The 57,671-nt window shown below is 71.7% G+C and carries 45 protein-coding genes, 2 tRNA genes and 1 pseudogene (2 of these 48 running past the window's edge); 20 read left to right on the forward strand and 28 right to left on the reverse strand.

Going from position 1 to position 57,671, the window contains the following annotated elements; translation table 11 throughout:
• Positions 1 to 195 (reverse strand): annotated as a pseudogene (locus OG738_RS01930) (response regulator transcription factor); it reaches 518 nt to the left of the window's first position.
• Between the two features lie 147 nt (positions 196 to 342).
• Between OG738_RS01930 and OG738_RS01935 the strand changes: the two are divergent.
• From OG738_RS01935 to OG738_RS01960, 6 genes are all read left to right on the forward strand, one after another.
• On the forward strand, positions 343 to 1,689 hold the full coding sequence (locus tag OG738_RS01935) for a ferredoxin reductase family protein (protein WP_329056514.1): 1,347 nt from the start codon (positions 343 to 345) through the stop codon (positions 1,687 to 1,689).
• A 9-nt stretch (positions 1,690 to 1,698) separates the two neighbouring features.
• Positions 1,699 to 2,163, forward strand: a complete 465-nt coding sequence (locus OG738_RS01940) for an FMN-binding protein (protein ID WP_329050699.1) — start codon at positions 1,699 to 1,701, stop codon at positions 2,161 to 2,163.
• Positions 2,160 to 2,939: an FAD:protein FMN transferase gene (locus OG738_RS01945; RefSeq protein WP_329050700.1), complete on the forward strand. Its 780-nt coding sequence runs from the start codon at positions 2,160 to 2,162 to the stop codon at positions 2,937 to 2,939. Before OG738_RS01940 ends, OG738_RS01945 begins: the two co-directional genes overlap by 4 nt.
• Positions 2,940 to 3,002: 63 nt before the next feature.
• Positions 3,003 to 3,383, forward strand: a complete 381-nt coding sequence (locus tag OG738_RS01950; RefSeq protein WP_329050702.1) for a VOC family protein — start codon at positions 3,003 to 3,005, stop codon at positions 3,381 to 3,383.
• The gene (locus OG738_RS01955) at positions 3,380 to 4,201 is read left to right on the forward strand and encodes a class I SAM-dependent methyltransferase (protein ID WP_329050704.1); all 822 of its coding nucleotides are present in this window, start codon (positions 3,380 to 3,382) and stop codon (positions 4,199 to 4,201) included. Before OG738_RS01950 ends, OG738_RS01955 begins: the two co-directional genes overlap by 4 nt.
• 13 nt (positions 4,202 to 4,214) lie before the next feature.
• Positions 4,215 to 5,198 (forward strand): asparaginase, encoded by a 984-nt coding sequence (locus OG738_RS01960; RefSeq protein ID WP_329050706.1) that lies wholly within the window; start codon positions 4,215 to 4,217, stop codon positions 5,196 to 5,198.
• A 5-nt stretch (positions 5,199 to 5,203) separates the two neighbouring features.
• On the opposite strand, the gene OG738_RS01965 is transcribed toward OG738_RS01960, so the two are convergent.
• Positions 5,204 to 5,683, reverse strand: a complete 480-nt coding sequence (locus tag OG738_RS01965) for a cysteine dioxygenase (protein ID WP_329050707.1) — start codon at positions 5,681 to 5,683, stop codon at positions 5,204 to 5,206.
• A gap of 137 nt (positions 5,684 to 5,820) precedes the next feature.
• Here OG738_RS01965 and OG738_RS01970 point away from each other — a divergent pair, with 137 nt between their 5' ends.
• Positions 5,821 to 7,104, forward strand: coding sequence for an ISL3 family transposase (locus OG738_RS01970; protein ID WP_442875857.1), 1,284 nt, complete (start codon positions 5,821 to 5,823; stop codon positions 7,102 to 7,104).
• Positions 7,105 to 7,296: 192 nt separating this feature from the next.
• Here OG738_RS01970 and OG738_RS01975 read toward each other — a convergent pair whose 3' ends face one another.
• Positions 7,297 to 8,313, reverse strand: coding sequence for an NAD(P)H-dependent glycerol-3-phosphate dehydrogenase (locus OG738_RS01975; RefSeq protein WP_329050708.1), 1,017 nt, complete (start codon positions 8,311 to 8,313; stop codon positions 7,297 to 7,299).
• Positions 8,313 to 9,032, reverse strand: a complete 720-nt coding sequence (locus OG738_RS01980; RefSeq protein WP_329050710.1) for a lysophospholipid acyltransferase family protein — start codon at positions 9,030 to 9,032, stop codon at positions 8,313 to 8,315. Before OG738_RS01980 ends, OG738_RS01975 begins: the two co-directional genes overlap by 1 nt.
• A gap of 302 nt (positions 9,033 to 9,334) precedes the next feature.
• Between OG738_RS01980 and cofC the strand changes: the two genes are divergently transcribed.
• From cofC to OG738_RS01995, 3 genes are read left to right on the forward strand one after another with little or no spacing between them, the layout of a single operon-like run.
• Positions 9,335 to 9,970: a 2-phospho-L-lactate guanylyltransferase gene (cofC, locus tag OG738_RS01985; protein WP_329050712.1), complete on the forward strand. Its 636-nt coding sequence runs from the start codon at positions 9,335 to 9,337 to the stop codon at positions 9,968 to 9,970.
• A gap of 42 nt (positions 9,971 to 10,012) precedes the next feature.
• On the forward strand, positions 10,013 to 12,397 hold the full coding sequence (locus tag OG738_RS01990; RefSeq protein WP_329050714.1) for an RNA degradosome polyphosphate kinase: 2,385 nt from the start codon (positions 10,013 to 10,015) through the stop codon (positions 12,395 to 12,397).
• A complete protein-coding gene (locus OG738_RS01995) occupies positions 12,394 to 13,347 on the forward strand; it encodes an NUDIX hydrolase (RefSeq protein ID WP_329050716.1) in 954 nt (317 codons plus the stop codon). The genes OG738_RS01990 and OG738_RS01995 overlap by 4 nt, the downstream gene beginning before the upstream one ends.
• A gap of 79 nt (positions 13,348 to 13,426) precedes the next feature.
• On the opposite strand, the gene OG738_RS02000 is transcribed toward OG738_RS01995, so the two are convergent.
• The 4 genes from OG738_RS02000 to leuC all read right to left on the reverse strand — a co-directional run bounded on the left by OG738_RS02000 (position 13,427) and on the right by leuC (position 19,925).
• Complete coding sequence (locus OG738_RS02000) at positions 13,427 to 16,282, reverse strand: AfsR/SARP family transcriptional regulator (RefSeq protein WP_329050717.1); 2,856 nt, start codon at positions 16,280 to 16,282, stop codon at positions 13,427 to 13,429.
• 658 nt (positions 16,283 to 16,940) lie between these two features.
• Complete coding sequence (locus OG738_RS02005; protein WP_329050719.1) at positions 16,941 to 17,627, reverse strand: HU family DNA-binding protein; 687 nt, start codon at positions 17,625 to 17,627, stop codon at positions 16,941 to 16,943.
• 240 nt (positions 17,628 to 17,867) lie between these two features.
• On the reverse strand, positions 17,868 to 18,470 hold the full coding sequence (gene leuD / locus OG738_RS02010; protein ID WP_329050720.1) for a 3-isopropylmalate dehydratase small subunit: 603 nt from the start codon (positions 18,468 to 18,470) through the stop codon (positions 17,868 to 17,870).
• A gap of 21 nt (positions 18,471 to 18,491) precedes the next feature.
• The gene (gene leuC / locus OG738_RS02015) at positions 18,492 to 19,925 is read right to left on the reverse strand and encodes a 3-isopropylmalate dehydratase large subunit (RefSeq protein WP_329050721.1); all 1,434 of its coding nucleotides are present in this window, start codon (positions 19,923 to 19,925) and stop codon (positions 18,492 to 18,494) included.
• A 143-nt stretch (positions 19,926 to 20,068) separates the two neighbouring features.
• Here leuC and OG738_RS02020 point away from each other — a divergent pair, with 143 nt between their 5' ends.
• The gene (locus OG738_RS02020; RefSeq protein WP_051183801.1) at positions 20,069 to 20,770 is read left to right on the forward strand and encodes an IclR family transcriptional regulator; all 702 of its coding nucleotides are present in this window, start codon (positions 20,069 to 20,071) and stop codon (positions 20,768 to 20,770) included.
• 25 nt (positions 20,771 to 20,795) lie between these two features.
• Here the strand turns inward: OG738_RS02020 and OG738_RS02025 are convergent, their stop codons facing one another.
• Positions 20,796 to 21,110, reverse strand: coding sequence for a nuclear transport factor 2 family protein (locus OG738_RS02025; protein WP_329050723.1), 315 nt, complete (start codon positions 21,108 to 21,110; stop codon positions 20,796 to 20,798).
• A gap of 100 nt (positions 21,111 to 21,210) precedes the next feature.
• On the opposite strand from OG738_RS02025, the gene OG738_RS02030 reads away from it, so the two are divergent.
• Together OG738_RS02030 and OG738_RS02035 are read left to right on the forward strand one after the other, a co-directional pair.
• Positions 21,211 to 21,459 (forward strand): hypothetical protein, encoded by a 249-nt coding sequence (locus OG738_RS02030; protein ID WP_329050725.1) that lies wholly within the window; start codon positions 21,211 to 21,213, stop codon positions 21,457 to 21,459.
• Positions 21,460 to 21,517: 58 nt separating this feature from the next.
• Entirely contained in the window at positions 21,518 to 22,096 is a 579-nt protein-coding gene (locus tag OG738_RS02035) for a hypothetical protein (protein WP_329050727.1), read from the forward strand.
• A gap of 88 nt (positions 22,097 to 22,184) precedes the next feature.
• Here OG738_RS02035 and OG738_RS02040 read toward each other — a convergent pair whose 3' ends face one another.
• Positions 22,185 to 24,248 carry a glycoside hydrolase family 3 C-terminal domain-containing protein gene (locus OG738_RS02040; RefSeq protein ID WP_329050729.1) on the reverse strand — a complete coding sequence of 688 codons (2,064 nt, stop codon included), beginning with the start codon at positions 24,246 to 24,248 and terminating at the stop codon, positions 22,185 to 22,187.
• A gap of 155 nt (positions 24,249 to 24,403) precedes the next feature.
• On the opposite strand from OG738_RS02040, the gene OG738_RS02045 reads away from it, so the two are divergent.
• Positions 24,404 to 24,889: a hypothetical protein gene (locus OG738_RS02045; protein WP_329050731.1), complete on the forward strand. Its 486-nt coding sequence runs from the start codon at positions 24,404 to 24,406 to the stop codon at positions 24,887 to 24,889.
• 323 nt (positions 24,890 to 25,212) lie between these two features.
• Here OG738_RS02045 and OG738_RS02050 read toward each other — a convergent pair whose 3' ends face one another.
• Genes OG738_RS02050 through OG738_RS02065 form a run of 4 tightly spaced genes read right to left on the reverse strand, consistent with a single transcriptional unit; the run spans position 25,213 to position 32,530 of the window.
• The gene (locus OG738_RS02050) at positions 25,213 to 26,190 is read right to left on the reverse strand and encodes a hypothetical protein (protein WP_329050733.1); all 978 of its coding nucleotides are present in this window, start codon (positions 26,188 to 26,190) and stop codon (positions 25,213 to 25,215) included.
• Complete coding sequence (locus tag OG738_RS02055; RefSeq protein ID WP_329050735.1) at positions 26,187 to 29,591, reverse strand: SMC family ATPase; 3,405 nt, start codon at positions 29,589 to 29,591, stop codon at positions 26,187 to 26,189. Before OG738_RS02055 ends, OG738_RS02050 begins: the two co-directional genes overlap by 4 nt.
• Position 29,592: 1 nt before the next feature.
• A complete protein-coding gene (locus OG738_RS02060; RefSeq protein WP_329050736.1) occupies positions 29,593 to 30,753 on the reverse strand; it encodes an exonuclease SbcCD subunit D in 1,161 nt (386 codons plus the stop codon).
• A gap of 34 nt (positions 30,754 to 30,787) precedes the next feature.
• Positions 30,788 to 32,530 (reverse strand): ATP-binding protein, encoded by a 1,743-nt coding sequence (locus OG738_RS02065; RefSeq protein WP_329050738.1) that lies wholly within the window; start codon positions 32,528 to 32,530, stop codon positions 30,788 to 30,790.
• A 640-nt stretch (positions 32,531 to 33,170) separates the two neighbouring features.
• On the opposite strand from OG738_RS02065, the gene OG738_RS02070 reads away from it, so the two are divergent.
• From OG738_RS02070 to OG738_RS02080, 3 genes are all read left to right on the forward strand, one after another.
• Positions 33,171 to 33,833, forward strand: coding sequence for an HU family DNA-binding protein (locus OG738_RS02070; RefSeq protein WP_329050740.1), 663 nt, complete (start codon positions 33,171 to 33,173; stop codon positions 33,831 to 33,833).
• 631 nt (positions 33,834 to 34,464) lie between these two features.
• The gene (locus OG738_RS02075) at positions 34,465 to 34,656 is read left to right on the forward strand and encodes a hypothetical protein (protein WP_329050741.1); all 192 of its coding nucleotides are present in this window, start codon (positions 34,465 to 34,467) and stop codon (positions 34,654 to 34,656) included.
• Between the two features lie 206 nt (positions 34,657 to 34,862).
• Entirely contained in the window at positions 34,863 to 35,273 is a 411-nt protein-coding gene (locus OG738_RS02080; RefSeq protein ID WP_329050742.1) for a histone-like nucleoid-structuring protein Lsr2, read from the forward strand.
• A 368-nt stretch (positions 35,274 to 35,641) separates the two neighbouring features.
• Here OG738_RS02080 and OG738_RS02085 read toward each other — a convergent pair whose 3' ends face one another.
• Positions 35,642 to 36,331 (reverse strand): HU family DNA-binding protein, encoded by a 690-nt coding sequence (locus tag OG738_RS02085; protein WP_329050744.1) that lies wholly within the window; start codon positions 36,329 to 36,331, stop codon positions 35,642 to 35,644.
• 759 nt (positions 36,332 to 37,090) lie between these two features.
• On the opposite strand from OG738_RS02085, the gene OG738_RS02090 reads away from it, so the two are divergent.
• Positions 37,091 to 37,495 (forward strand): histone-like nucleoid-structuring protein Lsr2, encoded by a 405-nt coding sequence (locus OG738_RS02090; RefSeq protein ID WP_329050745.1) that lies wholly within the window; start codon positions 37,091 to 37,093, stop codon positions 37,493 to 37,495.
• Positions 37,496 to 37,559: 64 nt separating this feature from the next.
• Here OG738_RS02090 and OG738_RS02095 read toward each other — a convergent pair whose 3' ends face one another.
• The 7 genes from OG738_RS02095 to gltX form a co-directional block, all read right to left on the reverse strand.
• A complete protein-coding gene (locus tag OG738_RS02095; RefSeq protein ID WP_329050747.1) occupies positions 37,560 to 38,540 on the reverse strand; it encodes a hypothetical protein in 981 nt (326 codons plus the stop codon).
• Positions 38,540 to 39,817 carry a hypothetical protein gene (locus OG738_RS02100; protein ID WP_329050749.1) on the reverse strand — a complete coding sequence of 426 codons (1,278 nt, stop codon included), beginning with the start codon at positions 39,815 to 39,817 and terminating at the stop codon, positions 38,540 to 38,542. The genes OG738_RS02095 and OG738_RS02100 overlap by 1 nt, the downstream gene beginning before the upstream one ends.
• The gene (locus OG738_RS02105) at positions 39,802 to 43,449 is read right to left on the reverse strand and encodes a tetratricopeptide repeat protein (RefSeq protein ID WP_329050751.1); all 3,648 of its coding nucleotides are present in this window, start codon (positions 43,447 to 43,449) and stop codon (positions 39,802 to 39,804) included. The genes OG738_RS02100 and OG738_RS02105 overlap by 16 nt, the downstream gene beginning before the upstream one ends.
• A gap of 212 nt (positions 43,450 to 43,661) precedes the next feature.
• Positions 43,662 to 43,737, reverse strand: a tRNA-Glu gene (locus tag OG738_RS02110).
• Between the two features lie 101 nt (positions 43,738 to 43,838).
• Positions 43,839 to 43,910, reverse strand: a tRNA-Gln gene (locus OG738_RS02115).
• A 50-nt stretch (positions 43,911 to 43,960) separates the two neighbouring features.
• Entirely contained in the window at positions 43,961 to 44,695 is a 735-nt protein-coding gene (locus OG738_RS02120) for an HAD family hydrolase (RefSeq protein WP_442875925.1), read from the reverse strand.
• A 202-nt stretch (positions 44,696 to 44,897) separates the two neighbouring features.
• Complete coding sequence (gltX, locus tag OG738_RS02125; protein WP_329050755.1) at positions 44,898 to 46,376, reverse strand: glutamate--tRNA ligase; 1,479 nt, start codon at positions 46,374 to 46,376, stop codon at positions 44,898 to 44,900.
• Between the two features lie 104 nt (positions 46,377 to 46,480).
• Here gltX and OG738_RS02130 point away from each other — a divergent pair, with 104 nt between their 5' ends.
• Positions 46,481 to 47,722: an FAD-dependent oxidoreductase gene (locus tag OG738_RS02130; protein ID WP_329050757.1), complete on the forward strand. Its 1,242-nt coding sequence runs from the start codon at positions 46,481 to 46,483 to the stop codon at positions 47,720 to 47,722.
• Here the strand turns inward: OG738_RS02130 and OG738_RS02135 are convergent.
• The 4 genes from OG738_RS02135 to OG738_RS02150 all read right to left on the reverse strand — a co-directional run bounded on the left by OG738_RS02135 (position 47,719) and on the right by OG738_RS02150 (position 55,075).
• On the reverse strand, positions 47,719 to 48,489 hold the full coding sequence (locus tag OG738_RS02135) for a fumarylacetoacetate hydrolase family protein (RefSeq protein ID WP_329050758.1): 771 nt from the start codon (positions 48,487 to 48,489) through the stop codon (positions 47,719 to 47,721). The two genes, OG738_RS02130 and OG738_RS02135, sit on opposite strands and share 4 nt — an antisense overlap.
• A 31-nt stretch (positions 48,490 to 48,520) precedes the next feature.
• A complete protein-coding gene (gene cimA, locus OG738_RS02140) occupies positions 48,521 to 50,125 on the reverse strand; it encodes a citramalate synthase (RefSeq protein WP_329050760.1) in 1,605 nt (534 codons plus the stop codon).
• Between the two features lie 319 nt (positions 50,126 to 50,444).
• Complete coding sequence (locus OG738_RS02145) at positions 50,445 to 51,485, reverse strand: 3-isopropylmalate dehydrogenase (RefSeq protein WP_329050762.1); 1,041 nt, start codon at positions 51,483 to 51,485, stop codon at positions 50,445 to 50,447.
• Positions 51,486 to 51,712: 227 nt separating this feature from the next.
• Positions 51,713 to 55,075 carry a S8 family serine peptidase gene (locus OG738_RS02150; RefSeq protein ID WP_329050764.1) on the reverse strand — a complete coding sequence of 1,121 codons (3,363 nt, stop codon included), beginning with the start codon at positions 55,073 to 55,075 and terminating at the stop codon, positions 51,713 to 51,715.
• A gap of 200 nt (positions 55,076 to 55,275) precedes the next feature.
• Between OG738_RS02150 and OG738_RS02155 the strand changes: the two genes are divergently transcribed.
• Positions 55,276 to 55,806, forward strand: a complete 531-nt coding sequence (locus OG738_RS02155; RefSeq protein ID WP_329050766.1) for a barstar family protein — start codon at positions 55,276 to 55,278, stop codon at positions 55,804 to 55,806.
• A gap of 45 nt (positions 55,807 to 55,851) precedes the next feature.
• Here OG738_RS02155 and serA read toward each other — a convergent pair whose 3' ends face one another.
• Together serA and OG738_RS02165 are read right to left on the reverse strand one after the other, a co-directional pair.
• Positions 55,852 to 57,450 carry a phosphoglycerate dehydrogenase gene (gene serA / locus OG738_RS02160; RefSeq protein WP_329050768.1) on the reverse strand — a complete coding sequence of 533 codons (1,599 nt, stop codon included), beginning with the start codon at positions 57,448 to 57,450 and terminating at the stop codon, positions 55,852 to 55,854.
• A gap of 125 nt (positions 57,451 to 57,575) precedes the next feature.
• Positions 57,576 to 57,671: the end of a TetR/AcrR family transcriptional regulator gene (locus tag OG738_RS02165; protein ID WP_329050770.1), read on the reverse strand. The gene runs 468 nt beyond the window's last position; the window shows 96 of its 564 coding nt (coding positions 469–564); the start codon falls outside the window, past its right edge; its stop codon occupies positions 57,576 to 57,578.

Below are 57,671 nucleotides of genomic sequence, written 5' to 3' on the forward strand. Positions count from 1 at the left end.
GCCGTCGAGGTCGGGCAGCATCAGGTCGAGCACGACGATGTCCGGCCCGAAGTCGGCCGCCTGGGCCAGTGCGGCCCTGCCGGACCCGGCCGTGACCGCCTGCCAGCCCTCGTACCGGGCGACGGTCGCGACGAGGTCGGCGATGTGCGGCTCGTCGTCGACGACGAGCAGGCGCACGGGCTCGGAGGGCTGCACCACCCCATCTTCTCCCGGCGCGCGGGCGACCGGCGACCGGTGGCGCGGGCCGACAGGAATCCGACAGCCGGTACCCAGACTCGCCACAGGCTGCGTCGCGAACCTGAGCTTCGTGAACCGAACCCGAGGGGGATCCGTGTGACCAGCATGACGCAGACCGCCGAGGCCACGCGCCCGGCGATCCGCCCCCGGATCGCCGCGAAATCCGGCCTCTTCACCTTCCTGGGCGCCAACGTGGCCGCCGTCACGGCGCTGTTCGCCGAGGCCGGCCTGTCCCCGAACGTGCTGATCAGCATCGGCAGGCTCGCCGGGCTGTACGGCGCGCTGGCGATGGCGTTCCAGCTGCTGCTGGTGGCCCGGCTGCCCTGGCTGGACCGGCGGATCGGGATGGACCGCCTCACGACGTGGCACCGCTGGACCGGCTTCACGATCCTGTGGACCCTGCTGGCGCACCTGGTGTTCATCGCGTTCGGGTACGCGGAGGTCTCGAGCAAGGGCGTCGTCGACGAGCTGGTCGAGATGGCCAACACCCTCGAGGGGATCCTGCGGGCGCTGGTCGCGTTCGCCGTCATCCTCATCGTGGGCGCGGCTTCGGCGAAGTTCGCGCGCAAGCGGCTGGCCTACGAGACGTGGCACTTCATCCACCTCTACACGTATGCCGCGATCGTGCTGGCGTTCACCCACCAGATCGCGCTCGGCACGTCGTTCGCCAGTGCGCCGACGGCGAAGGCCTACTGGTGGACGCTCTGGCTGGGTGCCGGCGCCGCCGTGCTCGCCGGTCGCGTCGTGCTGCCGCTGTGGCGGAACGTGCGCCACCAGCTGCGCGTCACCGCGGTCGTTTCCGAAGCCCCGGACGTCGTTTCGGTGTACATGACCGGCAAGCACCTGGACAAGATGCCGGCGCGGGCGGGCCAGTTCTTCCTGTGGCGGTTCCTCACCAAGGACCGCTGGTGGCAGGCGAACCCGTTCTCGCTGTCCGCCGCGCCCGACGGCCGCACGCTGCGGCTGACCGCGAAGGCGCTCGGAGACTCCAGCGCGTCGCTGCGCAGCCTGCGCGTCGGCACGCGCGTGTTCGCCGAAGGCCCGTACGGCGCGTTCACGACGATCCACCAGCAGCGGCCCAACGCGCTGCTCGTGGCGGGCGGCGTCGGCATCACGCCGATCCGCGCGCTGCTGGAGGACATCGACGGCCACGTCGTCGTCCTCTACCGGGTGCGCACGCAGGCCGACGCGGTGCTGCTGCCGGAGCTCAACGGGCTGGCCAAGGCCCGCGGCGCCGTCGTCAGCGTCCTCACCGGACCGGACCAGGCGGTCGGCCCGCGCGGGGCGATGCTCGGCCCGGCGAACCTGCACATGATGGTGCCGGACGTGCACGAGCGGGACGTGTTCGTCTGCGGCCCGCCGGGGATGACGTCGGCGGTGCTGCGCAGCCTGCGCGAGCTGCGCGTGCCGAAGACCCAGGTCCACGCCGAACGCTTCAGCCTCGCGGCCTAGGGGGATCCGTTGAAGAGGACCATTTTCGTCGTCGCGCTGTCGGTCGCCGGGTTCATCGCGGTCTGGCGGTTCGAGCCGGGGCCGGTGCACAACACCGCCGTCGCGCAGGCGCCGCCGCCCAGCGTCACCGCACCGTCCACATCGGCCGCTCCGCCGGCTTCGACATCGGCCACGCCGCCCGCTTCGTCCACTCCGGACAGTGCAAACGCGACGGTCACGACCCAGGGTCCGGCGGAGTCGAGCAACTACGGGACCGTCCAGGTCCAGGTGACGTTCACCGGCGCCCGGATGGTCGCGGTCACCCTGCTGCAGGCCCCGGACGACGGGCGCGCGCTCACCGCGTTGCCGCGCCTGCAAGAAGAAGCGATGAAAGCGCAGAGCGCCGACATCGACACGATCACCGGGGCGACCGAGACGAGCGAGTCCTACAAGACGTCGCTGCGGGCGGCCATCGACGCGCGGGGCAGCAGGTGATCACCCGCGTCGAGCAGGTGATGGGCCTGCCGATCTCCCTGGACCTGCGGGACGAAGGCGATTTCGCCGAGATCGTCGACGAGGTGTTCGCCTGGTTCCGTGCCGTCGACGCCCGGTTCAGCCCGTTCAAGGAGGACAGCGAGGTCAGCCGCTACGACCGCGGCGAGCTCACGGCGGCCGAGCTGACCGACGACCTCCTGGAGGTCCTCGAACTCTGCGCGTACTACGAGCAGCTCTCCGGCGGCGCGTTCCGCGCGCGGCTGCCCGGCCGCGGCCTCGACCCGTGCGCGGTGGTCAAGGGCTGGGCGGTGCAGCGCGCCGCCGACATGCTCAAGGCCGAGGGCGCGACGACGTTCTGCCTCAACGCCGGCGGCGACGTCGTCACCGCGGGCGAGCCGGCGCCGGGACGGCCGTGGCGGGTCGGTGTGCGCCACCCCGAGCAGCCCCTGGCCGTGTGTGCGGTGCTGGAGTCGCGCAACGGCGCCATCGCGACGTCGGCGGCCTACGAGCGCGGCTCCCACATCCTCGACGGCCGGTCCGGGATGCCGGCGACCGGCCTCCTGAGCGTCACCGTGGTGGCCGGCGACCTGGTCACGGCGGACGCCCTGGCCACCGCGGCGTTCGCGATGGGCGCCGAGGGCATCACCTGGGCGGCCGACCGGCCGGACTGCGAGATCCTCATCGTCGACGACAGCCGCCGCGTGCACCGCACCGCGGGCCTCGCACTGGCCTCCGACGAAGCCGGACGTCCTCAAGTAAGCGCCCGGGCGTCCTGAAATCGGTTCGCCCTCGTCCGGGCCGTCCGCCAGACTCGGGGGCACCCGTCTTCGAGGAGTGCCATGCCGTCGTCCGTCCTGCACGTGTCCGTCGACTGCGCCGATCCGTACACCCTCTGCCAGTTCTGGAGCCAGGTCACCGGGAAACCGATCCCCGACGAAGACCAGCCCGGCGACGACGAGGTCGGCATCGAACTCGAAGGCGGCATCGACCTGCTGTTCCTCCGGGTGCCGGAACCGAAGACCGTGAAGAACCGGCTCCACGTGTGCCTGCAGCCGGACGTCCCTCGCGACGAAGAGGTCGAGCGACTGCTCGGCCTGGGCGCCACGCTGGTGAACGACCTCCGCAAGCCGGACGGCAAGGGCTGGGCCGTGCTCGCCGACCCCGAGGGCAACGAGTTCTGCGTCCTGCGCAGCGCCGCCGAACGGGCGGCGACGCGGTGACGGACTCGTTCGCCGTCAACAAGGCCAACTGGGACGAACGCGCGGTGCTGCACGCGGCGTCGCCGGGCTACGGCTTCGACGAATTCCTCGCGGATCCGGCGCACCTCAGCCAGGTCGTGCGGTTCGACCGGCCGCGCCTCGGCGACCTCAGCGGGCTGCGCGCGGTGCACCTGCAGTGCCACCTCGCCACGGACACGATCTCCCTGGCCCGGCTCGGCGCTTCCGTGACGGGTCTGGACTTCTCGGGACCGGCGCTGGCGGAGGCGCGGCGGCGGGCTTCGGCGGCGGGTGCGGTGATCGACTTCCACGAAGCCAACGTCTACGACGCCGTCGACGTGCTGGGTGCCGGGCGGTTCGACCTGGTCTACACCGGGATCGGCGCGTTGTGCTGGCTGCCGTCGGTCGCGCGCTGGGCCGCGGTGGTCGCCGGCCTGCTGCGCCCGGGCGGTCGACTGTTCATCCGGGAGTGCCACCCGATGCTGGGAACCCTGGACGAGACGGTGGTCCCGGCGGTGCCGCGCTACCCGTACTTCGAGCACGCCGAGCCGCTGGTCTTCGACGAGCCGGGCAGCTACGTCGAAGTGGACGGCGAGCAGGCGCACACCGTGACCCACGAGTGGGCGCACTCCCTGGGCGAGATCATCACGGTGCTGCTCGAGAACGGCCTGACGCTGACCGGGTTCACCGAGCACGACAGCGTCCCGTGGAACGCGCTCCCCGGGCAGATGGCGCCCGACGACGAGAACGAATGGCGGCTGACGGACGACCCGCGGCGGCTGGCGGCGAGCTACACGCTCCAGGCGGTCAAGAGCGGCTGAATAGGGTGGCGGCATGGCACGTCCCCTGATCGCCGTCGCCACGCTGGGCGGCACCATCTCGATGGCCCCCGTCGGAGGCGAAGGCGGCGCGGTCCCGCGGCTCGGCGCGTCGGAGCTGATCGGCGGGATCGGCGAGCTGCCGATGGACGTCCTGGCGGAGACGCTGGCCGGGATCGGCAGCGCGTCGCTGGACTTCGCGACGCTGCTGCGGTGCCGCGAGTGGGGGCTGCGGCAGGACGCCGACGGGTTCGTCGTCGTGCAGGGCACGGACACCCTGGAGGAGACGGCGTACTTCCTGGACCTGTGCTGGCCGTCGGAGATCCCCGTGGTCGTCACCGGGGCGATGCGCAACGCGGGCCTGCTCAGCCCGGACGGCCCCGCGAACCTGCGCAACGCGCTGACCGTGGCCGCCGATCCGCGCAGCCGCGGCCGGGGCGTGCTGGTGACGGTGAACGACGACGTCCACGCGGCGCGCTGGGTGCGGAAGGCGCACACGAGCCACCTGGAAGCGTTTTCGTCGGCGCCCGCCGGGCCGCTCGGCATGGTCGTCGAGCAGGCGGTGCACTACTTCCACCCGTCGCCGCCGCGGCCGCCTTCCCTGGCCGGGACGGACTTTTCGGGGCTCGTACCGGTGGTGGAAGCCGGTCTGGACGACTCGGGCGCGGTGCTTTCGTACGCGGCGTCGCAGCCGGGCGTGCGCGGAGTGGTGCTGGCAGCCACGGGCGCGGGTCACGTGTCATCGGGTACGGCGGAGGTGGTGTCGCGGCTGGTGACGTCGTTGCCGGTGGTCGTCGCTTCGCGGACGGGCGCGGGCCCGACGCTGCGGTCGACGTACGGCTTCCACGGCTCGGAGTCGAGCCTGATCGCGATGGGCGCGACGATGGCCGGCTGGCTGGACGCGCGCAAGTCCCGCGTCCTGCTGCACGCGCTGCTGGCGTCAGGCGCCGACCGGGAGACGATCGAGCGCGAGTTCCGGCTGCGCGGCGACCTGGACTGAGTGGTTCAGTCCAGGACCGGGCCGGCCAGCGGGTCGAGGTGGTACGAGCGCATCGCGCGCTCCGCGTCGCGGTAGACGTGGACCGAGATCGCCGGGTCCGGGCCGTCGTTGCGCACCTCGTGCACGTAGCCCGGGCCGAACACCCGCGACTGCCCCGCGGAGAGCGCGTGCAGCTCGGTGACCGCGCGGCCGTCGGGCGCGCGGCGGGCCACCGCCTCGGTCAGGTGGCCGCTGACCAGCGTGAACGCACCGCTGGCGAACGCGTGGTCGTGCAGGTCGGTGCGCTGGCCGGGCAGCCAGCTCATCAGCCACACCTCCTGCCGCTCGTCCTTCTCGACGAGCGCCGCGAAGCGCTCTTCGGGGTCGTAGCGCAGCAGGTGCTTCCAGCGGTCGCGGTCGGCGGCGACCTCCAGCGCGACGCGCACCGGGTGGCGCAGCGCGGGGTCTTCGGGACGCAGCAGGGTGTTGTCCGGAACGGCGAACATGGGAGTCCTCACGGAAGAGAAAGGGCTCTGTTGATCTATGTGTGGGCGGGTTTGCCCAGGTAGCGGAGGGGCACGTCGTTGCTGGGTCTAGGTTTCTGAGCTGTCGAGGAACAGAAACTGGATAGACGGAGAACGACGTGCCCGCTGTCAGGATATGGGGTCAGTTGCTGGGTGTGAACACGGCGGTCGTGGAGTCGGTCGAGTTCGACGAGACCGAGCAGGTGCTGGTGGCCGCGGTGCGAGTCCGCCAGCGGGATCGTGACCGGTGCGGGGTGTGCTCGCGGCGCTGTCCTCGTTATGACGCTGGGCGGGGCCGGCGTCGGTGGCGTGCGCTGGACCTGGGACCCGTGCAGGCGTTCGTCGAAGCTGCCGCATCCCGGGTGCGGTGTCGTGAGCACGGGGTCGTGGTCAGTGCGGTGCCCTGGGCGCGGCACGGCGCTGGGCATACCCGTGCCTTCGATGACACCGTGGCCTGGCTGGCAACCGCGACGTCGAGGTCCACGGTCCGGCAGTTGATGCGGATCGCCTGGCCGACGGTCGGGGCGATCATCGCCCGGGTCCGGGCCGATATCGACGCGAGAGTGGATCGACTGGCCGGGTTGCGCAGAATCGGGATCGATGAGATCAGCTATAAGAAGAACCACCGATATCTCACCATTGTTGTTGATCACGACACCGGCCGGCTGGTGTGGGCGGCGGCGGGCAACGATAAACTGACATTGGCGGCGTTCTTCGAGTTGCTCGGAGCCGGCCGATGCGCGCAGATCACGCACGTCTCGGCGGACGGGGCCGCCTGGATCGCCCGGACTGTCGAACAGTACTGCCCAGACGCGATCCGCTGTGCCGATCCGTTTCACGTGGTCAAGTGGGCCGCCGACGCCCTGGACCAGGTCCGGCGCCAGGTATGGAACACCGCACGCCGCCAACCTGGCGGCAGCCACAAAGACCGGCGCGGCCGCACCGCATCGGCCGGTGCCGCGCAAGGCATGAAACGCGCGCGATGGGCGTTGTGGAAGAACCCGGAGAACCTCACCGATCATCAACGTCACAAATTGGCCTGGATCGCCAAGACCGACCCCCGGCTCTATCGGGCCTACCTTCTCAAAGAAGGACTCCGGCACGTCTTCGCCGTCGCCGGCCAGGCCGGAAAAGACGTCCTGCAACGGTGGCTGTCCTGGGCGGCACGCTGCCGGATACCCGAGTTCGTGAAGCTCGCCCGCACTATCCGGTCCGAGCTACCGGCGATCCACGCGAGTCTCGATCACGGCCTGTCCAACGCGCTGATCGAATCGACCAACACCAAGATCCGGTTGCTGACCCGCCTGGCCTTCGGATTCAAACACCCGGACGCCCTGATCTCACTCGCCCTGCTCGCACTCGGCGGCTACCGTCCCAAACTACCCGGCCGGACCCACGCATAGATCAACAGAGCCAGAGAAGAAAGGGGGGTCGACTGGGCCGGGGCGGGGTTCACCGACAACAGCGACACGCGCACATGACGGCGCAGAGGCCGTGGCGGCCCCGCAGCTCAGTCATCTCGCACGCGAACATGGCGCTCAGCGTTCCAGCGGCACGCGGCCCGGTCAAGCCGCTCCCAGCATCCGGGCGGTCGGTCAGGACCACTCGTGCTTCTGCGAGCGGCCCAGCAGCTCGGCCCCGGCCTGCCGCGGGTCGACACCCTCGTGGCACACGCGGTGCATCGCGTCGGTGATCGGCATGTCGACACCGAGGCTGATGGCCAGCGCCCGGATCGACGAGCACGACATGACGCCCTCGGCGACCTGCCCGCCGGCCGCCGCCTGCGCCTGTTCGAGCGTCTCGCCGCGGCCGAGGCGCTCGCCGAACGTCCGGTTGCGCGAAAGCGGCGACGAGCACGTCGCGACCAGGTCGCCGACGCCGGCGAGCCCGGCGAACGTCAGCGGGTCGGCGCCCAGCTTCGCGCCGAGGCGGGCCATCTCGGCCAAGCCGCGGGTGATGAGCGTCGCCATCGTGTTGGTGCCGAGGCCGAGGCCCGCGGCCATCCCGGTGCTGAGCGCGATGACGTTCTTGCAGGCGCCGCCGAGCTCGCAGCCGACGACGTCGGTGTTCGTGTAGGGGCGGAAGTAGGAGTTGGCGCAAGCGCGCTGGATCGCGACGGCGCGTTCGTGATCGGCGCACGCGAGCACCGACGCGGACGGCTGCCCGGCGGCGATCTCCTTGGCCAGGTTCGGCCCGGTGACGACGACGACGTCGCCGGCGTCGATCCCGACGATCTCCCCGATGACCTCGCTCATCCGCTTGAGCGTGCCGAGCTCGACGCCCTTGGCGAGGCTGACGAGGATCGCCTCGGGCGGCAGCAGGCCGCGCCACGACGTCAGGTTCGCGCGCAGGCTCTGGCTGGGCACGGCCAGGACGACGGCCTGGGCGCCTTCGAGGGCCTTCGCCGGGTCGCTGGTGGCGGTGATGTTCCCGGGCAGTTCGATCCCGGGGAGGTAGGCGCTGTTGACGTGCCGCTCGCGGACGTCGTCGGCGACCACTTCGCGGCGCGCCCACATGGTGACGTCGCGGCCGGCGTCGCCGAGCACCTTCGCGAAGGCGGTGCCCCACGAGCCGGCCCCGAGCACGGTGACCCGCTGGACGTCGGCGCGCATCAGGCCGGGTCCCCCGGCTTCGCCGACGGCGGTTCTTCGTGCCGGATCTCGCCGAGCAGGCGGGTGACCTCGTCCATCATCACCTTCGTGACCTCCCGCAGCTTCGACGCGCTGCGGACGCTGCCTTCGCGGTAGGCCGACAGGTCGATCGGGTCGCCCACGCGGTGGGTGATGGTCTTGCGCGGGAACGGCGTGAACTTCTTGGTGTAGCCGTTGAAGAGCTGGCTGGTCCCCCACCGGGCGATGGGGATGACGGGCACGTCGTTCTGGATCGCGAGCCGTGCGGCGCCGGTGAAGGACTCCTTCGGCCAGCCGGCCGGGTCCTTGGTGATGGTGCCTTCGGGGTAGATCACGACGATCTTGCCCTCCTGCAGGGCCTGGTGCGCGGCCTTGAGACTGTCCCCGGCGGCGGCCGACCCACGCGAGACGGGGATCTGCCCGGAGCCGACGAAGACCTTCCCGAAGATCGGCGTCCGGGTGAGGCTCTCTTTCCCGAGGAAGCGCGGCACGCGCTTCGCCCGGTGCACGAACACGGCGTCGACGACCGGATCGAGGTGCGAGATGTGGTTCAGCACGAGCAGCGCGGGCCCCTGCCGCGGAATCTTCTCGTCCCCGACGTAGACCCGCCGCGCGATACCGGTGAGCGGGTAGAACACAGCGGCGGCCAACCCCACCCAGAAGCCGCCCTTCTCACGCCGGGCCACGATCTCCTCCTCCACGTCAGCTCCCCAGATCCTGCCGCGCCGGGGTGAGACCAGTCCAGGGAGGGTGCCTTCGACGGCGATCGGCGGCGCTTCCCGGGGGTGAGGGACCGGTCGGATGAGGCGGGCATCGGCTGGAGCTGGGAGCGGGCTTTCCAGGGAGCCGGGCGAACTTCGCTGCGAACTCCGGGCGGCTTCCGCTGGGAACTCCGGCGGCCCCCGAAGCCCTCCCACCCGGACTTGTCCACAACCCCCGTCGCCTGTGGACAACCCCCACCTCCGGCCGACGCAAGACCGCCGGTTCGGGTAAAGATGGACACGTGGACGTGGATCTGGTCGTGCCGATGAAACACCCCCGCGACGGCAAGTCGCGGCTGCGTGGGGCCGTCGAGGCCGCGCGGCACCCCGGGCTCGTCCTCGCCCTCGCCGCCGACACCCTCGCCGCCGTGACGTCGAGTGCCCACGTCCGGCGGGTGCTGCTCGTCGCCGCCGATCCGGAGGCCGTCGGCGAACTCGCCCAGCTCGGGGTCGAGATCGTCCTCGAACCCGCCGAGAAGACCCTCAACGCCGCCTTCCGGCACGGTGCGGACCTCCTGCGAAAAGACGATCCGCACTCCGTCGTCGGGGCGCTCCAGGCCGACCTGCCGGCCCTGCGCGCCGGCGACCTCGCCGACGCCTTCGCCGAAGCGGCCGGCAGGAGGGCCTTCGTGGCCGACCGGCAGGGCACCGGCACCACCCTCCTGCTGGCGGCCCCCGGCGCCCCCCTCGACCCGCGCTTCGGGCCGGGTTCGGCGCGGCAGCACGCCGCCTCCGGGGCCGTGCCGCTCGGGAAACCGCTCCCGAGCCTGCGCAGCGACGTCGACACCCCGGAGGACCTCGCCCACGTTCGCGGCCTGGGTGTCGGGAAACACACCGCCGCCCGCCTCGGCGAACCCCGCGCGGAGCTGTTCACCTGACCTTCACCGCGGCCTGCGCAATTCCGCCTGACGTAGTGAAGAATGGGAGCCGTGAGCACAGAAGACGGCGGTACGCCCGCAGCGCGAAGGCGCCGGAACCCGGCGAACGGATCTTCGGAGACGGCGAAGAAGGCGACTCCGCGGGCGAGCACCACGGCCAAGAAGGTGCCGTCGAAATCCACCGCGCGCGACACCGCGGCCCGTGCCACCGCCGGCAAGGCGAGAACCCGCAAGACCACCTCCCCCGCGGCCACCCCGGCGACGACGCGCCGGCGCAGCTCCGCGCAGGGCAACGCGCGTGGCGCCGAGGAGTTCCGCGCCGTCCCGTCGGCGCCGCCCGCGGTCACCGCCACCGCGCCGACCGCCGCCGAGACGCTGCCGGACGACCGCTACTTCAACCGCGAGCTCTCCTGGCAGGACTTCAACGCCCGCGTGCTCGCGCTGGCCGAGGACGAGTCGCAGCCGCTGCTCGAGCGGACGAAGTTCCTCGCGATCTTCGCGTCCAATCTGGACGAGTTCTACATGGTCCGCGTCGCCGGCCTGAAGCGCCGCGACGAGACCGGCCTGCTGGTGCGCAGCGCGGACGGGCTCACCCCGCGCGAGCAGCTCGACTACATCGCCAAGCGCAACCAGGACCTGGTCGAGCGGCAGACCGGCGCGTTCGAGAAGCACCTGCGCCCGCAGCTGGCCGAGCACGACATCCACATCGTCGGCTGGGCCGACCTGACCGGCGCCGACCAGCTCCGGCTGTCCAGCTACTTCTCCGAGCAGATCTTCCCGGTCCTGACGCCGCTGGCCGTCGACCCGGCGCACCCGTTCCCGTACATTTCGGGCCTTTCGCTCAACCTCGCGGTCACGGTCCGCGACCCGGAGGGCGGCACCGAGCGCTTCGCCCGCGTCAAGGTGCCGAGCAACGTCCCGCGCCTGATGCGCGTCGAGCCCGAGCGCGCCAGCCGGATGGCGACGTTCCTGCCCCTCGAAGAGCTGATCGCCGCGCACCTCGGCGAGCTGTTCACCGGGATGGACGTCACCGAGCACCACGTCTTCCGCGTCACCCGCAACGCCGACTTCGAGGTCGACGAAGACCGTGACGAAGACCTCCTGCAGGCCCTCGAGCGCGAGCTGGCGCAACGCCGCTTCGGCCCCCCGGTGCGCCTCGAGGTCGCGCAGGACATGAGCGAGCACATGCTCGAGCTGCTGCTGCGCGAGCTGGACGTCGACCCGGCCGACGTCGTCGAGGTGCCCGGCCTGCTCGACCTGACCTGCCTGCACCAGCTGTCCGGAGTGGACCGCAAGGAGCTGAAGGACCGCCCGTTCGTGCCGGCGACGCACCCGGCGTTCGGCGAGCGCGAGACGCCGAAGAGCGTCTTCGCGACGCTGCGCGAGGGCGACGTCCTCGTGCACCACCCGTACGACTCGTTCTCCACGAGCGTGCAGCGCTTCATCGAGCAGGCGGCGGCCGACTCGAAGGTCCTCGCGATCAAGCAGACGCTCTACCGGACGTCCGGTGACTCCCCGATCGTCGACGCGCTGATCGACGCGGCCGAGGCGGGCAAGCAGGTCGTCGCGCTGGTGGAGATCAAGGCGCGGTTCGACGAGCAGGCCAACATCACCTGGGCGCGGACCCTGGAACGTGCGGGCGTGCACGTCGTGTACGGGCTGGTCGGGCTGAAGACGCACTGCAAGGTGTCGATGATCGTGCGCCAGGAGGGCTCGACCATCCGCCGCTACTGCCACATCGGCACCGGCAACTACAACCCGAAGACCGCGCGGCTCTACGAGGACATCGGCCTGTTCACCGCCGACCCGAGCATCGGCGCGGACATCACGGACCTGTTCAACGTCCTCACCGGCTACTCGCGGCAGGACACCTACCGGACGATCCTGACGTCGCCGCACGGCATCCGCCGCGGCATCGTGCGCGCGATCGGCGAGGAGATCGAGCTGGCGCGGGCCGGGCAGCAGGCCGGGATCCGGATCAAGTGCAACTCGCTGGTCGACGAGCAGGTCATCGACGCGCTCTACCACGCGTCGCAGGCCGGGGTGCCGGTCGAGATCGTGGTGCGCGGGATCTGCACGCTGAAGCCCGGCGTCGAAGGGCTGTCGGAGAACATCCACGTGCGGTCGATCCTCGGCCGCTTCCTGGAGCACTCGCGGATCTTCAACTTCCGCGCCGGCGGCACGCACTGGATCGGCAGCGCGGACATGATGCACCGCAACCTCGACCGGCGGATCGAGGCGCTGGTGCGCGTCAAGGACCCGAAGCTGACCGCGCAGCTCGACAACATCTTCGACTCGGCGCTCGACCCGGCGACGCGGTGCTGGGTGCTGACCGCGAGCGGCGAGTGGTCGCCGTTCCCGGCCGACGGCTCACGTGTGCGCGACCACCAGCTGGAGCTGGCGAAGCTGCACGGGGCCGCCGGATGACCCAGGAGGTACGGGCCGCCGGAGCCGTGCTGTGGCGCGTCGACGGCAACGCGACCGAGGTCGCCCTGGTGCACCGCCCGCGGTACGACGACTGGTCGTTGCCGAAGGGAAAGCTCGATCCCGGCGAGACGATCGCCGAGGCCGCCGTGCGGGAAGTGCGGGAGGAGACCGGGTTCGACGCGGTCCTGGGCCGGTACCTGGCCCGGACGTCCTACCCGGTGCCCTCGCGCAACGGGTCCGGCTCGGTGTCGAAGACGGTCGACTACTTCAGCGCCGAAGCCGTGTCCGGCGAGTTCGCCGCGAACGACGAAGTCGACGAACTGCGCTGGCTCCGCCCGACGGCGGCGGAAAAGCTGCTGACCCGGCCGGAAGACGTCCGGGTGCTGCGTGCGTTCTGCGCGGTGCCGGTCGGCCTGACGACGCTGGTGCTGGTGCGGCACGCGAAGGCGGGCAAGCGGGACGACTGGAACGGCGACGACGACCTCCGGCCGCTGTCGGACGCGGGCCAGCGGCAGGCGTCGGCGTTGCGGCGGGTGCTGGGCCTGTTCGGGCCGGACCGGGTGCTGTCGGCGCCGCGGCTGCGGTGCGTGCAGACGGTGCAGGGCGTCGCCGAGGACCTCGGGAGCGAGGTGCGGCACGAGCCGCTGCTGTCGGAAGAGGGCTACTGGCCGGACCCGGTGCTGGGCGTCGCGCGCCTGCTGGCCATCGCCGGCGACGGCGGGACGCCCGTGCTGTGCAGCCAGGGCGGCGTGATCCCGGACCTGGTCACCGCACTGGCCGACCGCGACGGCGTCGAGCTCGCGGCCGCGCGCGGCGGCGTGGTGCCGAGCAAGAAGGGCTCGTTCTGGGTCCTGTCGTTCCGCGCGCCCACGGCCGAAGCGGGCCCGGTGCTGCTGGCGGCCGACTACTACCCGAGCGCCCTGCCGACGCCGTCGCCCAGCCACCGCTGAGCTTCCGCCCGGCGTCGCGACAGAGCGATGACAGTCGATCTTGGTGTACTGGTTCCGGGTCCCGCTGGGCTGCGCCGGGCTAGGGGTACGGCGCATCCCGCGAGGGGGACTCGGCTGCCGGCACCGTCGCCAGCAGGGCCTGGATCTCCGGGGTGCGGGGGTCGCCGAGGCGCTGGCAGACGCTCAGCGCCTCGGCCCAATGCCTTCGCGCCTCCTCGCCGCGCCCGGTGCGCAGGGTGAGGCGGCCGAGGGTGATCCGGACGTCGATGGTGCCGTAGTCGGCGTTCAGCTCCTTCAGCTCGGCGAGCGCTTCCAGGCCTGCCTTCTCCGCTTCGTCCTGGCGCCCGGCGCCTTCGAGCGCTTCGGCGACGTTTCCCAGCGCCAGTGCCGCGTGGTAGCGGTCGCCCAGGTCGGCGAAGGCTTCGTGCGCGGACTGGGCCGCTTCGGCGGCGTTGTCGTAGTTGCGCAGCCCGATGCGGCTCGCGCTGACGTTGAGCAGGGCGTGCGGGACGAACGTCCGCTGGCCGTGGTCGCGTGCGAGACGAACCGCCTGGAGGGCGTAGCGCTCGGCTTCGGCGTACTCGGCCCGGACGTAGTACGCGCCGGCGAGGTTGGACAGGATCGCCACGGCCAGCGCGGTGCCGTTGCCGCTCTCGGACGCCGCGCGCGCCTCCTCCAGGGCCTCGAGGGCCTTGTCCGGCTGCAGGGTGCGCAGGTAGGCCGAGCCGAGGTTGTTGGCGCTGTACTGCAGGCCGGTGTTGTCGCCCGCGTCGCGGGTCGCGGTGACGGCCGTGCGGGCGGTCGTGATCCAGTCGTCGCGGTCGTGGCGTTCGGCGAAGAACCCGCGCAGCAGCCAGGCGAGTTTCCAGGCGTGGGCGGTGAAGCCGTTGTCGGCGGCGACGCCGACGAGCGCGGTGAGGGCCGCGCGTTCGCTCGTGTACCAGGCGATCGTCTGCTCGTGCTGGGTGAACCGGACGGCGGGCAGCGGCGCGGGGTCGAGCGTGATGTCGTCGGTGACGAGGTCGGGGCGGACGAGCTTGGTCGCTTCGGCGACGCTCGCGAGGTACCAGTCGAGGAGCCGGCGGCGCGCGGCCGCGCGTTCGGCCGCCGTCGTCTCGGTTTCGACGAGCTCGGCGGCGTAGACGCGCAGCAGGTCGTGGAACTGGTAGCGGTCGGTGCCGGGCTGGTTGAGCAGGTGCGCGGCGGCGAGCTGGTCGGCGAGCTCGCGGGCCTCACGCAGGTCCGCCCCGGCGAGCGCGGCGGCCGAGGACAGGCTGAAGCCGTGGCCGGGGTGCAGGCCGAGCAGCCGGAAGAGGCGCGCGGCGGCCGGCCGCAACGCCTTGTACGACCACGAGAACGTCGCGCGCAGGTCGGTGCCGGCGTCCTGCGGGTCGCGCAGGGTGTCGAGGCGCAGCCGCTGGTCTCGCAGCTCTTCGACGATCCCCGCGAGCGAGACGCCGGAAAACCGCGACGCGCGTTCCCCGGCCAGCGCGAGCGCGAGGGGGAGCCGGCCGCAGAGCTGGACGAGCTCGGCGACGGCGGCGGGTTCGGCGGCCAGGCGCTGCGGTCCGACGCTGCCGGCGAGCAGCGCGGTGGCGTCCTGGTCGTCGAAGGAGCGCAAGGCGATCCGGCGGGCGCCGTCGCGCGCGACGAGGCCGCGCAGCTGGTTGCGGCTGGTCACGACGACGAGGTTGCCCGACCCCGGCAGGAGCGGGCGGACCTGGTCGGCGTCGCGGGCGTTGTCGAGCAGCATGAGCGTGCGGCTGCCGGCCAGCCTGCTGCGCAGGAGCGCCGAGCGTTCCTCCACTGTGGAAGGCAGTGTTTCGGCGGGCTCGCCGAGGGCGCGGAGGAAGCCGGCCAGTGCGGCGTCCGGGGTGACGGGCGTGCCGGCGGAGTGGCCGCGCAGGTCGAGGAACAGCTGGCCGCCGGGGAAGCGGTCGCGGACGCGGTGCGACCAGTGCACCGCCAGCGACGTCTTCCCGACACCGGCGGTGCCTTCGATGACGACGATGCCGGACGCGCCGCCGGGCGGGAGGCGGTCGAGCTCGGCCAGCTCGGGGCCGCGGCCGGTGAACCCGGCGACGTCGAAGGGCAGCTGCCGCGGCACGGGGTGACCGGTGGGTTCGGCGTCGGCGGCGAGCAGCTCGGCGTGCAGGCGGCGCAGGTCCTCCCCCGGCTCGACGCCCAGCTCGTCGGCCAGCAGCGCGCGAAGCCCGGCGTAGCGGGCCAGCGCTTCGGCACGGCGGCCGGAGCGGGCCAGGACGCGCACCAGCCGTTCCCACAACGATTCCCGCAGCGGGTGCTGGGCGACGAGGTCGGTGAGCTCGGCGACGAGCCGGGCATCGGGGACCAGCCCGGCGTCGAGGTCGATGCGCTGCTCCACGGCGAAGAGGTACCGCTCGGTCAGCAGCGGTCCCCATTCCGCGGCCAGTGCGGGGGAACCGACCCCTTCGAGGGGCGCGCCGCCCCACGCGGCGAGCGCGGCGGTGAGCAGGCTCCGGCGACGCGTGGGTTCCGTCGTGGCGGCGGCCTGGTCGAGGGTGCGGAGGAAGCGCAGGGCGTCCACCCGGGACGGGTCGACGACCAGCCGGTACCCGTCCGGTTCGGTGACGACGGTTTCTTCGCCGCACAGCCGCCGCAGCCGCATCACGTAGGTCTGCAGGCTGCCACGGATGTGCGCGGGCGGCTCTTCACCCCAGACCCCGCGCGCGAGCGCGTCGATCGACACCAGGCGGCCCGCGGACAAGGCCAGCGTCGCCAGCAGCGCGCGCTGCCGGGAACTGGTCAGCACGACCGGCACACCGCCGACGAGCGCTTGGAACGGGCCGAGCAGCCGGATGTCGATGGTGGTCGCCCCCAGGTTGACGCGCCGCCGGGCACCGCCGGACGCGGACCCCGAGGAACGCAGCGTGGCATCACTCGGCCGGGCGCTCAAGCAACTTTGCGAAATTGGGCGGAACCGGTCCCGGGCGGTTCGGGTGCTCCGAGCGGGTGGTGCACGGGTCCCGTTCGGACGGCCGATCTTGGCAGCGGGTAACGCGGACGGGCTTGGCCGGCAAGGTCACGTTTCTCGCGCCGTCGGTCCATGTACTCGTACGGTCGGTTGGCGTGCCCGCAGAGTCGGTTCACGTACCTGGAGGGTCGGTTGTTGCCTGGAGTCGGTTGGCGTGGCTGCACGTCGGTTCGCGAGTCGGCCCTCCGGGCGCACGAGCCGACTTCCCGGGCACGCAAGCCGACCTCCGAGTGCGCGCCCGAGCTTGTAGGTACAACAGCCGACTCCCTAGGTACACGAGCCGACTCCATCGGCACGCGAGCCAACTCCCTCGGCACGCAAGCCGACTCCCTAGGTACATGAGCCGACTCCCTGGGCACGCGAGCCGACTCCTAGGCACGCGGGCCGGCTCCCTGGGCACGCGAGCCGACTTCCCGGGCACGTGGGCTGCGATCGCTTCTCCGACACCGGGTCCGGAAACGCGGCAGGCCCCGCGCATGTCTGCGCGGGGCCTGCCCGGAAGTCCTACGCCCAGCGGGGGTAACCCCCTGGGGGATCCCCGGATTTCACGTTACCGCAGGGGTCCGACAGTTTCGGACGGTCAGCTGTTCTTCGCCGCCGAGGTGCGCCTGGCGGGTGCCTTCCGGGCCGTCGTCGGCTTCGCGGCCGTCGTGGACTTCGCGGCCGTTGTCTTGGCAGCAGTCGTCTTGGCCGCCGTCGTCCTGGCAGCAGGCGTCTTCGCCGCCGTCGACTTGGCCGCGGTCGACTTCGCCGCCGTCGTCTTCGGGGCGGCCTTCGCCCGCGTCGTGGCCGGCTTCGCGGCGGTCGTCTTGGCCGTTGTCGCGCGCGTCGTCGTGGCCGGCTTGGCCGCCGTTGCGCGGGTGCGGGTCGTCGTCGCGCGGGCGGTGGCCGGCTTGGCCGCGGCCGCGCGGGGCGCCGTCGCCCGGGTTGTCGTGGATGCGCGGGTGCCGGCCGTGGCGCGCTTGACCGGCGTGGCCTTGGCCAGCTTCTTCGCGCCGGAGATGACGTCCTTGAAGGTGGTTCCCGCGCGGAAGGCGGGCACGTTGGTCTTCTTGACCCGCACGGCTTCACCGGTCCGCGGGTTCCGGGCGGTCCGTGCCGCGCGAGCGCGCTTCTCGAACACCCCGAAGCCGGTGATGTTGACCTTTTCGCCCTTGTTGACGGTCCGGATGATGATGTCGACCAGACCGTCGACCGCCTCGGAAGCGGCCTTCTTGTCGCCCAGACGCTCCGACAGCGCCTCGATCAGCTGCGCCTTGTTGGCCATTCCAGTCCTCCAAGAAGGAAGTACTCGTCCACGGCCACGTCGGGCCGACTAGCGACACGGTATTACCAAGGCAGCACAAATTCCAGACGGGACGCGGAATCCTTCCCTTGCCGGGGGACGGGTTCCGCCTCGCGAAGCGCCCCTGGAAAGGGCCGCCGGAGGTCCGCCCGGTGTCGTGTCGGAGCCGGCCGGGAACGGCGGGATCCCTTGGGGAGCAAGGAATCCCGCCCCGAAGCCGAGCTAGCCGGCGGCGACCGGGGTCGTCGTCGGCTTCCAGGACGGGCGGGACGCCTCGAAGCCGTCGATCTCACCGGCATGGCGCAACGTGAGAGCGATGTCGTCGAGGCCTTCGAGCAGCCGCCAGCGGACGTAGTCGTCGATCTGGAAGGGCGCGGTGAAGTCCTTGGCCCGCACGGTCTTGGTCTCGAGGTCCACCGTGACCTCGGTGCCGGGCTCGTTTTCGAGCAGCTTCCAGAGCAGCTCGACGTCGTGCTGCTCGCACTGCGCGGCCACCAGGCCGCCCTTGCCGGAGTTGCCGCGGAAGATGTCGGCGAACCGGGCGGAGATGACGACCCGGAAGCCGTAGTCCATCAGCGCCCACACGGCGTGCTCGCGGGACGAGCCGGTGCCGAAGTCCGGGCCCGCGACCAGCACGCTGCCCCGGGAGAACGGCTCGGTGTTGAGGATGAAGTCCTGGTCACCGCGCCAGGCGGCGAACAGGCCGTCCTCGAAGCCGGTGCGGGTCACCCGCTTGAGGTAGACGGCCGGGATGATCTGGTCGGTGTCCACGTTGGACCGGCGCAGCGGGACGCCGATGCCGGTGTGCTGGGTGAACGGTTCCATGACGGTAGCTCCCTCGGGTGGTCAGCGGGCGGCGGTCAGCAGGTCTTCCGGCGACGACAGCGTGCCCCGCACGGCCGTCGCGGCGGCGACCAGCGGCGACACGAGGTGCGTCCGGCCGCCCTTGCCCTGCCGGCCCTCGAAGTTGCGGTTCGACGTCGACGCGCTGCGCTCGCCCGGTTTCAGCTGGTCCGGGTTCATGCCCAGGCACATCGAGCAGCCGGCCTGGCGCCACTCCGCGCCGGCCGCGGTGAAGACCTCGTCGAGGCCCTCCTCCTCGGCCGCCTTGCGGACGCGCATCGAGCCGGGAACCACCAGCATCCGGACCGAGTCCGCCACTTTCCGACCGCGCAGCACCTCGGCCGCGGCCCGCAGGTCCTCGATCCGGCCGTTGGTGCAGGAGCCGAGGAAGACGGTGTCCACCGAGATCTCCCGCAGCGGCGTCCCGGGCTTCAAGTCCATATAGGACAGGGCCTTTTCAGCGGCGATGCGGTCGTTCTCGTCCGGGATCTGCTCCGGGTCGGGCACGTCGGCACCCAGCGGGAGACCCTGGCCGGGGTTGGTGCCCCAGGTCACGAACGGCGTCAGCTCGCCCGCGTCCAGGTGCACCTCGGCGTCGAACTCGGCACCGTCGTCGGTGCGCAGTTCCTTCCACGCTGCGACGGCCGCGTCCCAGTCGGCGCCGGCCGGCGCGTGCGGACGGCCCTTCAGGTACGCGAACGTCGTCTCGTCCGGCGCGATCATCCCGGCGCGCGCGCCGGCCTCGATCGACATGTTGCAGACGGTCATCCGGGCCTCCATCGACAGGGCCTCGATGGCCTTGCCGCGGTACTCCAGGATGTAGCCCTGCCCGCCGCCGGTGCCGATCTTGGCGATCACCGCGAGGATGACGTCCTTCGCCGTGACGCCGGGACGCAGCTCGCCGTCGACCGTGATCGCCATCGTCTTGAACGGGCGCAGCGGCAGCGTCTGGGTCGCCAGCACGTGCTCGACCTCGGACGTGCCGATGCCGAAGGCGATGGCGCCGAACGCGCCGTGCGTGGAGGTGTGGCTGTCGCCGCAGACCACGGTCATCCCGGGCTGGGTCAGGCCGAGCTGCGGGCCGATGACGTGCACGATGCCCTGCTCGGCGTCCCCCATCGGGTGCAGCCGGACGCCGAACTCCTTGCAGTTGCGGCGAAGGGTGTCGACCTGGGTGCGCGAGACCGGATCGGCGATCGGGAGGTCGATGTCGACGGTCGGGACGTTGTGGTCCTCGGTCGCGATGGTCAGGTCGGGGCGGCGCACCGGCCGCCCGGCCAGCCGGAGGCCGTCGAAGGCCTGCGGGCTGGTCACTTCGTGCAGCAGGTGGAGGTCGATGTAGAGCAGGTCCGGTTCGGCGCCTTCCCCTCGGCGCACGAGGTGGCTTTCCCACACCTTCTCCGCCAGTGTGCGGGCCTTGCCGGTCGGGCTGGTCATCTCCGGCTCCTTCCACGGTTCGACGTCGGAACTCGGGCGCGCACCGCGGGGGCGAATGCGAGCCGCGAAGGAGGGGCGCAGCTCGAGTTCAGGGTTTTCCCAGATGCTGGACTTCCCAAACTGCGGGACGCTAGTATCGGGTCGTGGGACAGCATAGCGGTATCGGAGTACTGGACAAAGCGGTGGCCGTCCTGCAGGCGGTCGCGGACGACCCCTGCGGCCTCGCGGAACTGTGCACCCGGACGGGCCTGCCCCGGGCCACCGCGCACCGGCTCGCGGTCGGCCTCGAGGTGCACCGGCTGCTGCGCCGCGGTCCGGACGGCCGCTGGCGCCCCGGTACGGCACTGGCCGAACTGGCCGGCGGTTCGACGGACCCGCTGCTCGACGCGGCGGGCGTGGTGCTGCCGAAGCTGCGGGACGTCACGGGCGAAAGCGTGCAGCTCTACCGCCGCGACGGCGTCCAGCGCGTGTGCGTGGCGACGGCGGAACCGCCGAGCGGCCTGCGCGACACGGTCCCGGTGGGCTCGCGGCTGCCGATGACGGCCGGCTCGGGCGCCAAGGTGCTGGCCGCGTGGGCGGACCCGCACACGCAGCGCACGATCCTGGCGGACGCGGTCTTCGGCGAGCGGACGCTGCTGGAAGTGCGCCGCCGCGGCTGGGCGCAGAGCGTCGCCGAGCGCGAGCCGGGCGTGGCGAGCATCTCCGCGCCGGTCCGCGATTCGGCGGGCACGGTCGTGGCCGCGGTGTCGGTGTCCGGCCCGATCGAGCGCATCGGCCGCAAGCCGGGCGCCCGCTGGGCGGCGGACCTGCTCGCGGCGGCGGATGCGTTGCAGGAACGGCTGTAACTCCCGCCCCAGGAGTCACATCGTGTCAGGCCTGGCCCGTTTCGAAGCGCGCCACCTTGCCGTCGCGAACGGTGAACGCCCACCGCGTCCGCATCGCGCCCCACGTCGAGTTCGAGTAGCTCGCGACGAACTTCCTCCCCTCGTCCTCCGCGGTCTCGACCTCGAGGTGGCCCTGGCTGGAGAAGATCTCCTTCTCGGTCCACTCGGCGAGGTCGCGGTCCGTGCCGTCGTCGGACATCGTCGCGTCCGCGGTGAGCGCGGCCCGGAACGCTGTGCGGTCGCCCGCGTTCAGCGCGTCGACGAACGCGCGCACCGCCGGGTCGCCGATCGAATCCGTCATGGGGTCATCGTGCACCGTTCGGGGGAACCTCGCGAAATCCGCGTATTCGGTGACGGCGGTCACGTCTCCTTCAGGAGAGCACCACGGAGGGGGAACGACCATGCTGAACAGAAGGGCACTGGCGATGTTGCGGGCCGTCGGCGCGGGGCGGGCCGAACTGACCTGCAGCTGCGAACCGGACCTGCGGGTCGACGGGCTGGCGTGCTGCGACCAGGCGACGGCGCACGAGCTGGCGCGGGCCGGGCTGATCCGGCCCGCGCTCGGGCCGGTGCCGGCCGTCGGGCAGTGGACGCGGGCGGAGCTGACCGACGACGGCAGGCTCGCGCTGGGCGGGACGCTCGCGGCCTGAAGCAACCGCCGGGCCCCCTCGCGCGTGTACCGGCAAAGCGTCACCGCGAGGGGAAGCCATGAAGATCGTCCCGGGACTGCTCGGGGCCGGCCTGCTGCTGGCCGCGTGCTCGACACCGCCGCCGGCCGCGCCGCCGACCGTGACCGTGACGGCCCCGGCCACGCTCTCCCCGGCGCCGTCGGTCGACCCCGCGACGCTCGACTGGCTGGACGGCTTCTGCGCCGCCATCCACGGCTACCGGAAGCGCACCAACGACGAGGCGGCGCCGGGGAGGTCCACGCCGAACTCGGTCGCGGAAGCGCAGAAGGCGCTCAGCGAGGAGCTGGGCGGCATCGCGGACCGCACGGGCGAGGTCGTCGACCGGCTGACGGCGCTCCCACCCGCCCCGGTGCCGCTGGCCGAGACGGTCCGGAAGGCGTTCGTCACGAAGTTCACGACGGCCCGCGACCGCGCTCGCGACGCGAAGACGACGCTGGACCGCGCGAAGCCGGACGACGTGGCATCGCAGGACCCGGCGTGGCAGGCGCTGACGCAGGCCCAGCAGGACGTCGACGGCACGTACGACCCGATCGCCCCGCTGGTGGAGTCCCGGGAACTGGTCGCCGCGGCGGCCGTCGCCCCCGGCTGCAAGGCCTGACCGACGCTGGTCGTGAGTGTGAAACGGTGTGCTAACCCTGTTTCCCCCTCACGACGACCTGCACCGAGGCCACCCCGCGGTGCCGGGCTCAGCGGCGCGTGAGGGGCGCCTGCAGCGGCAGCGACCGTGACGAGTCGCCCACCTGCACGGTGAACCCGCCCTTCACCGGCCGCCAGGCGTCGCGGCCGGTGTCCCACACCGAAAAGTCGCGCGCGGTCAGCTTGATCGTCACCCGCTGGGCCTGCCCCGGGGACAGGTCCACCCGCGAGAACCCCTTCAGCTGCTTCGGCGGTTCGCCCGCGGCGGCCGGGAAGCCCAGGTACAGCTGCGCCACCTCGGCGCCCGCCCGCTTGCCCGTGTTCCGGACCGTGAACGTCGCCGTCGCGCCGTCGCCCGTGTTGTGCACGGTCAGCCCGGAGAACGCGAACGTCGTGTACGACAGGCCGTAGCCGAACGGGAACAGCGGCGTCTTGTTCTCCGCGTCGAACCAGCGGTAGCCGACCTTCAGCCCTTCCGAGTACGTCGCGACGCCGTTGACGCCCGGGAACTGCGCGGGCGTGTTCGCCGGGGTGTCCGCGTCCGCCGCGGGGAACGTGATCGGCAGCTTCGCCGAGGGGTTGACGTCGCCGAACAGCACGCCCGCCACCGCGGCGCCGTCCTGCTGGCCCGGGTACCACGCCTGCAGGATCGCGGGCACCGACGACGCCCACGGCATCAGCACCGGGCCGCCGCTCTTCACCACGACCACGGTGTGCGGGTTCGCCGCCGCGACGGCCGCCACGAGCGCGTCCTGGTTCCCGTCCAGGGCCAGGCTCGGCCGGTCCTTGCCCTCGGTCTCGTTGTCGCCGACCATCACGACGCTGACGTCCGCGGTCCGCGCCAGCGCGGCCGCCTGCGCCGGGTCGCTGCCGTCGTCGAGGGTCACCGTGGCGCCGGGAACGCGAGCCTGGAGCCCGGCCAGCGGGTCCACTGTGGACGTCGGGATGACGGCGGAGCTGCCGCCACCGCCGGTCTTGGCCTTGGTGGCGAACGGCCCGATCAGCGCGATCGACCGCACCGCGCGGTCGTCGAGCGGCAGCTGGGCGTGCTCGTCGCGCAGCAGCACCATGCCGCGTTCGGCGAACTGCTTCGCGGCGGCGTCGTGCTCCGCGGTCGGCAGCGGGGTCAGCGTCGGCGGGTGGTCGAACTGCCCGAACGCGAACATCGTGCGGAACCGCGGCAGCAGCAGCTGGTCGACGCGCTGCTCGCTCACCTGCCCGGCGAGCACGGCCTGCTTCAGCTTGTCGCCGTACCAGGTGCCGTCGATCATCTCGAGGTTCATGCCCGCGTTCGCCGACCCGACGGTGCTGTGGGCGGCGCCCCAGTCGGACTGGACGAACCCCTTGAACCCCCAGTCGTCGCGCAGCTTGCCCTGCAGCAGCGCCGGGTTCTCGCACGTGAACACGCCGTTGATCTTCGGGTAGGCGCACATCACCGAGCCCGCGTGGCCTTCGGTGACGGCCTGCTCGAAGTGCGGCAGGTAGATCTCGTTGAGGGTGCGCTCGTCGATGTGCTCGTCGATGCTCTGGCGCTGGGTCTCCTGGTTGTTCGCCGCGTAGTGCTTGACCTCGGCGATGGTGCCGTTCTCCTGGATGCCGCGGATGTCGGCGGCGCCCATGGTCCCGGCGAGCACCGGGTCCTCGCCCATGCCTTCGAACGTCCGGCCGTTGCGCGGGACGCGGGCGATGTTGATGTCCGGCCCTTCGGACACGTTGTGCGCGAGCGCGCGGGTTTCGTCGCCGACCAGGCGGCCGTACTGCCGCGCGAGGCCGGTGTCGAACGTCGAGGCCAGCGCCATCGTGGCGGGGAGCGCGGTCGCCGGCTTCTGCGGCTTGTCGTCGGCGGGGCCCATGCCGGCCGGGCCGTTGGCGATCCGGAAGCCGGGCACGCCCAGCCGCGGGATCGGCGGCACGAACCGCTGGTGCTCGGCGTCGGGCTGCAGGTGCAGCTGGGAAATCTTCTCGTCGAGGGTCATCGCGGCGACGAGCTCCGCGGCGCGGCGGTCGGGCGACTGGTGGGCGTCGCGCCAGGGTTGGGCGTCCGCGGCGGCGGTCAGGGGTGCCGCGAGCGACAGTCCCAGTACCGCGGCGAGGACCAGCCGGCCGTTGCGCATCGCAGTCTCCCTTGCCTCCGAATGGGAGCAACAAACTAACTCATACGTGACCAAGAAACATAGACTCGATTGTCATTCACGTACTTGAACACCGAGGGGGCTCAACCGTTTCCCCGGCTCACGCGTGGAGGGAGTACGCAGGAGAGGGGACGGACATGCTCAAGAAAACCCTGATCGGACTAACGGCCGCCGCGGCGGCGACCCTGACGGTGGCGGTCCCGGCCGAGGCCGCCGAAGTCAGCTGGGGACTGACCCAGCAGGTCGAGCCGGGCGGCCGGGTCGACGCGGAGACGCACGCGGCCATCGGCGGCTGCACCCCGGCCACCCCGGTGACGTCGAAGGGCTTCGCGGCACCGCTGCCGTGGACCGAGGGCGGCAACTGGGGCCGCGCGGGTGGCCACACGACGGCGATCAAGACGCCGGGCAAGTACACCGCGTCGTTCACGTGCACGGACGGCCGCAAGGCGACCGGCTCGTTCACGATCCTGGGCACGCCGCCGCCATCCTCGACGGCCAAGCCGCCGACGTCCACTCCGGCACCGAAACCGACGACGACGTCGAAGACGGCCAAGCCGGCGAAGCCGCAGGTCGCGGTGAAGCCGGCGGGCGCACCCCAGACGGGCGACGGCTCGCTGAGCTGACACTCCACAAAGGACACCTCGGGCCGCGCGGACCCCAGTCCGCCGGCTCGGGGCCGCCCACCCCCAGAGGGCGGATGCCGGCCCGGCGAGCACTGCACGCCGGGCCGGTCTCAGCGGCGGCCAGGGAGCCGGTGGGGCGGCCGCACCCGGACAGCTCGCTGCGTCGGGACCGGTCTCGGCGGCGGGGAGCCGAGTTGTCCACACCGTTCGGCAGTTGTGGACGAACGGCTCCCCCGAGCGCGGCAACCGCCCCGGTCGTCGGTGGGCGCCGATAGACTGGCCAAGGGGACGCCCCCCAGGGAAGGGCGGGGGGCGCGCCGGTCTCAGCGGGCCGCGGCCAGGCGCAGTGCCCGGTACACGAACTGCTGGTCTCCCAGCCGGTGCCGCAGGTCGCGTTCCAGGCCCGCGATCGGGTACAGGTTCTGTGGTGCCCGCGAGTCCTTGTACTCCACCGAAGCGAACCGCCCCAACACCGACTGCGTCAGGTTCGCCAGCTCCGCCACTTCCTCGCGGCCGAGGTGCGGTGCCGCCTCCACGCGCACGACGCCCGACCACGGCGGGCCGCCGGCCGACGGCAGGCGCAGGTACCACGAGTGGCGGACCCACGTCGTGCCCATCAGGAACACCGGTGTGCGCTGGTGCGGGTCCAGCCTGCCGACCATTGCGTTGAGCTCGCCCGGCAGGTACGTCGTCTGGTGGCTCTTGATGAACCCGACCGCCCGCGGCAGGTGCGTGCGGCCGCTCAGCGGGCCGTCGACCACGAGCAGGTCGCTGCCGACGTGCCCGGCGATCGCCCGGCGTGCCTCGGTGGACGTGTCCAGCTCCGCCTCGGCCAGCTGCTCCTGCAACGCCGAGGACAGCACCACCGCGAGGGGCCTGTCCTCCTTGGCCGTGGCGCGGAACGCCCGGTAGACCCCCGCCGGGGTCAGGATGTCGCCGGCGTCCGAGGCCACCGTGAAGACCCCGCGCCGGACGTCGGTCGCGACGACGTGCGCGCGTCCGTCGCAGCAGCACACCACCCCGGCCGCGTAGGACGCGCAGAGCCCGATGGACGCCGAATTCGTTCCCGCCGCGTCGTCGATCCACACGCGGGCGTCGATCCGGCGGACGCCGTCGACGAACAACACCGCGTCGGGCGCCGAAACCGGCGAGGGGTCGATCGGCGCCCATTCCGCCGCGGGCACCTCGACGTCCAGCTCGACCTCGGCGCCCGACCGCGCCAGCTCCTCGGCCTCCATCGAGCTGCCGTAGCCCGGGTCCCACGAGTCGACGCTGAAGTTCATCCCGGCCACGGCCGTCATGCGCCCTCCCTGGTGATGTGCGAACCGGTGCCGTCGCGGGTGACCTGGAACCGCACCGGCACGCGCTCGGCGAGCGCCGGCACGTGCGTGATCACGCCGACCATCCGGGAGCCGGTGGCCGACAGGTTCTCCAATGTGGACGCCACGACGTCGAGGGTGGCCTCGTCGAGGGTGCCGAAGCCCTCGTCGAGGAAGATCGACTCGAGCTTGGTCGCGCCGTCCGCGGCCATGGCCCCGAGCTGCGAAGACAGCGCCAGGGCCAGCGAAAGCGACGCCTGGAACGTCTCCCCGCCGGACAGCGTCTTCACCGGGCGGCGGGCGTCGGCCTCGTTGTGGTCCACCACCAGGAAGTCGCCCTTGTCGTGGGTCAGCTCGAACTGGCCGCCGGACAGCTCGAGCAGCGACGCGGACGCCTCGGCGACGAGCGTGTCGAGCGCCCCGGCGATCAGCCAGCGCGGGAACTTGTCCGACCGCAGGAGATCCGCCAGCAGCCGCGCCACCTGCGCTTCGGACTCCGCGGCCGCGATGTCGCCCTGCAGGCCCGCCACGCGCGCCACGCGCCGCTTCATCTCCGTGTGGTCGCCCTCGGCCCGCGCCCGCGCGGCGGCGACGGCCACCGGGACGCGGTCGCGCACCTCGCCGGTTTCGTCCAGCGAGATCCCGAGCGCCGTGACGTCCTCGACGACGGCACGTTCGGCCACTCGCAGCCCTTCGGCGGTGTCGCGCTCGGCGGTGGTGGCGGCGGTCAGCCGGTCGCGGTGCCGGTTCGCCTGCCCGGCCGCCCAGTCCGTGAGCGCGGTCCAGCCGTCGAGGAGGCTTTCGCCGTCGATCGGCGGGGCACCGAGGCCGACCAGCGGGTCGCGGGCCCGGGACAGCCGCTGCCGTTCGGCGTCGACCTGGTCCGCGATGCGTGCCTGGGCTTCCGCGGCCTGTTTCGCGGCCGCGCGGGCGGTCCGCAGGTCCGCGTCGGCCGCCTTCGCGGCTTTCTCGAGTTCGGCGACCTTCGAGAGCTGCTCGACGACCACTTCGGCGGCGGGCGCGGCGGCGAGCGTTCCGGCCAGTTCGCCGTGACGGCGCCGCGTGGTCGCCAGCGCGGTGCTCGCCGCCTGCTCGACCAGCGCCGCCTCTTCCGCCCGCTTCCGCCGCTGTTCGGCGTTCCCTTCGGCGGTCTTGAGGTCCTCCGCCGCGACGACGGCTTCCTTGCCCGCGGCCTCGGCGGCGGATTCGAGCGCGGCCAGCGCCGTCCGCCGGTCCTCGAGCGTGGCCGCCGCCCACGCGGTCAGCCGCTGCCAGCCGGCCGGGACGTCGTCGCCGCCGATCGCCGGCGCGCCCAGCTCCACCAGGGGATCCCGGGCCGCCCGCAACGCCTCCCGCGCTGCCGCGAAGGACTTTTCGACGGCGTCGGCGTCGTTCTGCGCCGCCGCGCGTTCGGTGCGAGCCGCGGCGAGTTCCGCGTCCGCGGCGCGCGCGGCCTCGGCGACGCGTGCGCGGCCGTCGATCGTCGCCGACAGCCATTCACCGCGTTCGCGCACGGCCGCGACGAGATCGGCGTAGTCCTGCTCGGAAAAACCGGCCTCGACCGGCCGTCGCAGCACCGGCGACTCCGGCGGCCCGTCGACGTCGGCCAGCACCACGCGCAGTTCGTCCGCCTGCGCGGCCGCGGACACGGCCGAGTCGGAGTCGCGGTCGACGGCCCGTTCCAGCTTGCGCACGCCCGCTTCGGCCGCCGCGCGCTCGCGTTCGGCGCGCTCGACGCGCTCGCGGGCCTCGGCCAGGTGGGCGTGCCCGCCGGTGTCCGGCAGCGTCGTGACTTCCTGCTCGCACACCGGGCACTCGTGCCCGACGGCGAGCCCGGCCCGCAGCACCAGGGCCTGCCCGGTGCGTTCGGCCTCGGACAGCGCGGACTTCGCCGCGGCGAGCTCGGCGTCGGCGCTCGCGAAGGAAGCCCGCGCGGTCTCCAGGTCCTTCCGGCGAGCGGCCCGCTCGGGCGCCGAGTTCCGTTGCGTCTCGCACAACGCGTAGAGCGTGCGGGCGTCGGACCGGGCCGACGCCAGCGGAGCGACGTCCGGCTGTGCGCCCAGCGCCTTGCGCGCCGCGGAGTCGGCGGCCTCGGCCGCACGCAGGCGCGCGTCGGCCTCGGCAGTGCGTTTCGCCACGCGAGCCGAATCCGCCGACAGGTCCCCGAGATCCGCGGGCGGCCGTAGCCCGGCGAGCCGGTCGCGGTCCTGCCGGGCCCGCGCGGCTTCGGCGGCGGCGTCCTCGGCGGAGCGGGCCGTGGTGTCCCTGTTCTTCCGCGCGGCGTCGACGACGGACACCGCTTCGGCCACCGCGGAGCCGGCGGCGTCTTTGGCCTGCGACGCCGCATTCGCGGCCTCTTCCAGGCGCGGAAGGGCCGTCTCGGCCTCCGCGAGTTCCGTGCGGGCGGCCTGGATCCGTTCCAGTTCACCGCGGTCGGGGGCGGACGCGAGCGCGGCACGAGCCGCTTCGTCCGCCGTCTCGGCCGTCTCGAGCCCGGCTCGTGCCGTCCTGGCCGCTTCGCCCGCGGTGCGGCGCCGGGTTTCGAGGTCTTCGACGCCGTCCGGGATTTCCAGCGCGTCGAGGACGCCCAGCTCCCGCGTCAGCGTCGCGACGAGCTGCCGCGCTTCGTCGTGCGCGCGGGTGGCGGCGGACAGTCCCGGCAGTGCCGCGGTGACGCGGGAGTCCAGGTCCGCCAGCGCCGCCATCCGCGCGGCCAGTTCTTCGACGGCTTCCTCGGTCGCGTCGGCATAGCTGCCGAGCTGTTCGGCGAGGACGGCGGCCCGCTGCTTCTGCTGCTCCGCGGTCACCCCGGCGCGGCGGCCGATCCGCTCGTAGACCTCCAGGCCCAGCAGCTTGATGAGGATCTTCTGCCGGTCGGCGGCCTTGGCGTGCAGGAACTCCGCGAAGTCGCCCTGGGGCAGCGCGACGCAGGTGCAGAAGTGCTTGAACGTCAACCCGAGCAGCCGTTCGACGGCCGGGGTGACCTCGGAGTCCGCGGCGACCGGGTCGGCGTCGTCCTCCGCGCCGCCGAGCGCGGTGGGGTCGGCGAGCCGTTCCAGGCGGGCGTTCTTGACGCTGACCGTGGGTTTCTTCCCGCCGCTGCGCCGCACTTCGCGCACGACGTGGTAGCGCGCGCCGCCGGCGTCGAACACCAGCCGCACGGTCGCGCGGTTCGCCGTCGGGGCGAGCGCGGGCGCGACGAGCCCTTCGTGGTCCCAGCGCGCGACCGAGCCGTAGAGGGCGAAGGTGAGCGCGTCGATCACCGTGCTCTTGCCGGCCCCGGTCGGCCCGACGAGCGCGAAGTAGTCCGTGTCTTCGAAGCTGACTTCGGTCTTGTCGCGGAACGACGCGAAGCCGGTCATCTCCAGCAGCACAGGCCGCATGTCACACCCCGCTCGTCTCTTCGTCGTGCAGCCGCGCGAAGAGCGACTGCACGCGCTTGTCGGCCACGGTCCGTTCTTCGCAGTAGGACGCGAACAGCTCCCCCGGCGAACGGTCCGCGACCGCGCGGTCGCCGCCCGCGGTCGTCACCGGGGCGGCGAACTCCGGGTCGATGCGGATTTCCAGGGCGTTCGGCAGGGCTTCCTGGATCTCCTCGCGCAGCCCGGCCCTGGTCGCTTCGCGGACGTAGACGCGGAGGTAGTCCTCGCCGAACTCCTCGGCGCGCCCGACGAGCTCCGCCACCGTGCCGTGGACGGTCCGCAGCCGCCGGCCCTTGGTCATCGGGATTTCGGTGATCTTCGCGGGCGTCGTCGGCGTGACCTCGACGGCCAGGACCACGCTCTTGTTGTCCTGCTCGCCGAAGTCCACCGCGAACGGCGAACCGCTGTAGTGCACCGGGCACGCGGCGGGCAGGGATTGCCGCCGGTGCAGGTGGCCGAGCGCGACGTAGTGCGGGTCGGCGCCGAACGCCGTCGCGGGCACGTGGTACTCGAAGATGGACTGCGCCGCGCGCTCGCCGCCGCCCATCGTCCCGCCGGTCACCGTCAGGTGCGCCATCACGAGGTTCACCGCGCCGGCCGAGAACCCGGACTTGAGGTGCTCCAGGATGTCGCGCACGCGCTGGTCGTACTCGCCGACGTGGTCCGCCGGCGTCCCGGCGAGCAGCTCGGCGGCGCGGACCGCGTAGCGCTGGGAAAGGAACGGCAGCACGGCGACGTTGACGCGCTCGCCGGTCGATCGCGCGTCGAACGACACGACGCCGCCGTCGGCGACCGGCCGCGGGTTCCCGGTGAGGTGGATGCCCGCTTTGCGCAGGAGCGGCCGGTACGCCTCGAACGTCGCCGCGTGGTCGTGGTTCCCGGCGATCGCGACGACCTCGGCGCCGGTGTCGCGCAACGCCATCAGCGCCTGGACCACGAGCTCCTGCGCGGCGGCCGACGGCGCCGACGTCTCGTAGAGGTCGCCCGCGACGAGGATCGCGTCGAACACCTCGTCCCGCGCGATCCGGACGATCTCGCCGAGCACGGCGCGCTGCTCGTCCAGGCGGTTGCGGCCCTTGAGCGTCTTGCCGACGTGCCAGTCGGAGGTGTGCAGGAACTTCACGCGGCTTCCTTCCGTTGCGCAGATCGGGAGCGGCTCAGAACGGCGGCGGGTCGTCGCCGAACGGGTCGCTGCTTCCCGTGGGCAGGCCGGCGAAGGGATCGGACTTCTTCGACGACGCTGTGGTCGTGGGCACCTTCCCGGCCTCGGAAAGCCGCGTGGCCCAGGCCGGGAACGGGAAGCCGACGGCGATCGGCACCGGGATCTCCGGCTGGCTCACGAACATCGTGCCGGGCGTGGCGAGCGTCGCGCGGACCCGCTGGCTAGTCGGGAGGAAGCCGTACTCGGGGCGCGAAGCTTCGGCGGCGTCGAGGCGCCCGACGATCCGCACCGAGCTGTTGCTGACGATCCGGCGTTCCACCTCGGACGCGGTCTGCTGCGCGCCGATGAGGATGACGCCGAGGGACCGCCCGCGCTCGGCGATGTCCAGCAGCACCTCCTTGATGGGGCTGCTGCCTTCGCGCGGCGCGTACTTGTTCAGCTCGTCCAGCATGGTGAACAGGAGGCCGCCGGGGCCGGCCGCTTCCTTGCGCGCGGTCTCGGCGGCGAGCGTGACACCGACGACGAACCGCTGCGCGCGCTCGACGAGGTTGTGGATGTCCACGACGGTCACCTGCTGGTTCTCCGTCGACAGCTTGCGCGCCGAGTGGTCGGTGAGGTCGCCGCGGATGAGGCCGTTGAGCGCGCGCTGGCTGGAGCGCAGGCGGCGGATGAACGCGTTGACCGTGCCCGCGCCGGTGACCGCGCCCGCCCAGCTCGCGCGGGTTTCCTCGTCGGTGACGCGCTCGCAGATCACGTCGACCAACTCGGCGTAGGTGCGGCACAGGACGCCGTCGACGTTCGCGGCGCCGTCCTTGCCCGCGGGAGTGCTGTCGAGGCGCAACCGGTTCGCGACCTGGTGGATGACCATCGTGTACTGGTTGCGCTCGTCCTCGGCGTCGGCGAAGACGTAGGGCAGCAGGTCCTGCGCGCAGAACTCCGCGATGGTCCACCAGAAGGCGCCGACCCCGGAGGTCCGCCCGGTGACGTAAGGCTTCCCGGTCGTGTCCGACGGCGTCGGCGGCGCGTAGAAGCCGACGGACGCGAAGGGCTCCGCGGGCAGGCCGAGCTTGGCGTACTCGGCCTTGAGCTGCTCGTCGAGGTGGACGTTCGGCGTGTCGAGGAACAGCAGGTCCTCGCCCTTGACCGAGAAGACGAGGGCCTTGGCGTTGTGGGCGTTCGGCAGGGCGCCGCCGCGGAAGATCGAGTGCAGCAGGAACAACGCGAACGACGTCTTGGTGGCCACGCCGGAGACGCCGCTGATGCTGACGTGCGCGCCGCGGGTGCCGTCGAGGAAGTCCATGTTGAGGTAGACGGGTTCGCCGTCGCGCCCGAGGCCGACCGCCACCTGGCGGGTCATGTTGTCGAAGTACAGCGCCTGCGCGCGATCCTCCCCCACGGCCCGCTGGACGACGGCACCCGGCCGCGGCGGCACGTAGCACTCGGGCTCGACGCGGGTGGTGGCGATCTCGGCGATCTCCTGCACCTGCGCGGGCAGGACGCCGTCGGAGATCAGGAAGACGTCGCTGCCGAAGCTGGCGCCCTCGTGCCGCGCGCTCACCTGCGTCACGACGCCGAAGGACGTGACTTCGCCGAGGCCGGGCAGTTCCCGCCGGGTCACGACGACGTCGTCGAGCTGCAGATAGGCATCCGGATCGATGGCCACGTGGAACTGCAGCGGCGTCGAGTCCTCGGTCCCGGCCACCCGGCCGACCACGGTGGTGAGCGTCTCCTGGTCCACGGTTCTCCCTGTCCGCCCGGGGCTTCCTCCCGCGGCAGACTAGCTCGCCGGACCGACAGTCCCGCGGCCAACACGGCGGTGCGCCGGCCGCGCGCCCGGACCACCGGGCTGGGCCGAACGAGTGAGTTCACCCTACGGGGAAGATCATTCCGGCTCCGGCGGAGCCGCCACCGCTTGCGCCGCAACGACCTCGCCGCCGTTCCGGAGAGGTCGCTCCGGGCGCCCCGGGCGTTACCGCCTTGGCCCCACGGCGAAGCGGCGCCGCCGGGCCTCCCGGGCGCCGCGGCGACGGGTCCGGGATCCCCCGCCGCTGCGCGGGATCGGCTCGGGTGGCCTCGGCCACCCTCCGGGAGGCCGCTCCCCCGGCGTGTCGCGGAAAAAGTCTCCCGGAGGGCCCCGGGTCCTATATGGACGACCACTGTGGACGGCTCCGGTACCGGGTTTTGCCTGCTCAGGGCCATGGTCGAAGTTCGGCCCCCATTCCGGGGCCGGTCGCACGAAGGTCGCTCGGGAGGCGGAACCAGCGCCCTCGCAAGGAAATATTTCGACCCCCGGTTGGATTTTGTGCGGTATTGGTAATACCGTGTGCAGTGTCGGCCGAGATGGGCCGTGACTAGTAGTTCCACTATGGAGGACTGGAATGACGAACAAGGCCCAGCTGATCGAGGCGCTGTCGGAGCGTCTGGGCGACAAGAAGGTGGCTTCGCAGGCCGTGGACGGTCTGGTGGACATCATCATCCGGACGGTCAACAAGGGCGAAAAGGTCAACATCACCGGCTTCGGGGTGTTCGAGAAGCGCGCTCGCGCCGCTCGCACCGCCCGGAACCCGCGCACCGGTGAGGCCGTGCGCGTGAAGAAGACCAACGTGCCCGCGTTCCGTGCCGGGACCACGTTCAAGGACGTCATCTCCGGCTCGAAGAAGCTCCCGAAGGCGACCCCGGTCAAGCGCGCCACCGCGGCCACCGCCACGCGGGCGACGGCCACCAAGGCCGCTGCCGCGGCTCCGGCCAAGGCCACCACGGCCCGCACCACCCGGGCGGCCGCGGCCAAGCCGGCCACGACGCGTTCGACCACCACGCGCACGCGGGCGACCGCGGCGAAGCCGGCCGCGAAGGCCACCGCGACCAAGGCGACCGCCACGAAGGCGGCCCCGAAGACCGCGGCCAAGGCGACCACCGCCAAGGCCACCACCACGCGGGCGAAGGCCACCGCCAAGCCGGCCGCGACCAAGACCGCCGCGGCGAAGAAGCCGGCCGCTGCCAAGGCCCCGGCCAAGCGCACGTCGGCTGCCAAGAAGAAGTAACACCGGCTTCACCGGAAGGGCCCCGCACCAGAGGTTGGTGCGGGGCCCTTCGGCGTTCCCCGGGCCCGGAAACGGCGTTCACCGGGCGAGTGGCGGGTGTTCGCCCGGGATGCGAGGTTGGGTGCGGGGTCCCTTCGGCGTTCGAGGGGTCGCGGAGCACTCTGTCCGGCCGGGACGCAAGGTTGGCACGAGGCCCTTCAGCGGTCCCGGGAACGGCGTTCGAGGGGCGGCGGGCGTGCGGCCCGGGACGCGAGGTTGGCGCGGAGCCCCTTCAACGTCCCCGGGAACGGCGTTCAGGCCGACCGCCCGGCCGTGCGGGGCCCTTCGGCGTTCGAGGGGCCCCGCAGCACGCCATCCGGGCGGGGACACGCGGAACCGGTCCCGGCAGCCCTTCCCCGGCCCCCAGCGACCGCAGGAGCGCCGCGGCGGGCGCCCCGCCCAGCCAAGCCCGTACAGGACGCTCCAGCCGTCTGCGCCGACCTCAGCGCCTCCGCGGAATCGAGCGAAACCAAGCCGCCGGTTCCCGGAATGGTCGCGCCGAAGAAACGATCACCGCCCCGACGGTTGCGTTCCCGCCCCGCCGGGTAGCCGCCGGGGAAGGAATTGCCCGAACACCCGGCGAGGAGTCGTGATGGCGGAGAACGAGAAGCAGGACGGTCCCGACGCGGAGCTCGCCCGCTCCCGGCAGCACATTCAGGAAGCCAAGGAAGCCGCCGCGAAAGCGGACCTCTCGGACCCCGCCGAAGGGGACGCCGACGAAGCGCTGGAGACGGACCCGCCCTACCACCACGGCGAACAGGGCTCGACGCCGTCCGGAACGTAGGGCGGGACAAGGCGGACCACCGCGTCGGCGCTCCACAGTGGAACCGGCGCGGTACGTCCATTCAGGACACCCGAATCGCGGGAAGCCGCCGGGAAATTGCCGTACCGATCCCCGGGTGGATACACTCCACCCAAGAACGTCGGTCATTGTGCAACTTGTCACACGTCACGTTCCCCGGACGCACATCCAGCTTGAGGAGCATTCCCGTGGCCCAGAAAGTCCTCGTCGAGATCCTGGACGACATCGACGGCAGCACCGCCGCCCAGACCGTTCAGTTCGGCCTCGACGGCGTCACCTACGAAATCGACCTTTCGGACGGCAACGCCTCCGCCCTCCGTGACGAGCTCGCCCGCTACATCGCGGCCGGCCGGCGCGTCGGCGGCCGCAAGGTCCGCGTCGCGACGGGCCAGTCGACCACGACCAGCACGACCGACCGCGAGCGCAACCAGCAGATCCGCGCCTGGGCGAACGCGAACGGCTACGAGGTCTCCGAGCGCGGCCGCCTGTCGTCCGAGGTGATCGCGGCGTACGAGCAGGCCCAGGTGACCGAGCCCGAAGCCCCGGCGGCCCCGCGCAAGCGCGCACCCCGCAAGAAGGTCGCTGCCGCCAAGAAGTGACGGCGGTGCCGCCCGGATCACTGGGGAGGGCAAGGCACACGGCCCGTCGGCGGCAGGGACGAACGGCCCTCGCCGCCGACGGAGGCCACCACCGCGGGTCCCCGGCCCGCGGACCACGGCCACCGGGGCACTGAGCGCCGAGGAGCCGATCCCGGATCAAGGCACCAGGCCCGCCCTGGATTTCCCTCCAGGAACGCTAAAGACCGACGTTCGCCTTGATCGGCCACGCTCCGGTCAGGGCCGCAGGAATGGCACGGACACGCCCGGACGATCCCAGCAGCACAAGGGCCGAACACGTGCCGCGGCCGGGGAACGCCGAAGGGCCCCGCACCAACCTCTGGTGCGGGGCCCTTCCGGTGAAACGGACGTTACTTCTTCTTGGCGGCCGACGTGCGCTTGGCCGGGGCCTTGGCAGCGGCCGGCTTCTTCGCCGCGGCGGTCTTGGTCGCGGCCGGCTTGGCGGCGGCGGCCTTCGCCCGCGTGGTGGTCGCCTTGGCCGTGGTGGCCTTGGCCGTGGTGGCCTTGGCCGCGGTGGTCTTCGCCGCGGCCTGCGGGGCCGCCTTCGGAGCGGTCGCCTTGGTGGCGGTGGCCTTCGCGGCCGGTTTCGCCGCGGTGGCGCGGGTCCGGGTCGCCGTGGCCGGCTTGGCCGCCGCCGCGCGGGTCGCGGTGGCCCGCGTGCTGGTGGCCTTGGCCGGCGCCGCCGCCTTGGTGGTGGTCGCGCGGGTGGTCGTCGACGCCGCGGTGGCGCGCTTGACCGGCGTGGCCTTGGGCAGCTTCTTGGAACCGGAGATGACGTCCTTGAACGTCGTGCCGGCGCGGAACGCGGGCACGTTGGTCTTCTTGACCTTCACGGCCTCACCGGTGCGCGGGTTGCGGGCGGTGCGAGCGGCGCGGGCGCGCTTCTCGAAGACGCCGAAGCCGGTGATGTTGACCTTTTCGCCCTTGTTGACCGTCCGGATGATGATGTCCACCAGACCGTCCACGGCCTGCGCAGCCACCTTCTTGTCATCGCCCAGACGCTCCGACAGCGCCTCGATCAGCTGGGCCTTGTTCGTCATTCCAGTCCTCCATGTGAAAACCCGAGAGTCAGGCCCATCTCCGGCCGACGTCACACAGAGTATTACCAGGACGGCCGAAAATCCAAACACGGGTGACTGAGAACTCTGTTGTGTCGCCGAAGAAGTCGGCACTCGAATCCCCGCCCCCGCCCGCCCGCTCAGCACGTACAGCCACGAGGCCGCCACTGACCTGGGGTTTTCCTGACCGGAATGCTTCCTGTCCATATAGGACAACCTCGCCGATCGCACAATTGTTCGACTTGGGGCCGCAGGAAACCCAAGCAGTCCAACGAAGTAGCGGGGGCCGCCCGGCACCCAGCCCGCCGCGCCGCGCCTCCCACGCCGCCAATGACGGCCGGCCCGATCCCGATTTCGACCGTGCCGTTTTCGCGGCTGCCCGATGTACGCCGACCGCCCGGACCTTCGACCGGAATTCGAACCATCACGGCGAACACGGCCCCGAACGGACCGGAAACCGGATTGACGAGCACCCCGCCGGACGCAATGGCCGGACGATCCGGCACGTGCAACTTGCACATCCGCGGTGCTCCTTGCCGCTGTTCGCGGCTTCGCGGTGACTTCTCCTCCCGGCCGCCCGCGTTTCCTCGAAGGCCCGTGCCGCGGCGGCGGATTTGCTGCCGACCGGGCAGATATCTCGCCAAACCGACCGGTATGGATATACTCCACAGTGGAGCACCACATTCGCGCGCTCGGTCACCATCGCCACATTACTGGTATATACCGTTTCAAGGAGCAGGAATGGCCCAGAAGGTCCTCGTCGAGATGCTCGACGACATCGACGGCACCCTCGCCGCCCACACCGTCCCGTTCTCCCTCGACGGCGTCATGTACGAGATCGACCTCTCCGACGAAAACGCCGCCTCCCTGCGTGAGGAGCTCGCCCGCTACATCGCCGCCGGGCGCCGGACCGGTGGCCGCAAGGTCCGGGTCGCGACCGGCCAGGCGACGACCAGCTCCACCGATCGTGAGCGCAACCAGCAGATCCGCGCCTGGGCGAACGCGAACGGCTACGAGGTCTCCGAGCGCGGCCGCCTCTCCTCCGAGGTGATCGCCGCGTACGAAGCGGCTCAGGCGGCGGAAGCCGAGGCACCGGCTCCGCGCAAGCGTTCCCCGCGCAAGAAGGTCGCCGCCGTCAAGAAGTGACGGCCGGTGGCCGGGCGGAACATCCCGTCGGCGGCGAGGACACCCTCGTCGCCGACGGCTTCGCTCACCGGGCGAGCTCGGCCAGCGACAGGAGCAGGTGGGCTGACTCGGGGTACCAGATGTCCGAGTGCGCTCCGGCCGGGCTCCACCAGCGTCCCCGCCGGAAGCGCCAGCCGGCTTCGACGTTCACGATCCGCCGGTCCAGCTCGGACCGGCGGTACGCGGTCTCGACGCGGTGCAACGCGGTTTCGGTGACGTGTTCCGCCGGGGCCAGCACACCGACGTGCCCGATCCCCCGCACGCCTTCCGCCAGCCGGTGGCAGAACCCGGTGGCGTGGTCCGCCCGCGAACGGGTCACCACGATCGGTCCATTGATCGGCGCGTCCCGCAGCATCGGCGCGAAGCGCCCGGCGAAGATGTCCGGCCGGGCCGCCATCTGGAACACCAGCAGGGAATCCACCGTGTAGGGATAGCGCGGGTCCGCGCGGTCCCACCCGAGCACGGGCGGCCCGCTTCCCGCCGCCGCCTGCACGCCCTCGACGACGAACCGGCCGCCGAACGAATGTCCCACGCAGTGCAGGTACTGGCCGGTGACGGTCCGGAGACTGGGTGGTCCTCCCGGCAGCGTCCGCTCGGCGTTGAGGTAGCCCAGCAACTGGCCGAGTGCTTCGGCGGCCCGGCCGTCGGTCGTCATCGCGTGCGCGCGGTCCCTGATCCGCCGGTACCCCGTGAGGAACGGGTTGCTCATCGACGGCCAGCGGACGATCACGTAGAAGCCCTGCCAGGAACCCAGGCCCGGGTAGGCTTCCGGGCGGCTTCCGTAGCGGTCCTCGACCAACCCGAAGAACTGCCGCGCACGGCGATCCGCCGCCGCGCGCGTGGTGCGCCAGCCGTGCACGAACACGACGATGTCCGTCGCTTCTTCAGGCACCGCGAGCCAGGCGGACAGGAACTGCGGGACGGCTTCCGGCGGCACCGGTGCGCCGGTGCCGGGATCCAGGAAGTCACCGTGGTCGTCGAGGTCGAGGATCACCGGTGCCGTCATCACGGTCCTTCTTGCCACAGGTGGACGTCGATCCCGCGGTACAGCGAGAACATCAGGCCGAGCGGGTTGGCGTACTCGTCGGCGAAGAGACGCGCGAGGGAGCGGACGATGTCGCCGAGCTTGCCGCCCGCGTCGAGGAACTCGCTGAACAGCCGCCTCGAATACTCGCAGGCGAAGGCCGGCGGCAGGTCGATCTGGGGACCGATCAGGCACCGGCCGCCGTTGCCGAGCAGGATCCGGCCGAACGCGGCGTAGAAGGCCGAGCACACCTGGCCGCCCTGACAGGCGCCGACGTAGACGAACGGGCGGGTCGGCAGCGGTGCGCCCACGAGCCAGGACTCGATCTCGGTGCCGTAGATCCGCTCGCCGTCGCCGAGCTTGAGGTAGGGGTGCTCGACCAGCCCGCTCGCCCCGGAAACCTTTCCGTGGCAGCCGAAGTAGGTGACGTGGTCCCCGAAGTCCCGGCTGCGGAAGTCCGCCGACAGCCGCCTCTTGTCCTCACGGATCACCACTTCGGCCCGGCCGTGGAAGAAGTCCAGGGTGGGCGCGATGTAGGGCGTCTTCGGGAACTGGCGGTCGACCCCGTGGTCGACGTTGAGGCCGACGACGACCTTCTTCCCCGCGACGGTGATGCGGGCGTCGAAATCGTCGACCCGGGTGAACGTGTGCTCGATGACGTGCCGGTAACCCCAGAAGCCGCCGAGTCCCCAGCTGTCTTCGTCGGGGTACTCGTCCGGCTGGTCCGGCCGGGCGTAGAGCATTCCCCACGGCACGATCAGGCTGTCGGATTCGATGCTGATGACGTTCTCGCCGCCCGCGAGCGCCGACTCGAGCAGCGCGCGGATCCGCCGCAGCCCGGGATCCGGTCCCCCGAACAGCAGCCGGTAGGTGCTGTGCCCCGCCTGTGCCAGCGCGGGTCCCGCGCGCCGGAGCAGGTCCGGGCGGCCCGAGAGGTCCCACGCGTCGGCGAACGGGTGGGACCTCGCGCCGACGTCCGGCCGCTCTTCGTACGCGACGACGTGGCGCTGCCAGGCGTCGCGAAGCACGTCGATGCTGGAGTTGAGGACGGAAAGGCCGCGCTCCAGCCGCCCCTGGTACCCGCCGCCGCCGTCGTCGGGGAACGCGCTGCCCCACGCCTGGACGAGGAACCCTTGGTCTGCGGGCAGTTCGACGAACCGCAGGCTGACCGTGCGCGCCCGGTTGTAGGGCGGCACGGTCACCCGGCGCAGTCCGTCGGTGTTGTCGAGGGTGACTTCGGCGATCAGGTTCCGGGCCACGAAGGCACCTCCGTGCGTTCCACCGGCAACGTCGCGGCGACTTCCATGAGCAGGTGGCTGTCGAAGTCCCGGTAGATCCGGAACACCAGCCGCAGCTCCCCGGGTTCGGCCGGGACGACGTCGAACTCGACTGGCCGCATCAGCCGGTCGGTCGTCAGCGACGCGATCCGGTTCACCGGCTCGACCACGCCCGGCATCGCGTCGAGGAGCACCCGGACGCGAACAGCCTCCGGAAGGGGCTCGAGCCGTTCGGTGCGCCACACCGCCACCGAGACACGCGCTGCGGCACCCACCACCACCGGGCCGTCGGACAGGCACCGGACATCGGCCCGGAGCACCGGCGGCACCGGCACGACCGGTGGCGCGCGCAGGGGTTCCTGCAGCACGCCGGTTGTTTCGACGGCCGCCGCGGACGCGACCGAAGGCACGAACTGCACGGAAGTGCGGACGGCGGTGGCGATCCCCGAGCCGACGAGCTCGGGTTCCCGCAGGGGCACGGAAAGCCGCTCGGAGAGGTGGTCCCACTCGTCCCGGCGGCGGTCGTCCGGCGACTGCCGGAAGCTGACGAGCCCGTTCTCGGCGTCGACGATGTCCACCAGCTTGCTCAGCCGCTGGAGAACGGCGTCGTTCCGCTGCTCCGCGGCCATGGCCACGGCCGCGCCCAGCGCGTCGAGCGCCTCACCCGCGTCACCCGACCGGTAGGCGGACAGTGCGGCCTCGACCGCTTCCGTGAGGGTGGCGTGCCCGGTGTAAGCCGCGACAGCTCGTTCGGACCGGCCGGACTTGGCGGTCTCGGTGGTCCAGTGCGCCAAGACCCGCCGCACCGGCGAGCGGACGCCGTCCCGCTCGACGTCGATCTCGGCCACCACGACGTCTTCGCCGAGCCGTCCCCGCCGGGCCGCGGTGAACCGCAGCAGGTACTCCCACGTCTGCGCTTCGTCCCCGGTACCCAGCCGGAAGGTGGCCTCCGGACCGGGGGCGACGTCGATCTCGGCCGCCGTCGGCGCCACTTGCCGGATCGACTCCAGCCGGTGGCCGGGCAGCGTCCGCACGCGCAACGTGAACGCGCGGCCGGAAACCGAGACGACCACAGGCAAGTCGTCGCGGTGCGTGGCCAGGTACTTGTTCTGGCTCAGGACGACCTCGGGGCTGGTCGCCGGACGGGGAGCGGAACCGAAGTCCCACACCCGATGAGCACGCTCCAGCAGCCCTTGCCAGAGGGTTTTCGGCTTCCTCTTTGCCGCGGCACGGTAGATGTGGCGCAACCGGAGACGGAGTTCGCGTTCCTCCGGCACCTGGGCCGGGCGCCGCGGCTGCGCCAGGCGGAGCGCCGTCTCGAGGACGATGGCCGTGAGCCGGTCGAGCTCTTCGCCGTACAGGCCGACGCGCGGCAACCGCTCCAGCGCGGCCGCGACCTCGTCCGGACTCGGCAGGTCCGCTTCGGCGGACCGGCGGGCGGCGAGCGCAAGAACGGCGGCGGCCCTGGCCTCGGTCACGTGCGCGGCATCGTCGGGGACGTCGTCCAGGACGGCGGCCGCGCCGACGCGGTCGCCTACCGCCAGCCGCGTCCGCGCCAAGCCGAACGCCGCCGCGATTTCCCGCCGGTCCCGCGCCCAGACCGCGTCGTAGTAGCGCGCCGCGTCGCCGCCGGAACCCCGCAGTTCGGCGCAGAGTCCCAGGGCCAGCCACACCGCCGGCTCCCCGGGAACCGTGGCCGCGCAACGCCGGAAAGCCGGCTCCGCGCGGTCGACGGCCGCCGCGGTCAGCTCGGCCAGGCCGTCGCGCCATCCGGCCAGGACGTGGCCCGCCCGCTCGGGCCGCGGGCCGGGCAGCGCCGCCGCCACGCCGGCCGGCTCCGGTGGGAGGTCGCCGCGGACCAGCGGGCCGGTCGCCGGTTCACTCCAGTCCGCCCAGTCCGGGAGGCGCAGCCCGCCCGGCAGGACGTCCGCCGGACCGGTGAAGACCGTGGACGTCACCGGCCGCGGCACCCGGTCGCGCAGCGCCAGCAGCTGCCGCAGGACCCCTTCCAGCTGCTCGGCCATCTCCCGCGCACTGTCGAACCGGTCGGCGCGATCGGCCAGCGCCCGCGCGATCAGCGCTTCCAGCGCCTCGATCCCGACCCCGGCCGTGTGCTCACACGAGCGCAGCAGATCGGAGAGGGTGCGGCCGACCGCGTAGAGGTCGGAGCGGACCGAGACGCCGTACCGCCGCAGTTCCTCACGATCGGGCTGGTAGCCCGGCGTGCCGATGATCACGCTCGTCCGGTCGTCGAGCCGCCGGACCGCGCCGAGATCGATGAGCTTGACGCGGTCGCCGACCTGCATCACGTTGTCGGGCTTCATGTCGCCGTACAGCAGCCCCTGCTCGTGCAGGTATCCGACGGCGTCGAGGATCTGCAGCCCGTACGCGGCGACGTGCTCGGGTCGCAGGCGCCGGGCCTGGCGCATCACCGACCGCAAGGAGAACCCGTGCACGTATTCCATGACCAGGTAGCTGTCGGTGCGGCCGGTCGCCGGGTCCACGTGGTCGACGAATCCGAGGGTGCGCACGAGGTTCGGGTGATCCAGCAGCGGCAGCAGGTCGCGCTGCCCCGCGGCCAATCGCTCGACGCCCGGGTCGGCGCCGGCGAACAGGCCCTTGAGCACCACGAGGTCGCCGGTGATCTCGTCACGGCCGAGGTGGATCCAGCTGAAGCCGCCGCGGGACAGGCAGCCGAGCACGGTGTAGCGGCCGTCCACCACGTCGCCGGCCTTCAGGCCGGGCAAGAAGTCGAACGGCGTACCGCAGTTCGGGCAGTAGCCGCGGTTCCGCCCGGCCGGCTCGCCCCGGCTCCGGCCGACGGCGTGCCCGCACCGCGAGCAGAACCGCCGTTCCTCGGGCATCGACGGATCGTCGAGCAGGGCCTCCTGCGGGTCGGGCAACGCCCCCTTCGGCAAGGACACCCGCAAGTCGTCCCGGTCGGCGGCGGGCAGGCCGCCCGCGTGCACCACCAGCCGGTCGAGGCTGTCGTCCAGCGCCGACGAAGCGGCGACCCACTGCCGCACCTGCGGGAGGTACCGGACGATCACGTCCGTCGGGATCATCCAGGCCACGCCACCGGGCCGGAGAACCGTGACCATGATGCCGAGCGGCCGCCCGGTCGCGTCGTCGATCACCGGGCAGCCGGAAAACCCCGCGCCGATCCGCGCGTCCGGGTCGGTGAGCTGGATCCACTCGCCGCCGGGCCCGGCGGGTCCGGCGAGCCGGGCCCGCACCCAGATCCCGTACTCGACGCCCTGCGGGAAGCCGTAGACGCGGACCGCTCGGTCCCACGGCGACGAGTCGCGGCGCAGCAACGTCCCGAGCCCGGTTTCGACGGGCTCGGGCAGTTCCAGGAGAGCCAGGTCGCCCCGCCCGAACTCGTCGGGCGGCACCCAGCCGCCGCGCGCGACCCGCGCGGACATCGGGGAAGTACGAGGCGATTCCAGGAAGTCGACGTCGACCGCCGCGTCCGGGCCCGGTGCCGAGCCGACCACGTGGGAGCAGGTGAGGACGTGCCGGTCGCCGAGCAACACGCCGCCGCCCACGAGAACGCCGTTGGCCCGGTACACCCGCGCCCGCCACGGCATCCGCCCCAGCTCCGCCTCCTCCACGAAAACCGACCCTACTCGTGTCGATCGGGTGACGGGGAGTGTTCGCGTACGCCGGTGCCGAACCGGCTCGCGCGGGCACGAGCGCGCCGCGGGCGGGGTGTCCGAGAAGGACGATCCTGACCGCGGTCCGACCGGGATCCCGAGTCGATCAGCCCTCAGTGACCGCAAAAGCCCGCCTGACCTGAGTCAGACGGGCTTCGGGTGATTACTGCTGGTACCCCCGATGGGATTCGAACCCACGCTACCGGCGTGAGAGGCCGGCGTCCTAGGCCGCTAGACGACGGGGGCATAGGATCTTTCCCTGGTTTCCCAGGGGCTTTTCTGTTTTCTTGCTGGAGAGAACTTACCAGAGGCGATTTCTCGCTCCGCAAGGGGGTCACTCTCCGCAGCTGGGGTACCAGGACTCGAACCTAGACTAACTGGACCAGAACCAGTCGTGCTGCCAATTACACCATACCCCAGTGAGGTACCGTTCCGGCCTGGCCGGTTCAGCACCGCACGAGGAGAAATACTAGAGCACGCCGTTCCCGACGGTGAACGCGGGGGTGCCAGTGCCGCGCTGGATCGGGACGCCGATCGTCGCGTACTCCGAAACCAGCAGCTCAGGCAACTCGGCCAGGCCGGCCACCCGGTGCACGCCCTCGGGGGCGCGCTCGGCGATGGTGTCGCGGTCGAGCCAGACCGCGCCGAGGCCGGCGTCGCGGGCGCCGATCGCGTCGGTGTCCAGCTTGTCGCCGACGTGGACGGCTTGGGCGGGTGCGCAGCCCAGGCCGAGGCAGACCGTGTGGAACATCACCGGATCGGGTTTCGCCACCCCGAGCTCGCCGGCGATGGCGACGTGATCGAAGAACGGCGCCAGCCCGAGGTCGGCGATCTTCTTGCGCTGGTGGACACCCGAAGCGTTGGTCACGGCCGCCAGCATCAGCCCGGCGGCGCGCAACCACTCCAGGCAGTCGAGGACGTCGTCGAACAGCTGCCACGAATGGTCGAGCAGCTCTCTTCGGCGCCGCTCGAACGAACTCACCTGCTCCTCGTCGGCGAGGATGCCGATCTCCGCGAGGAAGCAGTCGGTGCGGCGCTGGTGCATCGTCGCGTAGTCGAGTTCACCGGCGACGACGAGCGCGACGTGCTCTTCGGTGATGACGTCCCACAACGGCCACAGGTCGCCCCGGCCGGTGAGGATGTGGAGGCTGCGGCGGATCGCGGCGGTGCAGTCGATCAAGGTGTCGTCGATGTCCAAGCACACCAGGCGCAGCTCCGGCGGCGCCCAGGGCTCGGGCGCCGCCTCGGCGGGGGCGGTTCGCGACGGGGTCCGGGGTGCCAGGGCGAAATCCACCCAGTGAGGCTAGGGCAACCGCAGCGTTCGCGACGCTGCCAAAGAGGTGATTGCCGATCCCCTGTTCCGGCGCACCGGCTCTACTCCCAGTTGGCGAACCGTCTTCTTTCGGTTATCCGGCCAATGCGCGGCGAAGTCGTCCCAACGAGACGTCGCGGCCGAGCAGTTCCATGGATTCGTACAGCGGCGGGGAAACGGTCCGGCCGGTGACCGCGACGCGAACCGGGGCGAAAGCCTTGCGGGGCTTGAGACCCAGACCGTCCACAAGGGCGTCCTTGAGCGCCTGCTCGATGGCCTCGGTCTCCCAGGACGGCAGCTTCTCGAGCGCCTCGACCGCTGCGGTGAGCACCGGCTGCGCGGCCTCGCCGAGGTTCTTCGCCGCCGCGTCCTCTTCCGGCGCGAACGCGTCTTCCGCAACAAAAAGGAAACGCACCATGGGCGCCGCGTCCGAAAGGACGGTGACGCGCTCCTGCACCAGCGGCGCGATCGCGGTCAACCGGGCCCGCTGCTGCTCGCTCGGCGATTCCGGAAGGACACCCGCGGTGACCAGATACGGGGTGACGCGCTTCACGAATTCGGCCGCGGGCAAGGCCCGCACGTGGGTGCCGTTGATCGCTTCGGCCTTCTTGAGGTCGAAGCGCGCCGGGTTGGCGCTGACCTTGGTGACGTCGAAGGCGGCGACCAGCTCCTCGACGCTGAAGACGTCGCGGTCGTCGGCGATCGACCAGCCGAGCAGGGCCAGGTAGTTGAGCAGGCCCTCGCGGATGAACCCGCGGTCGCGGTAGTTGAAGAGGTTCGACGACGGGTCGCGTTTGGACAGTTTCTTGTTGCCCTCGCCCATGACGTACGGCAGGTGGCCGAACTGCGGCGTGAACCCCGCGACGCCGATGCGCTCCAGCGCGGCGTAGAGCGCCAGCTGGCGGGGCGTCGACGGCAGCAGGTCCTCGCCGCGCAGCACGTGCGTGATCTTCATCAGCGCGTCGTCGACCGGGTTGGTCAGCGTGTACAGCGGCTCGCCGTTGGCGCGCACCAGGACCGGGTCCGGGATCGTGTTGGCCGGGAAGGTGATGTCGCCGCGCACCAGGTCGGTCCAGCCGAGGTCGGCGTCGGGCATGCGCAGGCGCAGCACGGGCGCGCGGCCCTCGGCGCGGTAGGCGGCGCGCTGCTCGTCGGTGAGGTCGCGGTCGAAGTTGTCGTAGCCCAGCTTCGGGTCCAGGCCGGCCGCCTTGCGCCGCGCCTCGACCTCTTCGTTGGTCGAGAACGCTTCGTACAGTTCGCCCGCTTCGAGGAGCTTCGCGGCGACGTCGGCGTAGATCGCTCGTCGCTCGCTCTGGCGGTACGGCCCGTACTCGCCGCCGGCCTCGGGGCCCTCGTCCCAGTCGATGCCGAGCCAGCGCAGCCCGTCGAGCAGCTGCTCGTAGGACTCCTGCGAATCGCGCGCGGCGTCGGTGTCTTCGATCCGGAACACCAGTTGCCCCTGGTTGTGCCGGGCGAAGGCCCAGTTGAACAGCGCCGTGCGGATCAGCCCGACGTGCGGGGTGCCGGTCGGCGAAGGACAGAAGCGCGCGCGAACCACCGATGTCTCACTCATAGCCCGATCAGCGTATCCGTCGCCGCATCGCTTGACGCCGGGGACCGGCCGGGTGCATCCTCGCTTTATTCAACAAGCGATGAATAGGTGGGGAGATGGTCGAGATGACTGAGCGCACGGGCTGCGTCGTCGTCGGTGGCGGGCCGGCCGGGATGGTCGCGGGGCTCCTGCTGGCGCGGGCCGGCGTCGAGGTGACGGTGCTGGAGAAGCACGCGGACTTCCTGCGCGACTTCCGCGGGGACACGGTCCACCCGTCGACGCTCACGCTGCTGGACGAGCTGGGCCTCGGCGAGAAGTTCCACGCGCTGCCGCACAGCGAACTGACTTCGGCCGGGTTCCCCCAGGAAAACGGCGAGCTGATGAAGCTGGCCGACTTCACCCGGCTGAAGGTCCCCCACCCGTACATCGCGATGGTGCCGCAGTGGGACTTCCTCGACCTGCTCGCCGAAAGCGCGCGCAAAGAGCCGACGTTCGTGCAGCGGATGGAGACCGAGTGCACCGGCCTGGTCCGCGAAAACGGCCGGGTCGCCGGCGTCACCTACCGCACCAGCGCCGGGGAAACCGGCGAAATCCGGGCCGACCTGGTGATCGCCGCCGACGGCCGGTGGTCGCTCGCCCGCCGCGAGGCCGGCCTGGTGCCGCACGAGTACGACTGCCCGTTCGACGTCTGGTGGTTCCGGCTCTCGCGCGGCGACGGTGAGGAAGGCGGCATGCTGCTGCCGAGGATGCGGGACCGCCGCTTCGCGGTGCCACTCCCCCGGCCGGACTTCTACCAGGTCGCCTACCTCGCGCCGAAGGGCGAAGACCTCCGAGAGCAGGGCATCGAGGCGTTCCGCGAGAACGTCACGGAGATCTGCCCCGAGTTCGCCGACCGCGTCGGCGAGCTGAAGACGATGGACGACGTCAAGTTCCTCGACGTGCGGCTGAACCTGCTGCGCAAGTGGCACGTCGACGGGCTGCTGTGCCTCGGCGACGCGGCGCACGCCATGTCGCCGATCGGCGGGGTCGGCATCAACCTCGCGGTGCAGGACGCGGTCGCGGCGGCGACGCTGCTGGCCGAGCCGCTGCGCCGGGGCCGCCCCACCGAAGCGGACCTGGCGAAGGTCCGCGCACGGCGGCTCGCGCCGACGGTGCTGGTGCAGGGACTGCAACGGCTGATGCACCGGACCGTCGTGCGCGGGGTGATGAGCGGCAAGCGCAACGGCCCGCCGATGCCGATGATCAAGGCGTTCGCGCGGTTCCCGCGGCTGTCGTACTTCCCGGCCCGGCTCCTGGGCCTGGGACTGCGGCCGGAGCACGCTCCGGCGTTCGCCCGGCGGCCGATGGAGCCGGTGTCCCGCGGCTAGAGGTTCTCGACCGGGTTGGTCAGGGTGCCGATGCCTTCGATGGTGATCGAGACGCTCTGGCCGCCCTCGATCGGGCCGACACCCTCGGGGGTGCCGGTGAGGATGACGTCGCCGGGCAGGAGCGTCATCACGCCGGAGACGAACTCGACCAGCTCGGGGATCTTGTGGACGAGGTCGGACGTGCGGCCGTCCTGCTTGAGCTCGCCGTCCACCTCGGCCCGGAGTGCCAGGTCGGACGCGTCGAGCGACGTCTCGATCCACGGCCCGAGCGGGCAGAACGTGTCGAAGCCCTTGGCGCGGCCCCACTGGCCGTCGGACTTCTGCAGGTCGCGCGCGCTGACGTCGTTCGCGATCGTGTAGCCGAGGATCACGCTCGCGGCGCGCGCGGCCGGCACGTTCTTCACCGGCTGCCCGATGACGACGGCCAGCTCACCCTCGAAGTCGACGCGGCCGACGTTCGAGGGACGCCGGATGGGCGCGTTCGGGCCGACGACCGTGGTGGACGGCTTGAGGAACAGCATCGGGGCGCTGGGCACCTCGTTGCCGAACTCGGCCGCGTGCTTGGCGTAGTTGCGGCCGACGGCGATCACCTTGGACGGCAGGATCGGCGCGAGCAGCCGGACGTCGGCCAGCGGCCACCGCTTGCCGGTGAAGTTGGGCTGGCCGAACGGGTGCTCGGCGATCTCCAGGACCTGGGCGTCGTCACCGTCCCCTTCGACCGAAGCGAACGCGACACCACCGGGATGAGCAATACGGGCTAGGCGCACGTTGTCAGTCTACGTGCGCCCCACCCGGGCTTCAGGCCACGGTGGTGCTCTTGTGGACGAGCGCGTCGCACAGGGCCAGCCAGCTGGCCTCGACGATGTTCCCGTGCACGCCGACGGTGGTCCATTCGCGTTCGCCGTCGGTGCTCTCGACCAGCACGCGCGTCACGGCGTCGGTGCCCGGGTGGCCCTGCAGGATGCGGACCTTGTAGTCGGCCAGGTCCACACTGTCCAACCAGGACAGGTGCGGGGACAGCGCCTTCCGCAGCGCGGCGTCGAGGGCGTGGACCGGGCCGATGCCCTCGGCGGTGGCGATGACGCGCTGGCCGCCGACGTGCACCTTGACCGTCGCCTCGGCCATGACCTCGCCGTCCGGCCGGTGGTCGAGCACCACGCGGTAGGACTCGAGCTCGAACGGCGCCTCGGCGGGCACGTCGGCCTCCTGCCGCAGCAGCAGCTCGAGGGAGGCGTCGGCGGCTTCGAAGGACCAGCCTTCGGCTTCGAGGCGCTTGACCTTGGTGATGGCGCTCGTCAGCGCTTCGGGCCGGCCGGCAAGGTCGACCCCGAGCTCACGTCCCTTGAGCTCGAGGCTGGCCCTGCCGGCCATCTCGGTGACCAGTACCCGCATGTCGTTGCCGACGGAAGCTGGATCGATGTGGTTGTACAGCAACGGATCCACCTTGATCGCGCTCGCGTGCAGTCCCGCCTTGTGAGCGAAAGCCGACGCCCCTACGTAGGCCTGGTGGGTGTAGGGGGCGAGGTTGGCGATTTCGGCAAGGGCATGAGAGACCCGGGTGAGCTCGGCGGCGCCTCCGGTCGGGAGGACCTCCATGCCGAGCTTGGTCACCAGGTTTCCCGTCACGGCGAAGAGGTCGGCGTTGCCGGCCCGCTCCCCGTAACCGTTGGCGGTGCACTGGACGTGCGTCGCGCCGGCCTGCACCGCGGCGACGGAGTTCGCCACGGCGCAGGAAGTGTCGTCCTGACAATGGATCCCGAGCCGGAACCCGGTCTTGTCCTTGACGGTCTTGACGGTCTCGGCGAGGCCGAGGGGAAGCTGGCCGCCGTTGGTGTCGCAGAGCACGAGGACGTCGGCGCCCGCGTGCGCGGCGGCGTCGAGGACCCGGAGCGAGGTCTCGGGCGAATACGCGTAGCCGTCGAAGAAGTGCTCGGCGTCGAGGAAGACCCGGCGACCTTCCTTGGTGAGGAATTCGACGGTGTCCTCGACCATGGCGCAGGCTTCGTCGACGTCCACGCGGAGCGCGCGTTCGATGTGGCGCAGGTCGGACTTGGCGACGAGCGTGATGACCGGAGCTTCGCTGTCGAGAAGGGCCCGCACCTGCGGATCGACGTCGGCAGTGGTGCCGGCCTTGCGCGTCGCCCCGAAGGCGACGAGGGCAGCGTGCTTGAGCTTCAGCTCGCCCTTCGCGGCGCGGGCGAAGAATTCCGTGTCCTTGGGGAGGGCACCGGGCCAGCCGCCTTCGACGAACCCGACGCCCAGCTCGTCCAGCAGCCGCGCGACGGCGAGCTTGTCCTGGACGGAGTAGGAGATGCCCTCACGCTGCGCACCGTCGCGCAGGGTCGTGTCGTAGAGGTGGAAGGCATCGCCGAGCGGGGTATCGGCGGGCTCCTGGCGGGTCACGGTCTTCTCCTAGCGTTTCGAGGCAACAAAAAAACCTCCCGCAGGGGTGCGAGAGGTTGCGCGCCGGGTGCTCTTGTGGAGCTACCGTCCGGCGCGCTCGGCGATAATGATCGCGAAGCTGGTCACGGTCGCATCATGCCACAGTGCTTCGATGGAAGTCCACTAGTTGGGTCAAGCTCCCACCATCCGGGAAACCCCCACCGAGCAAGCCCCACCGCTCCCCGGGGGCGACTGCCCAGACCGAACACACCCCGACCACCCGGGCCGGACACGAAAAAGCCCCGCACCACCAAGGGCGGGGCTCTTCCGAAGCGAAATCTCAACCAGCCGTGCGCACGTTGGAAGAAACCAACGCCGCCAGCCGGTCCCCGATCGCCGTGGTGGCCCCCGGCGAAGACTGGTCCCGCGTGGCCAGATCGAACGCCACCGAAGCCTCGATCCGCCGCGCCGCTTCCTTCTGGCCCAGGTGGTCCAGCAGCAGCGCCACCGACAGCACCGCGGCCGTCGGGTCGGCGAGACCCTGACCCGCGATGTCCGGCGCCGAACCGTGGACCGGCTCGAACATGCTCGGGTTGCGGCGGGTCATGTCCAGGTTGCCGCTCGCCGCGAGGCCGATGCCGCCCGTCACCGCCGCCGCGAGGTCGGTGAGGATGTCGCCGAACAGGTTGTCCGTCACGATCACGTCGAACCGGGACGGGTCGGTCACCAGGTGGATGGTCGCCGCGTCCACATGCGAATACGCGACCGTCACCTCCGGGTGCTCCAGCGAGACCTCTTCGACGATCCGCGACCACAGCGAGCCGGCGAACGACAGCACGTTGGTCTTGTGCACCAGCGTCAGGTGCTTGCGCGGGCGGGCCTCGGCGCGGCTGAACGCGTCCGCGACCACACGCCGGACGCCGTACGCCGTGTTGGTGCTGACCTCCGTCGCGATCTCGTGCTCGGTGTCCTTGCGGATCAAGCCACCGGTACCCGCGTACGGGCCTTCGGTCCCTTCGCGCACGACGACCATGTCGACGTCGCCGGCGTCGGCCAGCGGTCCCCGGACACCCGGGTACAGCCGCGCCGGGCGCAGGTTGACGTGGTGGTCCATTTCGAACCGCAGGCGCAGCAGCAGGCCGCGCTCGAGGATGCCGCTCGGCACCGTCGGATCCCCGACCGCGCCCAGCAAGATGGCGTCGTGCTGGCGGAGTTCGCCGAGCACCGACTCCGGGAGCAGCTCACCGGTCGCGTGCCACCGCGCGGCGCCGAGGTCGTAGTTCGTGATCTCCGCCGTCGGTACTACCTCGCCGAGCACCTTCAGCGCCTCGGAGACCACCTCGGGCCCGATCCCGTCTCCTGGGATCACCGCGAGCCGCATCCACACACCTCCGTCGACGAGGCCACCGGATGCACCGATGGCCCACCGCAACAAAACGCCAGCAGCCGGAAGGTTACCGGCCGTAGACAAACGGCCGTAGCCGCACCACCCTTATGCCGCATCCTCCCGCAGGGTGAGACACCCGATCGGGTTAACCAGAGCGGGGCGCCCCCAGCGGAACCCGCCGGGAACGCCCCTGCTCCTGCACTGATCGATCTTGTCCCGGACTACCGGTGACCAGCCCCGATCGGCTGACGGTCGTTCCCCGGCCGGGCGCCCTGGGCGGCGTCCACCTTGACCACGTTCGCCCGGTTGCCCGCGGCGTTGTGGTGCTCGATGGCGAGCAGCCCGAGTGCCTTGTCGGCCGCGGCCGAGTCGGCGTTCCGGGTCACGACCAGCGCCGTCCCCGGCTTCGCGACGTAGCCCAGCGCGGCGTCGCCGCCACCCTGCACCGAGTAGCCCGGCGCGAGCGCGTCGAACGAGAGCGGCGTGCCGACGTAGTCGATCAGCCCGTTCGTCGTGCCCGGCGCGACGTAGAAACCGCTCACGCCGACCGTGTAGGAGATGCGGTGGCTGTCGGCGTTCGCGTCGATGCCCAGCGCGGCCAGCGAAACCGGCAGCGTGATCACGTTCGTGTCGAACACGTTGGTGTCCACGTCGCCGAGCTGGCCGTTGACGGCCTGGACGTCGACCTGCGGGAAGCCCGGGGTCAGCGCGACCGTGACGGCCAGCAGGACGTCCGTGGACGTCGCCTTGGTCACGTAGGTCTCGAAGTCCGGCGTCCCGTCCCCGGTGGTGTCGATGTCGACGAACGGCGAGGTGTTGCTGCCGATGTTCGCCCAGTCGCCCCAGGTGGACAGGCCGAACGCGAGGATCGCGTTCTCCGGCTCACCCTGTGCCTTCGCCAGCGGCGCGGTGGACGCCGCGCCGACGTAGCGGAGGTCGCCGCCCTTCGCGGTCTTGTTCACCGTGCAGTCGGTGACCACGTCCGCGTCGCACTCGGGCAGCTGCGGGGATTCCGCCTGCAGCTCGAACACGCTGATCAGCGAGCGGTAGCGCTGCGCGCCGGTGCCCTGGTCGACGCCCTTGCCGCTCAGGTTCAGCACGGCCTGGGTGGCGTCCGGGGCGAATTTCACCGACTGCGGCGTCGAAATCGTCGACACGGGCTTGGGCGCGGCGTAGACCGAAACCCGCAGCGGCACCTTCGCCCCGCTGGTCGGGGTGAAGGCGACGCGGCCCGAAGCGTCCGCGACGAACTGCCGCGCCAGGCCGGCCTGGGTGGCCGACATGGTCGGGTCCATGACCTTGCGCAGCGCTTTCGGGTCGGTGATCTTCAGCGTCACCTTGACCTTGGCGGTGCCGCGCGGGGTCAGCTTCACCGACTGCTTGTCCACTGTGTACTCGACACCCGGCAGCGCGTCGACCGCCTGGTAGGCCACGGTGTACTCGGCGGGCGTGACGCCCTTGTTGACCAGCTTGATCGTCTTCGACAGCGTCACCGGCCCGGGAGCCTCGACGGTGCCGAAGCTGACGCTCACCGCGCCCGGGTCGTCCTGGACATAGGCGAGCACCTGGTTGTCCAGCGCCGCCTTCGCGTCGATCCGGCCGCTGCCGACGCGCTGCGGCGCGAAGGTGTGGCCCGCGCCGTCGGTGACGTCGTGGCCGGCGGTGTCGACGACCGACGCCTTGACCTCCTCGACCGACCAGTCCGGGTGGGACTGGCGGACCAGCGCGGTGATGCCCGTCGTGTGCGGGGCGGCCATCGACGTGCCGGAGAGCACGGTCCGGCCGTTGCCGCTGCCGCGGAACGCCGAGGTGATCGTGTCACCGGGCGCGGCGAGGTCCGGCTTCACGGCCGGGCCGCGGGTGCCGCGCGAGGTGAACGAGCTCGGGGTGTCCACGATCGTCTTGTCGTAGGTCTGGACCGACGTGCGCCCGGCGCCGTAGAGCCGGATCTGCAGCGTGCCCGCGGTCAGCGCCGCGCGCAGCGTCTTCGTCGCGGAGCCGGTGAACTGGAACATCGGGATCGCCGCGTTGCCCGCGATGCCGGCGCTGAAGTGCTCCAAAGTGGACGACAGCAGCGCGCCCTTCGCCCCGGCCGCCTGGGCGTTGTTCGCCCGCGCCGCCGACCCGCAGGCGCGGGTGGAGTCGTTGTCGTCCCACTCCAGCCAGACGAACTTGCCGGCCGCCTTCGCCTTGTCCGCCGCGGAGTACGGCGCGCAGCCCGCGGCGTTCGCCGCCGAGAGGGCCACGACGGGCGCAGTCACATCCAGGGTGTCGTAGCCGGTGTAGTTCTGGCTGTACTGCCCGGTCTTCGCGCCGGCGACCCCGGTGGGCGCCTTGGCCTCGGCGGCGTCGCGCAGGACGCCCGCGTCCCGCGAGCTGGCCACGGTGAGCGCTTCGGGGGTGTTGCCCGGCGAACCGGCGATGTCGTTGATGTCGCCGCCGTTGCCCGCGGAGATCACCGGCAGCACGTTGTTCGCGGCGAGCTTGCGCACGAACAGCGAGTCCGGGTCGTCCGGCGCGCCGAAGTCGGAGCCCAGCGAGAGGTTGACGATGTCGAGGTGGTCGGTGAAGTCGCCGTCGCCGTCCGGGTCGAGCGCCCAGTCCAGTGCCTGCGAGGTGACGTTCGTCGAGCCCGTGCAGCCGAACACCTTGATGGCGTAGAGGAGCGACTTCGGCGCCGTGCCCGGGCCGATCTGCAGCTCGTCGACCTTCTTGGCCGTGAGCTTCTGGTAGTCGCCCTTGAAGGTCTTGCCGTCGGCGGTGACGCCGTAGCCGCCGATGGTGCCGGCGACGTGCGTGCCGTGCTCACCGCAGGCCAGCGGGTTCGGGTCCGGCTTCGGGGTGGCCTTGCCCGGCGTCGCGGCGTCGTAGTCGTCGCCGACGAGGTCGGTGCCGCCGACGACCTTGGCGCTCGGGAAGAGCGGGGTCGGCTTGGTGCTGTCGACGCTCTTGTAGGCGGCCGGCGTGCCGGGGCCGCCGAAGTCGGCGTGGGTGTAGTCGATGCCGTCGTCGATCACGCCGATGCGGACGCCGTCGCCGAACTTGCCGGTCTGCTGCCACGCGGCGAGCGTGTTGGTCAACTGCTCGGCGCTGGCGTTGGTGCGGGTCTTCGGCACGACCGTGCGCACCGAGACGACGTCCGCGCGCTTCGCGACTTCGCGCAGCTTCGCGGCGTCAGCGGTCACGACCACGCCGGGGACCGCGTTGGCGGTCTGGGTGACGACCTGCGGCTTCGCGTCGGCCGACCGCAACTGGCCGAGGACCGAGCTGACCGCTGCGGCGGTGTCGTCCTTGGCGGCCCGGGCGGCGCGCTTGGCGGCTTCCTTGCCCTGCGGCTGCGCGGACGTGAACGCGTCGACGGCGGGTTTCTTCGCCAGTTCGACGAACGCGGTGACGCGGCCCTGCGCGGCGGCCAGGCGCGGCGCCACCTTGCCCTGCAGCTTCGCGCCGTCGATCTTCGCCGGCGCCACCCCGTCGGCGAGGGGTGCGTCAGCCGCGGACGCGACCGGCGCGCCCAGCGCGGCGGCCAGCACGACGGCGAAGAACGCCGTCGTGGCGCGCGCGGGCAGGCGGGATCTGGTCATGAGTCGGCCCCTTACTCGAGGTCTGGACCCGAACCTGCCAGCCGCTCCTAGCACCCCCGACGGTGAAGCACGGCGACCGCGCCGTGCCCTCGACGGCGCGTGGTTCAACCTCGCGGAGAGAACTTAATGCCCCAAAACACCTACTTACGTAGGCAAAGAAGTCCGTTATGTGAATGTGATTGCCGATACCCTCGGGTCCCATGCACCGCTACGAGCCGCGCGACGACCTCGCTTTCCGCTTGCTGCACGCGGGCCCGGTGACCCTGTTCTGGCGCGTGCCGCTCCTGCTCGAGGCGACGGACTGGCTGGCAGGCCACGGTTACCAGGTCATCCGCCTGGGCGCGCGCGAGTGGACGTCCGATCGCGACATGCACGCCGCTGTCGCCGCGGCGCTCGGCTTCCCGGACTACTACGGGCGCAACCTCGACGCGCTCAACGACTGCCTGCGCGATGTCGTCGCCCAGGACTACGGGTGGTCGCCGGACTCGGCCGGCCTGGCGATCGTCTTCACCGGCTACGACGCCTACGCAAAGGCCTGCCCGCGGTCGGCCCACATCGTGCTGGACCTCCTGGCGGACCATTCGCGCGTGGCGATGCTCTTCGGCCGCCCATTCGTGGTCCTCGTGCAGAGCGACGACCCCGGCATCCGGTTCGAACCGGTCGGCGCCACGGCGGTGCACTGGAACGAGGCCGAATGGCTCGACGCGCGCCGGCGCCCCGGAAACGCGTAAAGGCCACGCCGAGTGGTCCTCGGCGTGGCCTTCACGGCGATCGCGTCAGGTGAAGTCGACGGCGCGGATCGTGTGCGCCCCGACCGAAGCACCGATCGGCTCCAGCAGGTGCGCGTCGATGTGGCGGTCGACGCGCAGCAGCATCACCGCGTCGGAACCGTCGGTGGTCTGGCTGATCTGCGCGGCCTCGATGTTGATGCCGGCCTCGCCGAGCAGCGTCCCGACGCGGCCCATGACACCGGGGCGGTCGCCGTACTCGACCAGCAGGACGGTGCCCTCGGCACGCAGGTCGAAGCCGCGGCCGTTGACCTCGACCAGCTTCTCGACCTCGTCCAGGCCGGTGACCGAACCGGACACGGTCAGCACCGCGCCGTCGGCGTGCACCGCGCGCACGGTGACCAGGCTGCGGAACTTGGGGCTCTCCGGCTCGGTCTCCAGCTCGACCTGCACGCCGAGCTTCTCCGCGAGCTGCGGCGCGTTGACGAAGGTGACCTGGTCCTCGACCACGCCGGTGAACAGGCCGCGCAGCGCCGCCAGCTGCAGCACGCCGGTGTCTTCGTGGGAGATCTCGCCCTTGACCTGCACCGTCACCGACGCCGGCGACGTCGGGTTCAGCGCCGTCAGCAGCTGGCCGAGCTTCTGGGTCAGCGACAGGTAGGGGCGGACGTGCTCGCCGACCGCGCCACCGCCGGAGACGTTCACCGCGTCCGGCACGAAGTCGCCGCGCAGCGCCAGCAGCACGGACTTCGCGACGTCGGTGCCCGCGCGGTCCTGCGCTTCGGCCGTCGACGCGCCCAGGTGCGGCGTCACGACGACGTTCTCCAGCTCGAACAGCGGGCTGGACGTGGTCGGTTCGGTGACGAAAACGTCCACGCCGGCGCCGCCGACGTGCCCCGAGCGCAGCGCGTCGGCCAAGTCCTGCTCGACGATCAGCCCGCCGCGGGCGGCGTTCACGATGATGACACCCGGCTTGGTCTTCTTCAGCGCCTCGGCGTCGATGAGGCCCTTGGTCTCCGGCGTCTTCGGCAGGTGGATGGAAATGGCGTCGGCGCGCGACAGCAGCTCGTCGAGGGTGACCAGCTCGATGCCGAGCTGGCCCGCGCGCGCGGCCGAGACGTAGGGGTCGTAGGCGATGAGCTTGGTGTCGAACGCGGCGAGACGCTGGGCGAACAGCTGGCCGATCTTACCGAGGCCGACCACGCCGATCGTCTTGCCCTGCAGCTCCACACCGGAGAACGAGCTGCGCTTCCACTCGCCGCCGCGCAGGCTCTGGTCGGCGGCCGGGACGCGGCGCGCGACCGCGAGCAGCAGGGCGACGGCGTGCTCGGCGGCGGAGACGATGTTGGACGTCGGCGCGTTGACGACCAGGACCCCGCGCTCGGTGGCGGCGGGCACCTCGACGTTGTCCAGGCCGACGCCGGCGCGGGCGACGACCTTCAGCTGGGTCGTGGCGCCGAGGACTTCGGCGTCGACCTTGGTGGCGGAGCGGACCAGCAGCGCGTCGGCGCTCTTCACCGCCTCGAGCAGCGCGGATCGGTCCGTGCCGTCGACGTGCCGGACCTCCACCTCGTCACCGAAGACGCTCAGCACGGAGGGGGCGAGCTTCTCCGCGATGAGGACGACGGGTTTGCTGGGCTTGCTCACGATGCGGCTCCCACTATCTGGTCATTTCCAGGACGCTGTGTGTCGGCAGACGGTCTCAGCACGTCGTTGTGCCCCGGTCGTGGCGGAGTTTAACCCGCTCCGCCGCCCCCTGGCTTCCCATGGTGTTAACTCGCCCGTAATCCCTCGAAAACAAGAGCCAGGAGGCGCTGCATGCCTCCCGGGCCGGGCAGGTGCCCACCCGCCCAGGATGCCGCGTGCAG

The sequence above is a fragment of the Amycolatopsis sp. NBC_01488 genome (assembly GCF_036227105.1).
Classification (GTDB): Bacteria; Actinomycetota; Actinomycetes; order Mycobacteriales; family Pseudonocardiaceae; genus Amycolatopsis.

What these genes read in the sequence shown, in the direction of transcription:
- OG738_RS01935 (WP_329056514.1), top strand. Translation starts at nt 343, where the DNA reads ATGACGCAGACCGCCGAGGCCACGCGCCCGGCGATCCGCCCCCGGATC.
- OG738_RS01950 (WP_329050702.1), top strand. Translation starts at nt 3,003, where the DNA reads ATGCCGTCGTCCGTCCTGCACGTGTCCGTCGACTGCGCCGATCCGTAC.
- OG738_RS01960 (WP_329050706.1), top strand. Translation starts at nt 4,215, where the DNA reads ATGGCACGTCCCCTGATCGCCGTCGCCACGCTGGGCGGCACCATCTCG.
- OG738_RS01965 (WP_329050707.1), bottom strand. Translation starts at nt 5,683, where the DNA reads ATGTTCGCCGTTCCGGACAACACCCTGCTGCGTCCCGAAGACCCCGCG.
- OG738_RS01975 (WP_329050708.1), bottom strand. Translation starts at nt 8,313, where the DNA reads ATGCGCGCCGACGTCCAGCGGGTCACCGTGCTCGGGGCCGGCTCGTGG.
- OG738_RS01990 (WP_329050714.1), top strand. Translation starts at nt 10,013, where the DNA reads ATGGGAGCCGTGAGCACAGAAGACGGCGGTACGCCCGCAGCGCGAAGG.
- OG738_RS01995 (WP_329050716.1), top strand. Translation starts at nt 12,394, where the DNA reads ATGACCCAGGAGGTACGGGCCGCCGGAGCCGTGCTGTGGCGCGTCGAC.
- OG738_RS02005 (WP_329050719.1), bottom strand. Translation starts at nt 17,627, where the DNA reads ATGGCCAACAAGGCGCAGCTGATCGAGGCGCTGTCGGAGCGTCTGGGC.
- leuD (WP_329050720.1), bottom strand. Translation starts at nt 18,470, where the DNA reads ATGGAACCGTTCACCCAGCACACCGGCATCGGCGTCCCGCTGCGCCGG.
- leuC (WP_329050721.1), bottom strand. Translation starts at nt 19,925, where the DNA reads ATGACCAGCCCGACCGGCAAGGCCCGCACACTGGCGGAGAAGGTGTGG.
- OG738_RS02025 (WP_329050723.1), bottom strand. Translation starts at nt 21,110, where the DNA reads ATGACGGATTCGATCGGCGACCCGGCGGTGCGCGCGTTCGTCGACGCG.
- OG738_RS02030 (WP_329050725.1), top strand. Translation starts at nt 21,211, where the DNA reads ATGCTGAACAGAAGGGCACTGGCGATGTTGCGGGCCGTCGGCGCGGGG.
- OG738_RS02035 (WP_329050727.1), top strand. Translation starts at nt 21,518, where the DNA reads ATGAAGATCGTCCCGGGACTGCTCGGGGCCGGCCTGCTGCTGGCCGCG.
- OG738_RS02040 (WP_329050729.1), bottom strand. Translation starts at nt 24,248, where the DNA reads ATGCGCAACGGCCGGCTGGTCCTCGCCGCGGTACTGGGACTGTCGCTC.
- OG738_RS02045 (WP_329050731.1), top strand. Translation starts at nt 24,404, where the DNA reads ATGCTCAAGAAAACCCTGATCGGACTAACGGCCGCCGCGGCGGCGACC.
- OG738_RS02050 (WP_329050733.1), bottom strand. Translation starts at nt 26,190, where the DNA reads ATGACGGCCGTGGCCGGGATGAACTTCAGCGTCGACTCGTGGGACCCG.
- OG738_RS02055 (WP_329050735.1), bottom strand. Translation starts at nt 29,591, where the DNA reads ATGCGGCCTGTGCTGCTGGAGATGACCGGCTTCGCGTCGTTCCGCGAC.
- OG738_RS02070 (WP_329050740.1), top strand. Translation starts at nt 33,171, where the DNA reads ATGACGAACAAGGCCCAGCTGATCGAGGCGCTGTCGGAGCGTCTGGGC.
- OG738_RS02075 (WP_329050741.1), top strand. Translation starts at nt 34,465, where the DNA reads ATGGCGGAGAACGAGAAGCAGGACGGTCCCGACGCGGAGCTCGCCCGC.
- OG738_RS02085 (WP_329050744.1), bottom strand. Translation starts at nt 36,331, where the DNA reads ATGACGAACAAGGCCCAGCTGATCGAGGCGCTGTCGGAGCGTCTGGGC.
- OG738_RS02090 (WP_329050745.1), top strand. Translation starts at nt 37,091, where the DNA reads ATGGCCCAGAAGGTCCTCGTCGAGATGCTCGACGACATCGACGGCACC.
- OG738_RS02095 (WP_329050747.1), bottom strand. Translation starts at nt 38,540, where the DNA reads ATGACGGCACCGGTGATCCTCGACCTCGACGACCACGGTGACTTCCTG.
- gltX (WP_329050755.1), bottom strand. Translation starts at nt 46,376, where the DNA reads ATGAGTGAGACATCGGTGGTTCGCGCGCGCTTCTGTCCTTCGCCGACC.
- OG738_RS02130 (WP_329050757.1), top strand. Translation starts at nt 46,481, where the DNA reads ATGACTGAGCGCACGGGCTGCGTCGTCGTCGGTGGCGGGCCGGCCGGG.
- OG738_RS02145 (WP_329050762.1), bottom strand. Translation starts at nt 51,485, where the DNA reads ATGCGGCTCGCGGTGATCCCAGGAGACGGGATCGGGCCCGAGGTGGTC.
- OG738_RS02150 (WP_329050764.1), bottom strand. Translation starts at nt 55,075, where the DNA reads ATGACCAGATCCCGCCTGCCCGCGCGCGCCACGACGGCGTTCTTCGCC.
- OG738_RS02155 (WP_329050766.1), top strand. Translation starts at nt 55,276, where the DNA reads ATGCACCGCTACGAGCCGCGCGACGACCTCGCTTTCCGCTTGCTGCAC.